This window comes from Methylobacterium sp. 10 (genome assembly GCF_000519085.1).
Classification (GTDB): Bacteria; Pseudomonadota; Alphaproteobacteria; order Rhizobiales; family Beijerinckiaceae; genus Methylobacterium.
In genome coordinates this window covers 1,555,331-1,611,766 of the sequence record NZ_KI912577.1, presented here as the reverse complement: position 1 = coordinate 1,611,766, position 56,436 = coordinate 1,555,331, and the positions used below count along the sequence as shown (strand labels likewise).

Annotated in this window: 50 protein-coding genes, 2 tRNA genes and 1 pseudogene (1 of these 53 running past the window's edge); 23 read left to right on the top strand and 30 right to left on the bottom strand. The window is 66.2% G+C overall.

The genetic code is table 11. The annotated features are described in order from the left end of the window. Window positions 1-350 (top strand): annotated as a pseudogene (locus tag K368_RS24205) (transposase); its annotated part reaches 127 nt to the left of the window's first position; the annotation flags it as partial. A gap of 91 nt (window positions 351-441) precedes the next feature. On the opposite strand, the gene K368_RS24200 reads toward K368_RS24205, so the two are convergent. The 4 genes from K368_RS24200 to htpG form a co-directional block, all read right to left on the bottom strand. Then, the gene (locus K368_RS24200) at window positions 442-1,296 is read right to left on the bottom strand and encodes a site-specific integrase (RefSeq protein ID WP_051439804.1); all 855 of its coding nucleotides are present in this window, start codon (window positions 1,294-1,296) and stop codon (window positions 442-444) included. A 158-nt stretch (window positions 1,297-1,454) separates the two neighbouring features. Beyond that, window positions 1,455-2,054 carry a DUF6538 domain-containing protein gene (locus K368_RS24195; RefSeq protein ID WP_348625545.1) on the bottom strand — a complete coding sequence of 200 codons (600 nt, stop codon included), beginning with the start codon at window positions 2,052-2,054 and terminating at the stop codon, window positions 1,455-1,457. Continuing rightward, a tRNA-Ser gene (locus K368_RS0107360) sits at window positions 2,054-2,143 on the bottom strand. The genes K368_RS24195 and K368_RS0107360 overlap by 1 nt, the downstream gene beginning before the upstream one ends. Before the next feature lie 100 nt (window positions 2,144-2,243). Then, window positions 2,244-4,082 carry a molecular chaperone HtpG gene (htpG, locus tag K368_RS0107355; RefSeq protein WP_027171816.1) on the bottom strand — a complete coding sequence of 613 codons (1,839 nt, stop codon included), beginning with the start codon at window positions 4,080-4,082 and terminating at the stop codon, window positions 2,244-2,246. 179 nt (window positions 4,083-4,261) lie between these two features. On the opposite strand from htpG, the gene K368_RS0107350 reads away from it, so the two are divergent. The 3 genes from K368_RS0107350 to K368_RS0107340 all read left to right on the top strand — a co-directional run bounded on the left by K368_RS0107350 (window position 4,262) and on the right by K368_RS0107340 (window position 7,189). Then, on the top strand, window positions 4,262-4,564 hold the full coding sequence (locus tag K368_RS0107350; RefSeq protein ID WP_027171815.1) for a hypothetical protein: 303 nt from the start codon (window positions 4,262-4,264) through the stop codon (window positions 4,562-4,564). 133 nt (window positions 4,565-4,697) lie between these two features. Then, on the top strand, window positions 4,698-5,849 hold the full coding sequence (locus K368_RS0107345; protein ID WP_027171814.1) for an FIST N-terminal domain-containing protein: 1,152 nt from the start codon (window positions 4,698-4,700) through the stop codon (window positions 5,847-5,849). Further along, window positions 5,846-7,189 carry a hybrid sensor histidine kinase/response regulator gene (locus tag K368_RS0107340; protein ID WP_027171813.1) on the top strand — a complete coding sequence of 448 codons (1,344 nt, stop codon included), beginning with the start codon at window positions 5,846-5,848 and terminating at the stop codon, window positions 7,187-7,189. The genes K368_RS0107345 and K368_RS0107340 overlap by 4 nt, the downstream gene beginning before the upstream one ends. A 26-nt stretch (window positions 7,190-7,215) precedes the next feature. On the opposite strand, the gene K368_RS0107335 is transcribed toward K368_RS0107340, so the two are convergent. The 6 genes from K368_RS0107335 to K368_RS0107310 all read right to left on the bottom strand — a co-directional run bounded on the left by K368_RS0107335 (window position 7,216) and on the right by K368_RS0107310 (window position 12,754). Continuing rightward, window positions 7,216-8,406 carry an L-dopachrome tautomerase-related protein gene (locus K368_RS0107335; RefSeq protein WP_027171812.1) on the bottom strand — a complete coding sequence of 397 codons (1,191 nt, stop codon included), beginning with the start codon at window positions 8,404-8,406 and terminating at the stop codon, window positions 7,216-7,218. A 32-nt stretch (window positions 8,407-8,438) separates the two neighbouring features. Further along, on the bottom strand, window positions 8,439-9,410 hold the full coding sequence (locus K368_RS0107330) for an SMP-30/gluconolactonase/LRE family protein (RefSeq protein ID WP_027171811.1): 972 nt from the start codon (window positions 9,408-9,410) through the stop codon (window positions 8,439-8,441). Window positions 9,411-9,478: 68 nt separating this feature from the next. After that, window positions 9,479-10,684, bottom strand: a complete 1,206-nt coding sequence (locus K368_RS0107325) for an L-dopachrome tautomerase-related protein (protein ID WP_027171810.1) — start codon at window positions 10,682-10,684, stop codon at window positions 9,479-9,481. A 96-nt stretch (window positions 10,685-10,780) separates the two neighbouring features. Further along, on the bottom strand, window positions 10,781-11,146 hold the full coding sequence (locus K368_RS0107320) for a response regulator (RefSeq protein WP_027171809.1): 366 nt from the start codon (window positions 11,144-11,146) through the stop codon (window positions 10,781-10,783). A 187-nt stretch (window positions 11,147-11,333) separates the two neighbouring features. Then, window positions 11,334-11,903, bottom strand: a complete 570-nt coding sequence (gene hpt, locus K368_RS0107315) for a hypoxanthine phosphoribosyltransferase (RefSeq protein ID WP_027171808.1) — start codon at window positions 11,901-11,903, stop codon at window positions 11,334-11,336. Window positions 11,904-11,974: 71 nt separating this feature from the next. Beyond that, the gene (locus K368_RS0107310; RefSeq protein ID WP_027171807.1) at window positions 11,975-12,754 is read right to left on the bottom strand and encodes a zinc-ribbon domain-containing protein; all 780 of its coding nucleotides are present in this window, start codon (window positions 12,752-12,754) and stop codon (window positions 11,975-11,977) included. Window positions 12,755-12,911: 157 nt separating this feature from the next. On the opposite strand from K368_RS0107310, the gene ftsE reads away from it, so the two are divergent. The 3 genes from ftsE to K368_RS0107295 all read left to right on the top strand — a co-directional run bounded on the left by ftsE (window position 12,912) and on the right by K368_RS0107295 (window position 15,532). Continuing rightward, window positions 12,912-13,610 carry a cell division ATP-binding protein FtsE gene (ftsE, locus tag K368_RS0107305; RefSeq protein ID WP_027171806.1) on the top strand — a complete coding sequence of 233 codons (699 nt, stop codon included), beginning with the start codon at window positions 12,912-12,914 and terminating at the stop codon, window positions 13,608-13,610. Between the two features lie 32 nt (window positions 13,611-13,642). Then, entirely contained in the window at window positions 13,643-14,575 is a 933-nt protein-coding gene (locus K368_RS0107300; protein WP_245259529.1) for an ABC transporter permease, read from the top strand. A 270-nt stretch (window positions 14,576-14,845) separates the two neighbouring features. Then, window positions 14,846-15,532 carry a YdcF family protein gene (locus K368_RS0107295; RefSeq protein ID WP_051439802.1) on the top strand — a complete coding sequence of 229 codons (687 nt, stop codon included), beginning with the start codon at window positions 14,846-14,848 and terminating at the stop codon, window positions 15,530-15,532. Window positions 15,533-16,177: 645 nt separating this feature from the next. Here the strand turns inward: K368_RS0107295 and K368_RS0107290 are convergent. The 3 genes from K368_RS0107290 to K368_RS27030 form a co-directional block, all read right to left on the bottom strand. Beyond that, a complete protein-coding gene (locus K368_RS0107290; protein WP_036266056.1) occupies window positions 16,178-16,429 on the bottom strand; it encodes a hypothetical protein in 252 nt (83 codons plus the stop codon). Window positions 16,430-16,979: 550 nt separating this feature from the next. Continuing rightward, window positions 16,980-17,303 carry a hypothetical protein gene (locus K368_RS0107285; RefSeq protein WP_051439801.1) on the bottom strand — a complete coding sequence of 108 codons (324 nt, stop codon included), beginning with the start codon at window positions 17,301-17,303 and terminating at the stop codon, window positions 16,980-16,982. Then, entirely contained in the window at window positions 17,300-17,464 is a 165-nt protein-coding gene (locus K368_RS27030; protein WP_197031091.1) for a hypothetical protein, read from the bottom strand. Before K368_RS27030 ends, K368_RS0107285 begins: the two co-directional genes overlap by 4 nt. A 385-nt stretch (window positions 17,465-17,849) precedes the next feature. On the opposite strand from K368_RS27030, the gene K368_RS24190 reads away from it, so the two are divergent. Both K368_RS24190 and K368_RS0107270 read left to right on the top strand, forming a co-directional pair. Then, the gene (locus K368_RS24190) at window positions 17,850-18,860 is read left to right on the top strand and encodes a polysaccharide pyruvyl transferase family protein (protein WP_036266054.1); all 1,011 of its coding nucleotides are present in this window, start codon (window positions 17,850-17,852) and stop codon (window positions 18,858-18,860) included. Window positions 18,861-19,235: 375 nt separating this feature from the next. Continuing rightward, window positions 19,236-20,141: an MBL fold metallo-hydrolase gene (locus tag K368_RS0107270; protein WP_027171801.1), complete on the top strand. Its 906-nt coding sequence runs from the start codon at window positions 19,236-19,238 to the stop codon at window positions 20,139-20,141. On the opposite strand, the gene K368_RS0107265 is transcribed toward K368_RS0107270, so the two are convergent. Both K368_RS0107265 and K368_RS0107260 read right to left on the bottom strand, forming a co-directional pair. Next, window positions 20,128-21,606 (bottom strand): amino acid permease, encoded by a 1,479-nt coding sequence (locus K368_RS0107265; RefSeq protein ID WP_027171800.1) that lies wholly within the window; start codon window positions 21,604-21,606, stop codon window positions 20,128-20,130. The genes K368_RS0107270 and K368_RS0107265 overlap by 14 nt on opposite strands. A gap of 208 nt (window positions 21,607-21,814) precedes the next feature. Next, complete coding sequence (locus K368_RS0107260) at window positions 21,815-22,477, bottom strand: DJ-1/PfpI family protein (RefSeq protein ID WP_036266822.1); 663 nt, start codon at window positions 22,475-22,477, stop codon at window positions 21,815-21,817. Between the two features lie 400 nt (window positions 22,478-22,877). Between K368_RS0107260 and K368_RS0107255 the strand changes: the two genes are divergently transcribed. The 3 genes from K368_RS0107255 (at window position 22,878) to K368_RS0107245 (ending at window position 24,777) form a co-directional block, all read left to right on the top strand. Beyond that, the gene (locus K368_RS0107255; RefSeq protein ID WP_027171798.1) at window positions 22,878-23,621 is read left to right on the top strand and encodes a sigma-70 family RNA polymerase sigma factor; all 744 of its coding nucleotides are present in this window, start codon (window positions 22,878-22,880) and stop codon (window positions 23,619-23,621) included. Between the two features lie 227 nt (window positions 23,622-23,848). Further along, entirely contained in the window at window positions 23,849-24,259 is a 411-nt protein-coding gene (locus K368_RS0107250; protein WP_027171797.1) for a DUF1236 domain-containing protein, read from the top strand. Between the two features lie 212 nt (window positions 24,260-24,471). Beyond that, a complete protein-coding gene (locus tag K368_RS0107245; protein WP_027171796.1) occupies window positions 24,472-24,777 on the top strand; it encodes a hypothetical protein in 306 nt (101 codons plus the stop codon). A 2-nt stretch (window positions 24,778-24,779) separates the two neighbouring features. Here the strand turns inward: K368_RS0107245 and mscL are convergent, their stop codons facing one another. The 3 genes from mscL to K368_RS0107230 all read right to left on the bottom strand — a co-directional run bounded on the left by mscL (window position 24,780) and on the right by K368_RS0107230 (window position 26,920). Further along, window positions 24,780-25,217 (bottom strand): large conductance mechanosensitive channel protein MscL, encoded by a 438-nt coding sequence (mscL, locus tag K368_RS0107240; protein ID WP_027171795.1) that lies wholly within the window; start codon window positions 25,215-25,217, stop codon window positions 24,780-24,782. Window positions 25,218-25,274: 57 nt separating this feature from the next. Beyond that, the gene (locus K368_RS0107235) at window positions 25,275-26,120 is read right to left on the bottom strand and encodes a phosphatidylcholine/phosphatidylserine synthase (RefSeq protein WP_027171794.1); all 846 of its coding nucleotides are present in this window, start codon (window positions 26,118-26,120) and stop codon (window positions 25,275-25,277) included. Window positions 26,121-26,209: 89 nt separating this feature from the next. Next, complete coding sequence (locus K368_RS0107230) at window positions 26,210-26,920, bottom strand: phosphatidylserine decarboxylase (protein ID WP_018045459.1); 711 nt, start codon at window positions 26,918-26,920, stop codon at window positions 26,210-26,212. Window positions 26,921-27,132: 212 nt separating this feature from the next. On the opposite strand from K368_RS0107230, the gene K368_RS27025 reads away from it, so the two are divergent. Further along, on the top strand, window positions 27,133-27,297 hold the full coding sequence (locus tag K368_RS27025; protein ID WP_197030993.1) for a hypothetical protein: 165 nt from the start codon (window positions 27,133-27,135) through the stop codon (window positions 27,295-27,297). Window positions 27,298-27,329: 32 nt separating this feature from the next. On the opposite strand, the gene K368_RS24185 is transcribed toward K368_RS27025, so the two are convergent. Together K368_RS24185 and K368_RS0107215 are read right to left on the bottom strand one after the other, a co-directional pair. Next, entirely contained in the window at window positions 27,330-28,232 is a 903-nt protein-coding gene (locus tag K368_RS24185) for a pyridoxamine 5'-phosphate oxidase family protein (RefSeq protein WP_036266053.1), read from the bottom strand. Window positions 28,233-28,260: 28 nt separating this feature from the next. Continuing rightward, entirely contained in the window at window positions 28,261-28,875 is a 615-nt protein-coding gene (locus tag K368_RS0107215; protein WP_027171793.1) for a glutathione S-transferase, read from the bottom strand. 139 nt (window positions 28,876-29,014) lie between these two features. Here K368_RS0107215 and K368_RS0107210 point away from each other — a divergent pair, with 139 nt between their 5' ends. After that, a complete protein-coding gene (locus K368_RS0107210; RefSeq protein ID WP_027171792.1) occupies window positions 29,015-29,923 on the top strand; it encodes a LysR family transcriptional regulator in 909 nt (302 codons plus the stop codon). Between the two features lie 263 nt (window positions 29,924-30,186). Here K368_RS0107210 and K368_RS0107205 read toward each other — a convergent pair whose 3' ends face one another. Together K368_RS0107205 and K368_RS0107200 are read right to left on the bottom strand one after the other, a co-directional pair. Continuing rightward, a complete protein-coding gene (locus tag K368_RS0107205; RefSeq protein ID WP_027171791.1) occupies window positions 30,187-31,008 on the bottom strand; it encodes an oxidoreductase in 822 nt (273 codons plus the stop codon). 329 nt (window positions 31,009-31,337) lie between these two features. Next, entirely contained in the window at window positions 31,338-32,318 is a 981-nt protein-coding gene (locus tag K368_RS0107200; protein WP_027171790.1) for a hypothetical protein, read from the bottom strand. 1,209 nt (window positions 32,319-33,527) lie between these two features. On the opposite strand from K368_RS0107200, the gene K368_RS26550 reads away from it, so the two are divergent. Continuing rightward, window positions 33,528-34,574, top strand: a complete 1,047-nt coding sequence (locus K368_RS26550) for a hypothetical protein (protein WP_155935051.1) — start codon at window positions 33,528-33,530, stop codon at window positions 34,572-34,574. A gap of 669 nt (window positions 34,575-35,243) precedes the next feature. On the opposite strand, the gene K368_RS0107190 is transcribed toward K368_RS26550, so the two are convergent. Both K368_RS0107190 and leuC read right to left on the bottom strand, forming a co-directional pair. Further along, window positions 35,244-35,328, bottom strand: a tRNA-Leu gene (locus K368_RS0107190). Window positions 35,329-35,432: 104 nt separating this feature from the next. Further along, window positions 35,433-36,848, bottom strand: coding sequence for a 3-isopropylmalate dehydratase large subunit (leuC, locus tag K368_RS0107185; RefSeq protein WP_027171789.1), 1,416 nt, complete (start codon window positions 36,846-36,848; stop codon window positions 35,433-35,435). Window positions 36,849-37,120: 272 nt separating this feature from the next. Here leuC and K368_RS0107180 point away from each other — a divergent pair, with 272 nt between their 5' ends. The 4 genes from K368_RS0107180 to K368_RS0107165 are packed head-to-tail and all read left to right on the top strand — an operon-like array spanning window position 37,121 to window position 40,100. Next, window positions 37,121-38,101: a 2-hydroxyacid dehydrogenase gene (locus K368_RS0107180; RefSeq protein WP_027171788.1), complete on the top strand. Its 981-nt coding sequence runs from the start codon at window positions 37,121-37,123 to the stop codon at window positions 38,099-38,101. Continuing rightward, the gene (locus K368_RS0107175) at window positions 38,098-39,090 is read left to right on the top strand and encodes an AprI/Inh family metalloprotease inhibitor (RefSeq protein WP_027171787.1); all 993 of its coding nucleotides are present in this window, start codon (window positions 38,098-38,100) and stop codon (window positions 39,088-39,090) included. Before K368_RS0107180 ends, K368_RS0107175 begins: the two co-directional genes overlap by 4 nt. Window positions 39,091-39,118: 28 nt before the next feature. After that, complete coding sequence (locus K368_RS0107170; protein WP_036266051.1) at window positions 39,119-39,868, top strand: hypothetical protein; 750 nt, start codon at window positions 39,119-39,121, stop codon at window positions 39,866-39,868. A 13-nt stretch (window positions 39,869-39,881) separates the two neighbouring features. After that, a complete protein-coding gene (locus K368_RS0107165) occupies window positions 39,882-40,100 on the top strand; it encodes a SlyX family protein (protein WP_027171785.1) in 219 nt (72 codons plus the stop codon). 383 nt (window positions 40,101-40,483) lie between these two features. Here K368_RS0107165 and K368_RS25540 read toward each other — a convergent pair whose 3' ends face one another. Both K368_RS25540 and K368_RS0107155 read right to left on the bottom strand, forming a co-directional pair. Beyond that, on the bottom strand, window positions 40,484-42,730 hold the full coding sequence (locus K368_RS25540; RefSeq protein WP_051439800.1) for a calcium-binding protein: 2,247 nt from the start codon (window positions 42,728-42,730) through the stop codon (window positions 40,484-40,486). A 387-nt stretch (window positions 42,731-43,117) separates the two neighbouring features. Further along, window positions 43,118-44,548, bottom strand: coding sequence for a TAXI family TRAP transporter solute-binding subunit (locus K368_RS0107155; protein ID WP_036266049.1), 1,431 nt, complete (start codon window positions 44,546-44,548; stop codon window positions 43,118-43,120). Between the two features lie 203 nt (window positions 44,549-44,751). On the opposite strand from K368_RS0107155, the gene K368_RS24175 reads away from it, so the two are divergent. The 3 genes from K368_RS24175 to K368_RS0107140 all read left to right on the top strand — a co-directional run bounded on the left by K368_RS24175 (window position 44,752) and on the right by K368_RS0107140 (window position 48,303). Next, window positions 44,752-45,339, top strand: a complete 588-nt coding sequence (locus K368_RS24175) for a RecX family transcriptional regulator (RefSeq protein WP_036266047.1) — start codon at window positions 44,752-44,754, stop codon at window positions 45,337-45,339. 262 nt (window positions 45,340-45,601) lie between these two features. Beyond that, window positions 45,602-46,816, top strand: a complete 1,215-nt coding sequence (locus K368_RS0107145) for a putative DNA modification/repair radical SAM protein (protein ID WP_027171783.1) — start codon at window positions 45,602-45,604, stop codon at window positions 46,814-46,816. 77 nt (window positions 46,817-46,893) lie between these two features. Beyond that, a complete protein-coding gene (locus K368_RS0107140) occupies window positions 46,894-48,303 on the top strand; it encodes a UdgX family uracil-DNA binding protein (protein ID WP_245259528.1) in 1,410 nt (469 codons plus the stop codon). A gap of 121 nt (window positions 48,304-48,424) precedes the next feature. On the opposite strand, the gene K368_RS0107135 is transcribed toward K368_RS0107140, so the two are convergent. The 3 genes from K368_RS0107135 to K368_RS0107125 are packed head-to-tail and all read right to left on the bottom strand — an operon-like array spanning window position 48,425 to window position 51,995. Continuing rightward, window positions 48,425-48,610 carry a hypothetical protein gene (locus K368_RS0107135; RefSeq protein ID WP_027171781.1) on the bottom strand — a complete coding sequence of 62 codons (186 nt, stop codon included), beginning with the start codon at window positions 48,608-48,610 and terminating at the stop codon, window positions 48,425-48,427. Further along, complete coding sequence (locus K368_RS24170; RefSeq protein WP_051439799.1) at window positions 48,607-49,782, bottom strand: PepSY domain-containing protein; 1,176 nt, start codon at window positions 49,780-49,782, stop codon at window positions 48,607-48,609. The genes K368_RS0107135 and K368_RS24170 overlap by 4 nt, the downstream gene beginning before the upstream one ends. Before the next feature lie 2 nt (window positions 49,783-49,784). After that, entirely contained in the window at window positions 49,785-51,995 is a 2,211-nt protein-coding gene (locus K368_RS0107125) for a TonB-dependent siderophore receptor (RefSeq protein ID WP_197030992.1), read from the bottom strand. A gap of 277 nt (window positions 51,996-52,272) precedes the next feature. Here K368_RS0107125 and K368_RS0107120 point away from each other — a divergent pair, with 277 nt between their 5' ends. Next, window positions 52,273-53,130, top strand: coding sequence for an AraC family transcriptional regulator (locus K368_RS0107120; protein ID WP_027171779.1), 858 nt, complete (start codon window positions 52,273-52,275; stop codon window positions 53,128-53,130). Window positions 53,131-53,274: 144 nt separating this feature from the next. Here the strand turns inward: K368_RS0107120 and K368_RS25535 are convergent. Beyond that, window positions 53,275-56,436, bottom strand: a 3,162-nt coding sequence (locus K368_RS25535) for an Ig-like domain-containing protein (protein WP_051439797.1), incomplete at its 5' end; no start/stop codon positions are given.

Sequence of the window (56,436 nt, the reverse complement as noted above, 5' to 3'; positions counted from 1 at the left end):
GCGACGGAGGGGTCTGGGTGATGGCGACCCTGTTCGGGCTCTATCCGTTCCTGCTCAAGCTCTACGCCGACGGCGGCGATCAGGGCCCCCGCTTCCAGGCCGGCCTCCGCCGCGCTTGCCGGCAGGTCGATGTCGAGATCGTCAAGCGATCCGATCAGGCCAGTGCCGTCACGGCGAAGGGCTTCACCGTTCTACCCAAACGCTGGATCGTCGAGCGAACCTTCGCTTGGCTGAACCGCTGCCGCCGCCTCGCCAAAGACTGGGAATGCCACAGCCGAAAGGCCCTGGCCTTCTTCCACTGCGCCTCCGTCCGCCTCAGGATCCGAAAGCTCTGCCAGACCGTAAAATGATCCCGGACAGACTCTCAGAGTTCTGGTAGCGCTTAGTAGCCGGTAAGAGGGACATATATGTATGGGTTAGCTGCAGGCACCGTAGATAGCGCTACGCAGCCAAAGCGTCACTCGCGGCCAAAGGAATGGCATATCGTGGAAACAATTCCATTTCTTGTGCCATCACGTCGACCTTGAAGCCCCCGTACTTTCGGCCTTCGGTCTGCGGCGCGTGTCCCTGGATGGCATCCAGGATCGAATCCCGCATTCCACCTCTTCGACCGCGCGTCTTGAAGCTGTGACGCCAGCCATGGTTGGGGTCGACGCCGAAGTCGACGATCCCGAGCTTCCGGACCCAGGCGGCAAGTCGCTTGCCAACTTTCTTCGATAACGGGTTGGCGGACGAGCCGCCGCGCCCCCGGGTCGGGTCGTAGAACAGGGGCCCCGTCCGCGCGCCGACGTAGTCGAGGAAGCCCATCTCGACGAGATGCGGGTGGATCTGGACGTCCCGGAACCGCTTCGTCTTCACCGTCCCCGCCTCGGGGGTGATGCGGAAGACCGGTATGCCCCCCTCGTGGCGCACGTCCTTGCGGCGCAATTGCGTGTTCTCTCCGACTCGCGCCCCGGAGTAGGCGCACAGCCATGGAACCCATCGCCGGGCCGCTGCATGCTCGGGGCTCAGGCGCCCGCCTTGGGACGCGAGGGCCGCCGCGAGGATGGTCGAGGCCTCCGCCTCGGTGAAGTCGCGGTCGCGCAGCACGACTTCCTCCACGACCTTCACCCTGATGCCCGCACAAGGGTTGGCCGCGACCGGCCGCTTGCCCTGGAGCCACCCGAAGAGTGCCTTCGCCGAGGCGAGGTAGACGTCGCGGATGGTTTTGTCGGCTCGCTTGTCCGCGGCGAGCCCGTCGACCCAGTCGGCGACATGATCCGGCGTGATGCGAGCGAGGTCGTCATGCCCCCACAAAGGCGGTCAGCGTTGCCAAAGCAGGCCCCCAACGCTTGCGGGTGGACGCCGCGAGCTTCGAGGCTTCGGCGTACTTCCCAAACCATTCCTCCAGCGGCAGGACGGCCGCAGGAGCTACCTCCGGGTTCTTCGGGAACCGCCCGGCCAACGGGTCGGGCCTAAAATCCCCGTTGAGGTACTTCATGCTCTGGTCGACGGCCCGAGATCGCCTTTGCTATCGCGAGGTCCAGCGCGCCCCGCGTGTCTGGGTGGATGACCAGCCCCTTGCCCACGAGATAGGCGTCGATGTCCTTGCCATGGAAGCGCAGGAACTGCGTACGATGCGCCGGACTGGGATCGTCGACGTACCGGTAGATCATTGCGGACGACATCAGATTGAAGGATGGCGAGAACTTACCGGCTTGGAACCGCGGGATGAGGTCTTCGTAGAACTCGCCCGCGATGCCGTTGACCTCAAGAAGGCTCAGCTGCCGCACGCCAACCCGTAGGTTCGCCCAGCGAGCCTCGACGAGGGCCGCATAGGCAGCATGGCGGCGCTTGGCCTCGCCGACGTCCTTCGTCCCGAGGCTCGCCTTCTCCTCGCGCTTGCCCACAAGCGCCATGAGGTCCTTCGGGATCCGCTTGCGGAACCAGAAAACACCGGTCTTCGGATGGGGCCAGGACGCGACATTGCCAGAACCACGTGTGTACCACCGGACGGCAACGAAGTCGCTGTTTCCCTTGGGAACGTCTGAAAATAAAGGCTTTTCAGGCTTAATGGCGGAGAGGGGGGGATTCGAACCCCCGATGGGCTTGCACCCATGCCGCATTTCGAGTGCGGTACAATCAACCGCTCTGCCACCTCTCCGCGGGGCGCCTCGATGAGACGGAGGCTCGTTAACACGAGTTCGGTCGAAATCACAAGTCGGGAGCGCACAAAGAATGCGCTCCCGTGGAACGTCGCGGGTTCAGGCGCCGGAGGCGAGGGCCGCGGCGACCTTGCGGGCGAAGGCGACCGGATCGCGTGGGGTGTCGCCGTCCTGGATACGGGCGAGGTCGACGAGGGTGCCGGCAGCCTCCGTCACGTCTTCCCCGGCCTCGGCCTTCGCCCCGAGGGAGGCGATCAGCGGATGGCGCGGATTGATCTCGAGGATCGGCAATCCGCCGGCTCCGCGTCCGGCCCGGCGCAGGAGGCGCTGCATCTGCAGGTCGGGTCCGGTCCCTGAGGCCGAGAGCACCACGGCACTCTCCACCAGCCGGTCGGTGGCGCGGACATCGGCCACGTCCTTGGCCAGTGCCGTCTTGAGGGCGACGACGAGGGCATCGACCGGGGCCGGCGCTTCACCGGCCTCTTCCGCGGCGGCGATCTTCGAGAGATCGAGGCCGCCCTGTGTCACCGAGCGCAGCGGCTTCTCCTCGAAGCGGCCGAGCTGCTCCGGCCAGAACGCGTCCACATGGTCGGAGAGCAGAAGCACCTCGACACCGCGGGCGCGAAAGCCCTCGAGCTGAGGCGAGGAAGCCAGGGCGTCGGCATCGTCGGCCACGAGGTAATAGATCGCCTCCTGGCCGTCCTTCATGCGCGAGACGTAATCGGGCAGCGAGGTCCAGCCTTGCACCGCCGAAGAACGGAAGCGCAGCAGCGGGGCAATCTCGCCGCGGCGCTCGTAATCCTCGTAGATGCCCTCCTTGAGGACGGGGCCGAAATTCTCCCAGAAGGGCTGATAGCCCTCCGCATCCTTGGCGCGGTTGCCGAGTTCGGAGAGGACGCGGCCGGTGACCGCGCGGCGGATCTTGGTGAGGACGGGTGTCGCCTGCAACATCTCGCGGGAGACGTTGAGGGGCAGGTCCTCCGTGTCGACGACGCCTTGGACGAAGCGCAGCCAGGTCGGCAGCAACTCGGCCTCATCGGTGATGAACATGCGCCGGACGTGGAGCCGGACCTTGCTCGCGCGTTCGCCCTCCACCGCCTGGAACGGCTTCATGCCGGGAATGAACAGCAGGGCCGAGAATTCAAGCGCCCCCTCCGCCCGCCAATGCAGGGTCGCCCAGGGCTCGTCGAAGTTCATGCCGACATGGCGGTAGAACTCGGTGTACTGCTCCGGGGTGACCTCGGATTTCGACTTGCGCCACAGGGCGGTGCCCTGGTTCGCGGTCTCTGTCTTGCCCTCAGCGACGATGGCGACCGGCACGGTGATGTGGTCGGCCCATTTGCGCACGACGTGGTCGAGGCGGTAGCTCTCCAGATACTCGTCGGCATCCTCCTTGAGATGGAGGACGATGTCGGTGCCGGGCTCGTCGCGTGTCGCCTGTTCCAGGGTATAGCTGCCCTGGCCGTCCGAGGCCCAGGTCCAGGCTTCGTCGGCGCCGACGCCGGCGCGGCGCGAGGTGACGGTGACGCGGTCCGCCACCATGAAGGCGGAGTAGAAACCGACGCCGAACTGGCCGATCAGGCTGGGTTTGTCCTCAGCCTTCGTATCTCCGAGCGACTGGCTGAAGGCGCGGGTGCCGGAGCGGGCGATAGTGCCGAGATTCTGCGCCAGTTCGGCCTTGGTCATGCCGATGCCGGGATCGGACACCGTTAGCGTGCGCGCGTTTTTCTCAGGCGTGATCGTAACCTTCGCGTCGGCCGGCGGGGCAGAGACCGATTGCGTCAGCGCCTCGAAGCGGCGCCGGTCCATGGCATCGGCGGCGTTGGCCACCAATTCGCGGAGGAAGATTTCGCGGTCGGAATAGAGGGCGTGGACCACTAGGTCCAATAGCCTGCCGACCTCGGCACCGAATTCGTGCCGTTCCAGGGTATCGCTCAAGGTTTTGCCTCCGGGGATCGAACGGTGCGCGATATGACCCCTGCGGGGCGGAAATTCAATATCGGCAAGTAGAAGTCGGATCCGGCATGCAGCCGCCGGGGGCAGGCGCCCGGTCCATGCAACCTTGTCCGCTCTCGGGCGTAGGCGTGTCTGACTCACCACGTTCGAGGACTACGACGATGGAACCGATGAAGCCCATGGAACCCATGAAGCCCATGGAACCGATGAAGCCCATGTCCGGCGGCGAGGCTTGGTGGCCGCAGGAGCTGGGCCAGCCCTCCACCAGCGGTGGCCAGAACGGGATGCGCTACGCCTTCTTCCCCGATGCACGCCGGCTCGTCATCGACACCGACGGCAAGCGCACGACCTACGATACCGGCGATCACCAGATCAGCGGCGTTTCCCAAAGCAACGGCTCCGCGCCGACCTTCTCGTCCCGCCAGGGCGACGTTTCGGTGAAGGATCTGAAGACGGTCGACTGAGCGCCAGAGGCGGCGCCAGGCGCATCGCCGTTGCGCGCCGCCGACCGCATCGACATACTCCCCGGACGTGATGTCGAGGCGCAAAGCCGACGCATGATGCCGAGGGAGTGGGGCGGTGGAGGAGGACACGCGGATGCGTGGCCATCTGTGCGGGATCAGGACCGCCTGGACGGTCGCCGCGACGGCGGCAGAGGCGGTGGCGGATGTCGCCGCCGGCATCGGTCCAGCCCGCCTCTCGCATCTGCTCGCCTTCTTCTCTCCCGATTACACCGTCGATGACCTGAACACCGCCCTCGCAGGCGCCTTTCCTGGTACGCCCATCACCGGATGCACCATGTCGGGCGGCATCTGCCCGGCGGGAGGATTGGAGCGCGGCCTCGTGGTGGTGGCGTTCCCCAAAACGGGTTTTCGTGTCGTTTCCGCGATCCTTGATGCCATCGACCATCTCGACGTGGCGCGCACGGCCTCGTCCGTCCGTGCCCTGCGGCGGATCCTGGAGACGGAATCCCCCGATGCCGCACCGAACCGGCGCTTCGCCCTGTCCTTCATCGATGGCCTCGCCAATGCGGAGGAGACGGTGGTCTCGGCCATCGCCTGGGCGCTGGACGGCATCCCCCTGGTGGGCGGATCGGCCGGCGACGACATGAGTTTTTGCGAGACGGTGCTGCTCCACGAAGGCGCGATCCATCGCCGGGCGGCGGTGGTGGTGCTGGTGGAGACGGATTATCCGTTCCAGATCTTCAAGAGCGATCATTTCGAGCCGACGACCACGAAGTTCGTGGTCACGGCCTCCGACGACGAGCAGCGCATCGTCCACGAGTTGAACGCCGAGCCCGCCGCCCGCGAATACGCCATGGCCGTGGGACTCGACCCGGAAGCGCTGACGCCGATGAGCTTTGCCGCCTATCCCCTAGCGGTGAAGGTCGGGGGCGAGTATTTCTGCCGCTCGATCCGGCGTATGAACGCCGATGGCTCACTGAGCTTCTTCTGCGCCATCGACGAGGGCGTCGTGCTCACGCTGGCCCAGCCGCGCGATATCGTGGAGACCACCCGCAGCGAACTCACCCGCCTCGAAGCGGCGCTCGGGGGGATCGACCTCATCATCGGCTTCGACTGCATCCTGCGGCGCCTCGATGCGGAGAGCCGGCAGGTCCGCCAGGGCATCTGCGACCTCTATCGCCGCTATGACGTGGTCGGGTTCGAAACCTATGGCGAGCAGTACCGGGCGATGCACCTCAACCAGACCTTCACAGGTATCGCAATCGGCCGGCCGCCAGCCTCATGATGCCCGGCACTCGAAGCGTCGCCGACGACGAGACCAGCCGCCGCATCGCCAAGCTGGAGCGGATCAACGCGGCACTCATGGCGCATGTTGAGCGTACCATGGACCAGCAAGGAGGCGCCTATTCGCTGTTTCAGACCGCGATCATGCTCGAAGGCCGGGTCCGCTCCCGCACTGAAGAACTCACCGGCCTGATGCACAGCCTGGAGCGCTCCAATGCCGCCTTGGTCGCGGCCAAGGAAGAGGCCGAGACCGCCAACCGCTCGAAGACCCGCTTTCTGGCCGCCGCTGGGCACGACCTGCTTCAGCCGCTGAATGCCGCGCGCCTCTCCGCCTCTGCACTGTCGGATATGCCACTCGGCCCGGAAGCCCTAGCGATGTCGGGGCAGGTCGAACGGGGCCTGCAGACCATCGAGGATCTGATCAAGACCCTGCTCGACATCTCCAAGCTCGATGCCGGCATTGTCCGCCCAGTCATCCGCCCAGTGGCTCTCGGCGATCTGCTCGACGGCATCGCGGCGAGCTTCTTGCCGATGGCCGAGCGCAAAGGCCTGCGCCTCGCTGTCCGCTGCCCGGACATCCGGGTGGACAGCGACCTGGTCCTGCTGCGGCGCATCCTGCAGAACCTCGTCTCCAACGCGATCCGCTATACCGGCCGGGGCGGCGTGCTGATCGCCGCGCGCCGGCGCGGCCGGCTGTGCCGCATCGAGGTGATCGATACCGGCTGCGGCATCGCGGAGAGCGAGCGCCATCTCGTCTTCGAGGAATTCTACCGGGGCGGCGCGGGGGGGGACGAGGGCGAGCCGGGACTCGGCCTCGGCCTCTCCATCGTTCAGCGCATGGCCATGGCCCTCGACCATGCCCTCGTCCTCGATTCGCGGCTCCGCCACGGCACGCGGGTCAGCCTGTCCGTGCCCATCGGCGCCTCCCCGACCGACACCATGTCTGGTCCAGAGCCCATCGCGACGCGGTTGACCGGGGCGCGCGTCCTCATCGTCGAGAACGATCCGGCCACCGCCGATGCGCTGAAGCGTCTGTTGCAGAATTGGGATGCGGAGGTCAGCGCCCATCGCGACCTTGCGGGCGTGGCGGAGCACGTTGCCGCCGGGCAGCCCCCGCCGGACGTACTGATCCTGGATTATCACCTCGATCACGGCGCTTGCGGCCTCGACGTCGCGACCTACTTGCGCGGCGTGACCCGTTCGGCCCTGCCGGTGATCGTGACCACCGCCGACCATTCACCCGAGATCGAGGCCGAAGTGGCGATGATCGGCGCCGAATTGATGCACAAACCGATCAAGCCGGCACAGTTGCGTGCCCTCCTCACTCACATGCTCACCTGATCATACGAGCGGATGGGCGAGCGGCATCAGGCTGGGTCGGCGTCGATGCGCATCCGGAGGATCGCGTAGGGCGGCTGTCTCAGATCGCGACCGTTGTTGTAGTCCGGGCTCCGATTGACCTGCGCGGCGGTGATATAGAGCCAGCGGTCGGGGGTGATCCAGAACGTGTCGGCCCAGATCAGCCGGGGATCGGTGGCGAGGATGGTGACGGTGCCGTCCGTTTCGCGCCGGCCGACCGCATTGTGCTCCTGCAGGGCGAGATACACGCGGTCCTCCGAATCCGCGATGAGGCCGCCGGTCATGCCCTTCTCTCCGAGATCCTCCACGGCGGCGGCGACCTCGGCATCGGACACCGCCGGGTCGAGGAGCAGAGCGGTCTCTACCGCATAGAGGCGCCGCCCCATGAGCGGCGCGTAGTAGAGGCGTCGGCCGTCGGGGCCGAGCGCGATACCGTTGGCGCCACCCTGCACCGGGCGCGGCGGCCCTTCGGCCTTTCGCTGAAGGATCTGGCGGTTCTCGACGATCTTGACGATGCCCTTCTGGGATTCGGTGCTGGCATGCTCGGCTAGGCGCCGGACGACGCGTCCGCTCGCGAGATCCACGGCGAGGATCGCACCATGGCCGTCCTGGCCCTGATCGGTGACGAACGCCACCGCCCGTCCGTCGCGGATATCGACTCGCAGGTCGTTGAGCGAGGAGGTCGCCGTGACCCCAGCCTCCAGCGGGACCACCCGCGCGATCCGGTTGGTGGCCAGATCGAACTGGACGAGCTTGGCCCCTCCCGGCATGGGCGGGCCGGCACCGTCCGGCAGCCCGGCATCGAGAACCCAGAGCTTGTCGTCCCGGTCCATCACCCCATTGGGAACATGCAGCAGACGGGTCTGGGCGTGCTTTGCATCGGGCTGATTGGTGGTCTCGTCGGGATAGGGCGTCACGCTCCCATCCGGCATGACTTCGCCGAGGGTGAAGGGCACCTTCGCGTTGAAGCGCGGCATCATCACGAAGATGCGGCCGCTCCGCGACACGGTGATGCCGGTGGGGTTCGAGGGCGCATCCGCCGCCATGGCGAGTTCAAGTCCCGGCACACCTGGATCGCGGGCGACCGTCTTGCCGGATGCCGTAAGGGGGGAGCCTCCCTCAGCCGCGGAGGCCTGGCTGCTCAGGGAGGCAAATCCGGCAAGGCCGGCCGCCAGCATGTCACGTCGAGCGAGGGTCATGGATGCTGCAATCCTGGAGAAAATGAAATCGGTCAGCCGGCTTTTGCCGCGCCCCGGACCTTGAGATCGATGGCCGCCACCACGGAGCCGGCCGAGATGAAGAGGCGATGCCCGTCCGCCCCACCGAACTCGACGTTGGAGGCCGGCGTCGCGGTAGCGATCCGGCCGAGCAGCGTCCCGTCGGGCAGGTAGATGCGCACGCCGTCGGCACAGGCGGCGTAGATCCGCCCGGCCTCATCAATGGCGAGACCGTCCGGAGCGCCGGCATCGAGCGAGGCGACGACCCGTGGCTCGCCGAGGCGCCGGTCCTTCACCGGGAAAGCGAGGATGGCGCGCGCGCCCTCAGTATTGTCGAGGGCGGCGCTGGTCTCGGTGACGTAGAGCGTTCGGCCGTCCGGCGCGAAGGCGATGCCGTTGGGCTGGCCGACGGCATCGGTCATGCCCTGAACCTCGCCGGCCGGATCGATTCGGTAGACCCGCCTCGCGGATTGGGCCGGCACCGCCTGAATACCTTCGTCCGGAACCGTGATGCCGAAGACGGGATCGGTGAACCAGATCGCTCCGTCCGGTGCGAGCGCCGCGTCGTTTGGTGAGTTCAGGGGCTTGCCGCCGTAGGAACCCGCCAGCACGGTCATCGTCCCATCGGGCTCGCGGCGGACGACGCGACGGGTCCGGTGCTCACAGGTGACGAGACGTCCTTCGGCATCGAGGATGTTGCCGTTGGCATTGTTCGACGGATCGCGAAACGGCTTCACCCCGCCATCCTCGCCGATGACCAGCATGCGGTTCGACCGCACGTCGCTGACGATGAGGCCCCCGAGATGCGGCGCCCAGCACAAACCTTCGCACCACCGACCCTCGTGATAGAGGGTCACCGGCCGGGCGGATGGATTGACCAGTTCGACGAACCGGGGATCGTCCGAGCGAAGGATCGGAGCCGCTGAGGCGTGTCCGCTCCAGAGACCGGATGCGGCAAGGCCGCAGAGGATGTCGCGTCGGCGCATGGAAAAGCTCGTGACGGAGGGTGGCGGCAATGCCCGGCCGGTCTCGCCGACAGGCCGGGCCTTCGGCCTCAGCGGGCTGATGGGCTCGTCGTCGAGCCGGTGGCATCGCTTGCCGCGGGCTTGAAGCTCCACAGGTCGGTGGGCAGGGCCGCCGGTGCGTCTGGCTTGTAGAAGGCTGAATCCTGGATACGTGAAGTCGTCACGTAGAGGGTACCGTCCGGTCCTTCGGCGAAGGTGTCGGGCCAGCGCAGGCGCTTGTCCTGGATCAAGGTCGTGAGGGCCGAGCCCTTGATGGACAGGTCGCGGACCTTGATCGAGTCGTCCTGGGGCGAAGTAACGTACATCCGCCCATCCTTGCGCGAGATGATAAGGCCATCGGCCGGGCCGTTATCGCCCACCGTCTCCACCTTGCCCGACAGACTTCTGTCGCTGAGTGCTTCCGGCACGAGTGACGAGGTCAGCCAGCCGGTGAGTGCGGATGTCGGCAGACTATAGAGGGTCCGCCCCTTGATCGCCTGCCAATACAGGGTACCGCCATCGGGCGAGAGGGCTATGCCATCGGCAGCGAATTCCACGCCGCGCCCATCGGGCCGCCGCAGGGGCTTACCCTCGTAGGTGACGGTGACGCTCTTGTCGGGTTGGGTCGTCGCGTCGCCGTCAAGGAGGCGACGGGCTTTGCCACTGGCGAGATCGACCACGACGAGGGCACCGCTCGCGCCCGAATCGGTGATGTAGGCGGTCTTTCCATCCGGCGAGAAGCGAACGTCGTTGAGGTAGGACCCCTGCGGCGCCACGGCCTCGTCGAAGGCGATGGTGCGGGCGGGCCTGTTGGTCTTGAGGTCGATCTCCACGAGCTTCGGCCCATCCTTCACCACCGCCGCCATGGCAGGCGCGGCTGGGTCGAGCACCCAGAGATTGCCGTCCGGGCTCGCCACGACACTTTGGACGCAGATCCAATGGTCACCGGCCGAGACCTCGTCCTTGCGCGCATTGCGCCAGGAATTCCACTCGGCATCGGGGAAGGGTGTAATCCGGCCGTCCTTCACCTCGGCGACCGAGACGGCGCTGTCCTCGGTCCAGCGCGGGAAATTGACGAAGACGCGCCCGTCTCTGGAGACGGTGACGCCGGTCACCTGATGCTCGAAGCTGGCGACTTTGGTGAGAGTGCCGGCGGCGGGACCCGCCTGGGCTTCAGCCCCACTGGCCCCAGTGACGATCGTGCCGGAAAGGAGCACCGCCGCCAGGGCGGCGCGGGTCGTCGTCGATGACATCATGGGGCACTCGTCGCGAGGAAAGGAGGAAACGCTCCCTTCGGCAACGCAAGGACCCGCGGCCAAGCTTCATGGAAATTTTGCGCCCGTGCGGCCGGTTCAAGCGGCGAGCGCGCGCTTCACCGTCGAGCGCAGGTCCGCCAGCGAGAAAGGCTTCGTCAGCACGTCGGTGACGATGGCGTCGAGGCCACGGGCCCGCTCGCGCTGGTCGGCGAACCCCGTCATCAGGAGGATGGTCAGGTCGGGAAAATCGCGCTTGGCTGCGAGAGCGAGAGCGATGCCGTCCATCAGCGGCATGCGGATATCGGTGAGCATCAGATCGAATGCGCCATCCGCCTCCGTCAGTCGATCGAGCCCGTCGCTCCCGTCCGACGCCGTCACGACGGAATGCCCGTCGATTTCCAGGCCCCGCTTCAGGAAGCCGCGCACGGGCTCTTCATCGTCAACGAGGAGGATTCGTGCCATCAACTCTTTATCTCTTCTGGATCGCCCAGACTGCGCTTTGACCTCGCCTCGATGTCAAGCGCTGTTTTGCATCAAATAATACGAAATGTTCCGCGATACCCGGTCGCGCGCGAGTGTCGCCTTGGAGCCACGGATGAACCCGTGCGAATCCGATCGATCGCGAGCCTCGCCTCCCGGAAGAGCCGGATCAGGTGCCGCCGAACAGGTCCGGCTCGCTGCTCACGTGATCGACCAGGCCGACAAAGGGGAGCTGACGATATTCGTGGGCGACATCCATGCCGTAGCCCACCACGAACACGTCAGGGCAGGTGAAGCCGACGAAATCGGCATCGATGGTCACCGCCCGCTTGCCCGGCTTCTCGAGCAGGACGGCGGTCAGGACTCGCTTGGCGCCGCGCGCCATGAGCAGGTCCTTGGCGAAGACGACGGTGCGTCCCGATTCCAGGATGTCGTCCACGAGGAGGACGTCGCGGCCGCGAACCTCGCTCTCCACGTCGCGCAGGATCTCCACCTGCCCCGAGGACACCGTGCCGCTGCGATAGCTCGACAGATGGACGAACTCGACCTGCGGTGACAGGCCGGAGCGGTGCAGCGCTCTCAGCAGATCGGCCGCGAACATGAAGCTTCCCTTGAGAACCGCCACGACGAGGAGGTTCTCGGGCTTGGCCGTGACGATAGCCGCGGCCAGCTCCTCGTTGCGGTTTGCGATGGCGGCTTCGTCGAAGAGGACGCGGACGCGTCGGGTCGGGCTGGTCATACGGTCTCCCTACCACGAGCCGGATCGGCTGGCATCGGATTTCGCTCCTCGGGCTGCTCGATGGCGCACTTTCATCGCCCCGGATCCGCCTCGGGCGTCCCACGCTCCGGCGCGAATCCGACCTTGATCGTACGCCCCTGCGCCGGAGGAGCCGACAAACTCGCGCGAAATCGGGCCGTCTCGCGATCGTCCAGACTGGAACGCGGTGGCGCCACGGTCCAGCGGTAGATGGTCTGCCCCTGCCCATCCCGCACCTCCACCTCGATCGGTGGCACCGGGACGGGGCGGCCCGCCACGCCGACTATGTCGCCCTCGATGACGAGTTGGGAGGCGGAACCCTCGCCCTGGGTCTGGAACGCCGCGAGATCGCGGATCTCGATGCCGCGTAGGTTCACCGGCATGCCGATCCGGGCATAGAGTGCAGCGCTCTGGGGCATGGCTCGCACCACGGTGCTTCGTGCGAGAAGCGCGAGGGGAATGCCTGCAAGCAGCGCGAGCCCAAAGGCGGCGGCCGGCGACGGGGCGCTCCATCGCTTCTTTGGGGGCGTTCGCCCCCGGGCCTTGCGGACCGGCGCGTCCTCCGGCACCGGATCCACGGCTGCGGACTGAGCTTCCTCGGCCAGCGCCGCTTCCCATGCATCGAGATCGGCCTGCGCCTCGCCCCGCCCCTCCACGTAGCCCATTGCCGCTTGAATCTCGGCCATCTCCTCGGCGAGGGCGGCAGCGACCTCGTCGGGTGAGATGAACCAGGTTTCGCGACAGGCAGCGCAGCGCACCGAGCGGCCCTCGACGCCGACCCTGTCGGTCGCGATGTCGTATTCGCTTGCGCAGGACGGGCAGACGATCAGCATGGCGAATCGACGCCTCGAATTCTCGATCGGCAGTTGCCGGCTCGGTGAAAAAGACTCACACGGTCATCGCCGAAAGCGGTTAATCCTCCGTGAAGCGGCAGAATGGGAGCGCACGTTTGTCAGCAGAATCGGGCATCGACGGATCTGGGCAACTCGCGTGACGGGTGACAGCCTCCTGTCGGGTGTCGAGGAGCCCGTGGTCCAGTTCGAGAATGTCGGGATGCGCTACGGCCTCGGGCCGGAGGTACTGAGCGACGTGAGTTTTCAGATCGCCCCGCGCTCCTTCCAGTTTCTCACCGGCCCCTCCGGCGCGGGGAAGACCACCCTGCTGCGCTTGATCCTGCTCTCTGTGCGGCCGACGCGCGGGCTGGTTACGGTGTTCGGAGAGGAAGTCAGCGATATCTCCAACGAGGCACTCACCGGCTTGCGTCGGCGGATGGGTATCGTGTTCCAGGATTTCCGCCTACTCGACCACCTCACCACCTACGAGAACGTCGCCCTGCCGCTGCGCGTCCAGGGCCGGTCGGAGACGAACTACCGCGCCGAGGTGGTGGAACTCCTCCGATGGGTCGGTCTCGGCGAGCGCATGCACGTCCTTCCGCCGCTTCTATCGGGCGGCGAAAAGCAGCGCGCGGCGATCGCCCGCGCGCTCATCGCGCGGCCGGACCTTCTCCTCGCCGACGAACCCACTGGCAACGTCGATCCCGGCCTCGGTCGGCGGCTGCTGCGGCTGTTCATTGAACTCAACCGGCTCGGAACCTCGGTCCTGATCGCCACCCACGATTTCGCCCTGATGGACCTCGTCGACGCCCCTCGGCTCGTCCTGGGTCAGGGCCGGCTGCAGATCGAACGCTGATGGGCCAGGCAAGCCCACCCCCGCATCCCTCTATGCCCGTCGCGCCCGATCAGGAGGCACTTCCAGCGACCCTGCGACGCAATGCTCCCCTCGTCCCCACCGACTCGGCTGCGAGCCGGGCGCTCGCGGCCGTCATCGCGATTCTGACCTTCCTCGCGGCTCTCTGCGCCGGGGCGGCGGAAATCGTCGCCTCCAGCGCCGACCAGTGGCAAGGCAGTGTCGCGCAGGAGGTGACGATCCAGGTGAGGCCGAGCGCAGGTCGTGACATCGATGCCGACGTGGCCAGGGCCGACGCGCTGGCGAAGGCGACGCCCGGAATCGCCACGACGCGGATCTTTTCGAAAGCTGAAGCCGAACGCCTGCTCGAGCCCTGGCTCGGCAGCGGCCTCGATCTCTCCGACCTGCCGGTTCCGCGACTCGTGACCCTGAAACTCGCGGATTCCCCCGCCCCTGACCTGAAGGGGCTCAGAAGTGCGCTCAGCGAGGCGATGCCGGGGGTGGCGAGTCTCGACGACCATGCCCTATGGCTTCAGCGGCTCTCGACCATGGCCAACACCTTCGTTGGCGTCGGCATCGCCATCGTTACCCTTGTGCTGATTGCCACTGGTCTCGCCGTCGTGTTTGCCACGCGCGGCGCCATGGCCGGCAACCGGGAAGTGGTGGAGGTGCTGCACTTCGTCGGCGCGAATGACGATTTCATCGCTCGCGCCTTCCAGCGCCGCTTCTTCCGCCTCGGCCTGCGCGGGGGCGTCATCGGCTCGTGCCTGGCACTGGCGGTCTTCGCGCTAGCGGGACTGCTCGCCCGGCTCTGGCGGTCGGGGCCGGCCGGAGACGAGATCGAGGCCCTGTTCGGCGCCTTCCATATCGGCTGGCGCGGCTACGCCGCGGTCCTGCTCATTGGTGTGATCGCCTCCGTCGTGACCGGCATCGTGTCTCGGCTGACGGTCAGACGGTTCCTGCGCTGACGCCAACTTTCGACCGCGGGACACGTCGCTTCGCGACCGTCCGCATGACATCACACAAGTTCCGAACACCGCCTCCGATCTGCGTTAACCATTCGTAAACCCTTGGAGGCGGAAGTATCGCCTCGCGGATGCCGCATTCGGCACTACCTTCGGAGAATGGCCACGCGGATGTCAGGACTCGGCACCACTCGCCCACTAGAGGCGTTCGGTTGGGTCTGGCCACGGGGTCGGGTGGAATCGTCGGTGCCCCCCGCACGGATCGCAACGGTGATGTCTCCAAGACTGCAGCGCCTCGGCTATGTCGCCCTCGGCCTCGGTACGGTCGCTACCTTGGCGCTGGTGGCCGGGTTCCTGATCTTCGCTGATTCCATCGCCCGCGACGAGCGCACGCTCGACGGCCGGGCAGACGGAATCGTCGTCCTTACTGGCGGTGCACAGCGTATCGGCGACGCCATCGACCTTCTTGCCGGCGGTTATGGCCGGCGCCTGCTGATCACCGGCGTCAACGAGCGGACGAGCCGCGACGAGATCGCCCGGCTCAACCCGAGCCAGCGCCATTGGATCGAGTGCTGCGTCGATCTCGATTACCGGGCCCGCAATACGATCGGCAACGCCATTGAGACCCGTCGATGGATGCGCCAGCATCGATTCAACACCGTCGCGGTGGTAACCTCGAACTACCACATGCCCCGGACTTTGGTGGAGCTCGACCACGCCCTGATGGGCAAGGACCGCGTCCTGCCCCATCCTGTGATCGCGGAAGGCTTCGACGCCGATCGCTGGTGGCGTCACCCCGGAACGGCGAGGCTCATCGGCTCGGAATACCTGAAGTTCCTCGTCTCATGGTTGCGGACTCGGTTCGAGTCCGACCCGGAGCAGTCCCGCGCGGCGATCATGATGGGACGCGGAAAGCCCATCAAGCTCGTGTCCGAGACGGTCCTGCGGGCGCAGTACTGACACCACCCCTTAGCGCGAAGCGTGTCGCCCTGGACGCAACGTAACGATCTTCGCTCCGGTCTGCATCTGCGAAGCGAGGGATGTCGAAGCCGGGGTTCGTCCGCCCCGCAACAATACCCTCGGGCCGGGGTTGCGAGCCGGATGCCTCGCGCCGGGCGATTTATCGATCACGTACAGGGAGGGCGTTCCTACGGGCGCCGGACGGATGCCGGTAGCGGTGGGGATCCCATATGCTCCATAGCCCCAAGCGCTCGGGATCAGTTCAGTAGGTCGTGGCACGGGGGCCGACGATGCAGCAAGAGAGGCTGCAAAGACATAGGGGCCGGCATAGCTCTCATCGAACCGCGGGCGATCCATATCAGGATGGCCGTAGCCCGAGGCTACGACATCCTGCGCGTAGGCAATTGGCGCAACCAGGAGGGCAAGCGCCAGATTGTATCCCAGTGTCGATCGTCTCAGCGTCGGCGACATGCCAGCCTCGTTGCGTGGATCCGGCCCAAGATTGGACAGCACGCAAAGCATGATCGTGCCGACGACCAGTGGTAGAACAGGGAGGAGGAGTACGGAGTGACGATGTCGCGCACGACATTCGGGCCACTGACCTCGACGCCCACACGGCGTCATCGAAAAATGGAGGCAATCGTTCTAGCGGCAGGTGGTGACACGGCGGACGATCCAGCCCTCGCCATCGACGAACAAGCGCTTGCGCGATTTGGTGCAGGCGAGAGCATCGTCCTCAGCCTCGACCGTCAGAGCAACTTTGCCAACTTCCGCGTCCCGATGAGGAGTGGTTGTCGAGGATCCCTCGGTTCCCGGCATCGCTTCAGCGGAAAAGGAGGACGCACCGATGAGGAGCGCAACGCCCATCACATTGAAAAGCCCGAATCGTTTCGTCATCGCAACCCTGCCCGCGCTCCGTTTTTCGAAGCGCCATCCAGACCCAAGCATTCCGCTGACCGCAGCGCTTGGTCTGTAAAGTCGCGTGGGGGCGAAACAGTTGCAGCGCGATGACGCGCCGCACCTAGATATTTAGGATGCGTCTCTACTTGTGTGACACCGCACCGTCACGATCGCGATTGCTCGTCGAAATCCGTCTCCGACGCCCACGATAGCGCTGCGGGGACCTCGTGGTGAGTTTCAATGTCCAGCAGTGACACTGAGCAGCGGCAGGGTCACGGCGAGTTCCGGGGCACTGAGTATGCGGGGTGCTAAAGAGGGAAGAGCTAAGGCTGCGATACCTAGGACGAGGGTCAACCCAAGGAGCGACGTTTCGAGACCGCGGTAGATCACGTCCATTCCCACCTCCACCCTGCAAAGTCGGGCAGATCATGGGCGGGAGCGGGTTAACCAATCCCTCACGCGGTGTATTGAGGGAAGGAGCGGGACGAGGAGACCGAGGCAACGGATAATCGACAACCACGGTTCAACCAGGCCGGCACGGCCTCAGTCACGCTCTTCCAAGCATTGTCATGTGAGCAAGGTCCGATTCCGGCGGCTTGAGCAGGGCCGCCGCCAGATTGGCCTCGAGCGCGATGAGATCGCTATCGGGATCGGGCTCCCACCCGCAATTGCAGCCGCCTGGGCCTTCATGGGCCTCGGCGATCTGTCGATACAGCGTCCCAATGGCGCGCGCCGCCACCGCCAGCGCCTGAAGCGCCGGAAGAGGTTGTCGGTGCAGGCTGGTCCAGAAGGCGCGGCGCAGCGCTTCGTCCAGCTCGCTGCCTTCCTTCGGCGGCTCGATACAGGGCCGAGACGAACGGGCAGTGCTCACGCGATCTCTCCTTGTGTGACCGGAATTGGTTTGGGCATCAACCGCGGCTCCTGCGCGGCGGCGAGGAAATCCACGAAGTCGGCGATGCGGTGCAGACGCATGTCGACCGCGCAACCGTCCCACCATGCCAGCCGTGCATATCCACGGATCAGTTCCAGCATCCGCTCCATCTTGGCCGACCTCCACATCCTGCAATGCCCCGATAGCGGGCATAAAGAAGCAAGCCAAGCGATCAATCAAGCGTATTGGCGAATATTGGAAAGAGTATAAATCTCACATAAATCGTCAGACTATCAGATTTGATTTATACCTATTCTAGCCTATAAGTCCGCGGCTCCTGCTTCCTTGATGAGCCGGGGCAGTCGAAGACATCGCGGACCAACGTTTGAGCGACGCCGCCCCCACGCCCGTCCGTGACAGGAATCGGCGGTTTCGGCAGGCCGGTCCTTCCCTTATGCCGTTCTCCGGTAACGGCCTCGACTCTGACGGTCTCCGAGACGATAAGCTCTGTCGCATTGCGCTGACGATTAAGGTTGGAGAGATCGAGTGTCGGATCAGGAAGAGCTCGAAGAACAGGGGAACCAGGCCGAAAAGGCGGCGGCGAAGGCGTTCCACGCCCATCTTCGTAAAGGCAACTTGGACGCGTTCATCAAATTGGAAAACGAGCTTCTCGCCGAGTCGGAGCAAAAATGGGGCGCCTTCGTCACGGCATTCCGTACCCTTCGCACCTTCGACGAGCTGGCAGCCGAAGCCGGCCTCGACGAGAAGTTCCGCCCCAAAGTGTGGTGGATGCGTAGTCCCTATCCCGGCAATTTCGGCGACATCCTCACCCCGTACATCCTCTGGCACGCCTTCGGAGTGATGCCGCGCTGGGTGGCCTCAAGCAAGGCGGAAGGCCTTTGCATCGGCAGCATCGCCAAATTCGCCCGCCCCGGCACCCGCGTGTGGGGAACCGGCATGCCACGCGGGAGTGACCCGCTCTGCCCGACCGCGGTCTACAGTGCCGTGCGCGGTCCGCTCTCGCGTTCGGCGGTCATTGCCAGTGGCGGAGAATGCCCCGAGATCTATGGCGATGCCGCCGTCCTGCTTCCGGAAGTGTATGCGCCGAATGTCCCAAAGACCCACAAGATCGGCATCATTCCACATGTGCTGCAGGAAGGGATGTTCCGGGCCGCCATCGAGAAGCTCGGTGCGGATCATATCAAGATCATCTCGCTGCGATCGGTGACGTTCGGCGAAATCGAAGGTGTAATCAGAGATATCATGAGCTGCGAGGAGATCGTCTCCACCTCACTCCACGGCCTCATCGTTTCTCATGCCTATGGCATTCCCTGTCAGTCGCTCCGCGTGACGAGCGACCTGGAAAACGCAGGGGATTCGTTCAAAATGCGGGATTACAAGCTTTCGGTCGGTCTTGATGACCCAGCCCTCGGCGTCCCGCCGCGCTTCAACGACCTAACGTGGCTCGAGACGCGCAAATGCGTCCTGCCGCCGTCGCCGATCGATACGAAAGCCCTTCGGGCGGCGTTCCCCTTCCCCGTCCGGTTGAACACCTGAACGGCAGGACCGGGTTTCCGGTCGTTAGGATCGCCCGTCTCAATGCCGCGGAAGCCGCTCTCATTACGCCCTCTCAGGAGCGTTGCGATGCTCAATCCGAGGCGGGGCCTCCCCCATCTATCGCTCGTTGACGCGAGCCCAGACAGCTTTCGCCCAACTCGAAAGCAGTCAGGCGAGAGCGGGCTTTGCCCAGAATCCAGTCTTCCAAGCTGTGTGCGTGGCCGCACATCGATGTCGAAACGGGCTGACTACCTGATGGTCAACCCCACTTCGATCCTGGCAACCTGCTTGTGACCGTTCTTGCGAGGAACGGGCCGCGTCGGTGCGCCGAAAGGCACCGGATCTCAAGCAGATCGGGCAATCGGTAGTCGAACGATGACCATGACGCACACTTTGGCTGAGGACGGCCTATCCCTACGCTTCTGGGGCGTCCGAGGGTCCACGCCCGTCAGCGGGCCGGATTATGCCGAGTTCGGAGGCAATACTCCTTGCATGGAGATTCGCTGCGGTACGCGCTTGTTTATGGTCGATGCCGGCTCCGGCCTGAACGCCTGCGGGCTGCATCATCGTGAGGCGCTGCCCAAGGAGATCGATCTCCTGTTCAGCCATCTCCACCTCGACCACACCGCCGGCCTGCCGTTTTTCAAACCGGTGATCTTCGACGCGGAACGGACGATCAACACCTATTGCGGCAACCTCGATGGACACAGTGCCAAGGCGACTCTGGATCGACTGTTCTCGCCGCCCCTGTTTCCGGTGACGCTCGACGTCATCCCGTGCACCTTTGCCCATCACGGCTTCAAGGCGGGCGAATCGCTGAGTTTCGCTGACGGCGCGCGGGTCGACACTATCCTGCTCAATCATCCGCAAGGGTCGGTGGGCTACCGTTTCGACCACGCGGGCAAGCGCCTCTGCATCATCAGCGACATCGAGCATTCCGATCCCTGGCCCGACGAGACCCTTCGTCGCTTCGTGGAGGGCGCCGACCTCCTCGTCTACGACGGTATGTTCACGGAGACCGAGTATCCCCGCTGCTGCGGTTGGGGACACTCCACCTGGGAAAAGGGCGTCGAGCTGGCGCAGGCGGCAGGCGTGAAGGCTTTGGCTATCATTCATCTCCACCCGTCGCATGGCGATGCGCAGTTGCGCGGCGTGGAGGCCGAGATGCAGGCCGTCATGCCGACCGCCTTCATCGCGCGCGAACGTCAGATGGTCGCCGTGGGCGAGGTGACGGAGCCGGCCCGCGACGGCCGGCACCTGTCCCTGATCAAGACGGCCTGACGGCCTGGTCACGGCCGAGGCGGCTGTTGCGCCGGCTCCAGGCGAAGTAGATGACAAGTCCTACCGCGAGCCAGGCAAGCAGTCGCAGCCAGGTCTGTCCGTCGAGGGACACCATCATGGCGAGGCAGCTGACGATGCCGAGGATCGGCACCAGCGGCACCAGCGGCGTCCGGTAGTCCCGTCGCGCGTCGGGCTGGGTCCGGCGCAGGATGATGACCCCCGCACAGACCAGGATGAAGGCGAGCAGGGTGCCGATGCTGGTCATGTGGCCGAGCTGGCTGATCGGCAGGAAGCCGCCGAGCGCGCTGGTGAACACCATGAAGAACAGGTTCGAGCGGTAGGGGGTCTTCCAGGTCGGGTGGATCTTCGAGAAGAAGCCCGGCAGCAGCCGGTCCTGGCTCATGGAATAGAACACCCGGCTCTGGCCGAGGAGCAGGACCAGGATCACGGTGGAGAAGCCAGCGATGACGCCGAGGGTCACGAGGCTCTTCAGCCAGGGGAACGGTGTCTGGGCGATGGCCGTGTTCACCGGCGCGGCATCGCCCTTCATGGCGTCGTAATGGACGAGGCCGGTGAGCACGCCGGCGAAGGCAATGTAGATCACCGTGCAGATGGCCAGCGATCCGAGGATGCCGATCATCATGTTGCGCTGGGGGTTCTTGGCCTCCTGCGCCGCCGTCGAGACCGCGTCGAACCCTATATAGGCGAAGAACACGACGCCGGCGCCGCGCATGATCCCGCTCCAGCCGTACTCGCCGAATGTGCCGGTATTCTCGGGGATGAACGGCACGTAGTTCTGCGCCTTGATGTAGAACAGGCCGACACCCACCACGACCGCCACCACCGCGAGCTTGATCGCCACGACGACGGCGTTGACGCGGGCGGATTCGCGGATGCCGATCATCAACAGGGCCGAGACGGCGACGATGATGAGGATGGCCGGCAGGTTGACGATGCCATGCGCCGTCACCCCGTCGACCGTGTAGGTCTCGAAGGGGGAATTGACGAGGCTGGGCGGCAGGTTGATGCCGAGGGTGTCCCGGAGGAACCGGGTCACGTAGCTCGACCAGCTCACCGAAACGGTGGCCGCGCCGACAGCGTATTCGAGCACGAGATCCCAGCCGATGATCCACGCCACGAACTCGCCCATGGTGGCATAGGCGTAGGTATAAGCCGAACCCGCCACGGGGATCATGCCCGCGAGCTCGCTGTAGCACATGCCGGCGAAGGCGCAGGCGATCGATGCGATGGCGAAGGAGATCACCACGGCGGGGCCGGCATGCTCGGCCGCCGCGATGCCGGTGAGGGAGAACAGACCGGCGCCGATTACCGCGCCGATGCCGAGGGCGACGAGGCTCCAGGGGCCGAGGGTGCGCTCGAGCTTGTTCTCCCCCCCTTCGGCATCGGCATTCAGTCGCTCGAGAGATTTCGTCCGGGTGAGATCGCCTGCGAGGCCTGATGCCATGGATCGATGCCCTTCATGGTCGGAGCGCGGAGGTCCGGCGTCCTGCGCATGGCGACCATGCAGCTTTCCCGCCACGGCCTAAACCTTGGCCGTTCAACGAGGTTCCGGCACAATGACGCGCCGTTGCGTGAGAAGTCGTCGCGCGAAGGAGCCGTCGCGCGGAGAGGTGGAGACTACCCATTGCGGCAGGCCCCGAGTACCCCGGCCCTCACCGAGGCGTGTGCCTCTTCGCGGCCGCGAGAGAGCCGTCAGCCAGGTCCTTGAGGATCGCTGCGGCTTGGGCGGCGACGTCCGGCCCGGCCGTCTCGGGGGTGCCGGCGGAGAAGGGCGGTTCCGGCGCATATTCGGCCACGAGCTGGCTCGTCCTGGCATACTCGTCGCCACGCAGGCGGGCCGCCAGGACAAGGGCGAAGTCGAGGCCGGCGGAGATGCCCGCCGCCGTGATCCGGTTGCGGTCCACCACCACGCGCCGGTTCACCGGGATGGCGCCGAGGCGGGGCAGGACGGTCTCGCGCACGCACCAATGCGAGGTGGCGCGATAGCCATCGAGCAACCCCGCCGCACCGAGGATGAGCGAGCCGGTGCAGACGCTGGTGATCCAGGACGCCCTGGCCGCCCGGTCGCGCAGGAAGGCCAGGGTCGCTTCGTCACGCATCTGCCCGGGGGTCGCATCGCCGCCCGGCACGAAGAGCACGTCGACATCGCGAGGGCAGGTCTCGAAGGAGGTGTCCGCCAAGAGAGTCAGACCCGTATCGCTTGGAACCGCTCCGGCCTCGCGGGCGACGAGATGGAGCCGATCGCCCGCCAACCCGGCCAGGATCGCCTGCGGGCCTACGAGGTCGAGCGCCGTCATGCCGGGGAACATCAGCATGGCGATCCGCACGGGCGGCCGGTCCGGCACCGCCGCGCGCGCGGCCTCGCCCGGACCGGACAGGAAAGCGGCCGTCAGGCCCGCGGTGAAAGCGCGACGATCCATGGACGATCCCTCCCGATGGCCATGGCCGGATCATATAGGCCACCGAAGACGGCAGTAGAGGCCGCAGGCCTCGAGGACGTGACCACGATGTCGACGTCTCCGACGCCATCTGCCGCATGTGGACGCGAACGGCGTGCTTCACCATATGCGCAGCTTGGCGGGATGCGTGACCGGGTGGGATGCGCTACAACCCCGTGACATGCTACGGCCTCGCCATCGACGTCAGGCGGACCGATCCGATACGACCGGCCCGAACCGGACGATTTCCTGCCAAACGATCAGAATACGACGAGCCATGACACGCGACGTCCTTGACACCAGCCCCGACCGCTTGAGCGACACGAACGGCGACGGGCGGCCGAGCCTGACAGCGACCATTCGCTCCCATCTCGGAGATCAGCTCCGCACGGTCTACGATCGCCTCGGCACGGACGAGCCGGCCACGCGGTTCGCCGAGCTCATCGAGAAGCTGGAAGCCGCCTTGAAGGCTCGCGGCGAGCAGGTGGAGCCCGAGTTCCGCAACGGTCTGCTCGCGGCGGTGCCGTCGCTGCGGGCCTTCGCGCTCTCGCTCACCAGCAATCCGGCCCGCTCGGACGATCTGGTACAGGACACCCTCCTCAAGGGCTGGCAGCATCGCGCACGGTTCCAGCCGGGCACGAACCTGAACGCCTGGCTCTTCACCATCCTGCGCAACATCTTCTACTCGGACCACCGCAAGCGCGTGCGCGAAGTGGAGGATCAGGACGGCTCCTACGCGGCGCGCCTCGCGACGGCGCCGCACCAGGGCGACCGCCTCGACGTGGAGGATCTGCAGACGGCTCTCGCCAAACTGCCGCCCGACCAGCGCGAGGCCCTCGTCCTCGTGGGCGCCGAGGGCGTGTCCTACGAGGAGGCGGCCACGATCATGGGCTGCAAGGTCGGCACGGTGAAGAGCCGCGTCAGCCGCGCCCGCGGGCGCCTCGCCGAACTGCTCGGCTACGACGAGGAAGACCTCAGTTCGGACCGGCTGATCCAATCGGCCATGCCGAAGGACGCCTGACGTCGCTGACCGAGCAATCGGGATCGGCGCCCCCTCCGGCTCCCGCCGAGCGACGTCGTTTCGCGACGCGGGGCGCATGTGGAACGTCGTCCCCCGATCGGGGACATGACTGGGACAATCCGGCAAAATCGATTTTCGAGGCATCCCTTTTCGGAGATCGGGCGTTACTGCCCCGAACCCCGCTGAGCGTCACCGTTCGCGGGTCATCGGATACGGAGATCTCGATCATGAACATCAAGACCCTTCTCGCCGCTTCGGCGATCGCCCTGTCCCTCCCCCTCGCCGCCCAGGCCCAGGGCCTCGTGCGCGGTGCCGAGCGTGGCGCACAGGACGGTGCTGACGCGGCCGGCCCGCTGGGCGCCATTGTCGGCGGCGCCGTCGGTGCTGCGACCGGAACCGTCGGTGGCATCCTGGGTGTCGACGACCGTCCCCGCTTCCGCCAGTACGTCACCCGCGAGCGTCACAGCTCCTATGCCTATGACGGCGATGTCCGCGTCGGCGCGACCCTGCCCGGCAGTGGCGTGACCTATTACGACGTGCCCTCCGAGTACAATGCTCGCGGCGCGCGCTACACCATCGTCAACGACCGCCCGGTGCTGGTGGACCGCAGCCGCCGCATCGTCGAGGTCATCGACTGATCGTCGACATCCACCGACGCTGACCATTCGGCAAGAGCCCCCGGTGCCACGGCACCGGGGGCTTTTTCGTGAGTTGGAGAATCGTCAGGACTTGCAGGAGAAACACCGGAAATACCGGCGTGGGATCGGCGACCCTCAACATTTGTGAGTCGGTACGCGCAACGCTCTCCGCCCCGGCCGGTTATTGCTCTTGACTGAGGGAGACACCCGATATGGCAAACGATCCGATTCTCGGCATTGATAAATCGGCGTCCGGACAGGCCGGCGGCGCGGATGCCGATCCGGCTCTGCCCGAGCCGGTGCGGGATCATCTCGGCCAACAGCTGCGCTCCGTCTTCACCACGCAGGACGATGCGCCGAAATTCCTCGGCGAACCTGCCGTGCCGGAGGAATTCGCGCCGCAATTGCGTCGCCTCGAGACTCGGCTGAAGACCCATGAGGAAGGCACCGGCGCTGTCGAGCAGGCTCTGGATGGCCTCCTCGACGACCTGAAGGCACCACCGGCGACGACGATCTGAACTCAGACCTCGGGACCCGGGACCTTGGGTTTGGCCGCGAGGATATCGCGGATCTCGCCCAGCAGCTTCACGTCCGCCGGGGTTTCGGGAAGGGGCTTCGCCTCCTCCTGGGTCTGAAGCTTGTTCATGGCCCGGATGACGAGGAACAGCACGAACGCGACGATCATGAAGTTGAGCGCCACGGTGATGAACTGGCCGTAGCCGATCACCGCGCCCTGCTTCTTGGCATCGGCATAGGCCGCGCCCTTCTGGACGCTCGACGAGAGCGCGATGTAATAGTTCGAGAAATCGAGGCCGCCCGTGATCGCCCCGATGATCGGCATGAACACGTCCTGGACGGCCGACGTGACGATGGAGCCGAAGGCGGCACCGATGATCACGCCCACCGCCAGATCGACGACGTTGCCGCGCAGCGCGAATTTCTTGAATTCTTCCAGCACCGTCGCCTCCCAAGCATGAGCCCAACGGGCTTCCCGCGGAGACGTTAGGCGAGCCGATCAGCTTTCGACAGGCGCGGGTTCGATCTGTCCACGGCCGGCTGCGTCGAGACGCTCCTCGATCTTCGCCCGGCGCCGATACTGCGCGGCTCCGATCGGCAGGGTGACGAGGTAGCCGCCCGCCATCACCACCATGGCCTCGAACGGATAGCTGATGAACAGGCCGAAGGCCGCGACCACCACGAGGAAGATCGGCAGCACCCATTCGCGCGGCACACGCTTGCCCATGGTCTTGCCGGAAAAAGTCGGCACGGTGGAGACCACGAGGAGGGCGATGCAGAGCGTATAGCCGAGCACCACCGGCGCGGCCCAGCGCTCGAACGGCAGGCCGAGGAAGTGGAGATAGAGCGGCAGCATCGCGGTCAGCGCTCCAGCCGGCGCCGGCATGCCGACGAAGAAGTCCTTCTTCCAGGCGGGCCGGTTGGGATCGTCGAGCATCGCGTTGAAGCGGGCGAGACGCAGGGCCATGGCGATGGCGAAGATCAGGGCGACGATCCAGCCGAGCGAGCGCAGCTCCTTCAGGGCGAAGCCGTAGAGGATGAGCGCCGGGGCGCAGCCGAAATTGACGAAATCGGCGAGGGAATCGAGCTCGGCCCCGAAACGCGACGTCCCCTTGAGCATCCGGGCGACGCGCCCGTCGATCCCATCGAGGAAGGCGGCCGCGACGATGGCGATGACGGCGGGCTCGAACTTGCCCTCGAACGCGAGACGGATCGCGGTCAGCCCGAGGCAGACCGCCATCAGGGTGATCATGTTGGGCGCGATCATCCGGAACGGCACCGCCTTGAAACGGCGCGGCTTCGGCTCGTTGGCATCCGGCTCGAAGGGCGGAAAGAGATCGTCCATGACGCGCCTTTTCAGAAAGACGGGCGGACGGGCCTGGGAGGCACCGTCCGGGAAGGATCGCGACCCCGCCCGGGCGGGGCCGGGCGAGGTCAGATGCGGCGGAAGCTGCGCTCGGGGCCGCCGCCGAGATCGGCGAGCACGGTCTCGCCCGCCACTGCCTTCTGGCCGAGGCCGACCAGCACGCGCGTGCCCACCGGCAGGTAGACGTCGACGCGCGAGCCGAAGCGGATCAGGCCGAAGCGCTCGCCCACGTTGAGGGTATCGTTCGCCTGCACCCAGCCGACGATGCGGCGGGCCACCAATCCGGCGATCTGCACGACGCCGACGCGCAGGGGGCTCCCACGATGGGTGGTCTCGATGACGAGGCCGTTGCGCTCGTTGTCGTCGCTGGCCTTGTCGAGTTCCGCATTGAGGAACAGGCCGGGCGTGTAGACGATCTGGCCGATCTTGCCGGTGACGGGGACGCGGTTCACGTGGCAATCGAACACGTTCATGAAGACCGAGATCCGGGTCATCGGCTCCTGCGGCAGATCGAGTTCGGGCGGCGGCAGCACGGTGGAGATCAGGTTCACCCGGCCGTCGGCCGGCGAGACCACGAGACCGTCCGCCACCGGGGTGACCCGCTCGGGATCGCGGAAGAAGTAGCAGACCCACAGGGTGAGGATCAGGAAGATCCAGCCGGCGAACTGCGCGAAATAGCCGAACAGCACGGTCAGCACGATGCCGATCAGGATGAAGGGGTAGCCCTCCTTGTGGATCGGCACGAGGGTTCTGCGGATCGTCTCAAGCAGATCGGACATGAAGATTCGGTACTCCTGCGGACCGAGGGATCGGCCGCGCCCGCAATGCGGCCGGGTTGGCAGTCCCGACGGCCGGCGTCAACTCTCGCAGCGGATCGGCGGTCCCCGCACGGCCTCCCCGGCGCCGGAGCGGCCTTTACGCATCCGGCTTGATGATGCCTTAAGCACCGCGCCGCTAGACCGGAAGAGGATAGAGCGGAGAGCGGGATCGGATGCTGGGTCGGGCGTTGATGCATGTGCGCGCGGCGATCGCCCTGCGGGACTGTGCCGCGAGCGCGCCTTCGGATGTCGTCCGCCACCTCCTGATGAAGGTCGCCGCGATCCACGAGGCCCGGGCCCGCAAGGTGCTCCGCGCGAGCCAGGCCCGCCGCCGCTGAAGGGAGCCCCGCGCGGGCGCCGGGACTCCTCGTCACCGGGGCGGCACGGTGCCTGCGTGCCGGACGAAGGTCCGGGGTGCGAAGCGCCAGAGCCGCTCGGCGCCCGGGAAGTGCGCGATCTCGGGGGAATCGAGGAGCAGTTCCGCCCGACCGGTCATCTGCAGCAGGTCGCCGGTGGTGAAATCGATGACGAGGAGCCCGGCGCGGGGATTGGCGCGGATGTTTCCCAGCGTGTTGAAGAACCGGTTGCCGGAATAATCCGGGACGGTGAGCACGTCGTCCTCGCCGATCCGCACGAAGCCTTGCGCGCCGCCGCGATGCGAGACGTCGACCTGCCGGTCCCCCGCCTCCCCGTCCGCATAGGTGGCGACGAAGACCGTATCGGCCCCGACGATCAGCGCGCGGGCTCGCTCGTCGAGGCCCTGGCCGGTCTCCGGGGCCGCCGCGCCGGGATTCAGCCACCGCTCCGCGCCCTGCCGGACGCGGATGTATTGCGGGCAATTGCCGAAGCTCTGCTGCACCCGGATCTCGAAACCGTCGCTTCCCTCACGCCGGATGATCCCGTTCAGGCGGTTCCGCCGCCGCGTGGCCAGATCGATCCCGAGCAGGCCCACCGCCGCTCCCTCCGTGAGGCCCGCCTCGGCGGGATCGCCGGGGTCGGCGGCTGCCCGGACCCGGAGACGGAAGGGATCCGGCGCATGGAGGAACCCCGGTTCGCCCGCCCGGAGCGTCGCCCAGACATCGCCCTCCGGGTCGACCACCCCGAGCACCACGAAGGGCAGGTGGCTGAAGAACTCGCGATGCTGTTCGATCATCCGGTCGCGGATGACGCGGGGACCGATCTCGGCCATGCGCGCGGCGACGCCGGCATGGTCCTGGATCGCGATCTCGCCCCGGTGCCAGGGCGAGGCGGGGTGCTGGTCGGATGACGACATGGGGGTTCTCCCGTGGCAGGGTTTCGTCTCAGGCCGCGCGCAGGCCGGCCGCCGTGGTCGGAAAGGCCACGAAGCCGGGCAGCGCCTCGATGCGGCCGAGCCAGGCCCGGATCTCGGCATAGGGCACGAGGTCGACATTCCCCTCGGGTGCTGCCGAGACGTAGCTGTAGAGGGCCACGTCCGCGATGGTCGGGTGGTCGGCGGCGATCCAGGCGCGACCGCCGAGTTCCGCATCGATGCGGCCGAGGATCTGATGGGCGCGGGCGATCACCTCGCCGGCGTCGAAGGAAGCGCCGAACACGGTGATCAGGCGGGCGGCGGCGGGTCCGAAGGCGATGGGTCCGGCCGCCACCGAGAGCCAGCGCTGCACCCGCGCCGCGCCGGAAGCGTCCTCCGGCAGCCAATCCGTGCGCCCGAGCGTCTTGGCCACGTAGACCAGGATGGCGTTCGAATCCGGAACCACCACGTCGCCGTCCACCAGCACCGGCACCTGGCCGAAGGGGTTCAGGGCGAGGAACTCCGGCGTCCTGTGCGCGCCGGCGGCGAGATCGACCTCGACGATCTCGCAATCCGCGCCCACCAGCGACAGGAACAGACGCGCCCGGTGCGCATGCCCGGACAGGGCCATGTGAAACAGCTTCATGACGGATCTCCGCGACGGCCGGGCGAGAGCGCCGGCCACGGGCACATGAGAGACCCTTGCCTGGAACGCGTGAACCGGCATTCTCCGCAATCGACTATTCCGCTGGATGGAACAATCCGCGGGTACGGAGGAGGCCGGCATGGATCGGTGGCAGGCGATGCGGGTCTTCGTCCGGGTGGCGGAGAGCGGGGGGTTCGCCGCTGCGGCGCGACAGTTGAACATGAGCCCGCCCGCCGTGACCCGTGCGGTGGCCGCCCTGGAGAACCGGATCGGAGCCCGTCTGCTGACCCGGACCACGCGCTCGCTGATGCTCACCGAGGCGGGCGGACGCTATCTGGAGGATTGCCGCCGCATCCTCGCGGACATGGAAGAGGCGGAAGCACTCGCGGCCGGCGCGTATGCGACACCTTCCGGAACCTTGACGATTACCGCTCCGGTGCAGTTCGGTCGGCTTTATGTATTGCCTGCCGTCACGGATTTTCTTGCGCTCTACCCGGCCGTGAGCGTGCGCGCGCTGTTCCTCGACCGGGTGGTCAACCTGATCGAGGAGGGCGCCGATGTGGGAATCCGTATCGGCCATCTCGCCGATTCCGGGCTCGTCGCGGTCCGGGTCGGCACGGTCCGCAGGGTTCTCTGCGCCGCGCCGGACTATCTCGACCGGTACGGGACACCGCAATCGATGGGGGATTTGCACCGCCACGCGACCATCGGTTTGATGGGAACGCGACTGCCCTTCGAGCGCCATTCCCCGGCCGATGGGCCGACGCGTGGCGCCACGCAATCACGGTTGATCTGCAACACCATCGATGCCGTCCTGGCGGCCGCCCTCGCGGGCCAGGGGATCGCACCTCTGCTGTCCTATCAGGTGGCGCCCTCGGTGGCCGAGGGCCGGCTCAGGCTGGTCCTCGACGATCCGGACGCGGTGCCGGTCCCGGTCCATATCGTGAGCCTGGAGGGCCGGCGCGCGCCGGCGAAGGTGCGCGCCTTCATCGATCTGGCCGCGGCACGGCTTCAGGCCGACCCGATGGTCAATCCCGGTCGGCCCTGAGATCTTGTTTAAGTTGCTTTTCCAAGGACTTGCCTCACCCTGAGGTACCGCTCAGCGGCCTCGAAGGAGGGCTCCGGATATCGCAGCGGGCTCTGAAAACCTCCTTCGAGCCCCTTCGCCGCGGCGAAGGGCACCTCAGGATGAGGTGGTCTACTGGGAGGAGCGGCTTTGGCATGGGCATCCGCTGAGACATCCGATCAGACGCTCGTAGAGCCGGGTGGAGCGCGCCCTTATCCACGCCTGAGGGTCCGGAGCACGGAGGTTCAGGAGACCGGGGGAAGGCGCATCTGCTTGCGGTAGCTCTTGTCGAACTGCTTGGCCGGCACGAAGCGGCGCAGGAGGCTGGCCTGCCGCGCCATCGATCCGGCGGTGTAGCGCAGATGGGGGGCCGCCGCGGTGGCGGCTTTCACCACGACCTTGGCGACGATCTCGGGCGCGTCGGCCGTAGCCAGGACGTCACGCGTGAAACGCTCCCTGTCCGCGCGATCGGAATCGTAGAGGCTCAATGGCGCATCGGGGGAGACCAGGTTCGCGTCGAAGGCCGTGCGCGTATAGGCGGGCTCGACGAGGACGACCCGGATCCCCTGGCCGCGGACCTCGTGATCCAGGGATTCCGAATAGCCTTCCACCGCGTGCTTGCTGGCCGAATAGACCGCCATGTAGGGCGCCGGGATGAGCCCCAGGATGGAACTGATGTTGACGATGCGGCCGCCCGCCTGCGCCCGCATCAGCGGGAGGACCGCCCGGGTCGTGCGGATGAGTCCGAACAGGTTGACGTCGAAGAGGGCCTGCGCCTGGTCCGCGGTGGATTCCTCCGCCGCGCCGCTGATGCCGAAACCGGCATTGTTGACGAGCAGATCGATCCGTCCGGTCTCGCCGTGGACCGTCGTCACCAGGGCGTCGACGGAGGCGTCGTCGGTCACGTCGCAGGCCAGCATCGTGACGGCCCCGTCCCGCCCCTGAGCCGGTCTGCGGCTCGTGCCGTAGACCCGGTAGCCCGCCGCTTTCAGGGCCTTGGCCGTCGCCAGCCCGATGCCGGACGCCGCTCCGGTGACGATGGCCGTCTTGATGTCAGTCGTGCCCATGACGCTCTCCCACGATGCCCCCTCGGGGGACCGCTTCGGCCAATAAATTACAGTTATCATTTATAATTGCAAGACGTGTCGGTAAGCCGCCTTGTCTGCAGTGGCGATGCCTCATCGTCCCAGGTCCGCCGCCCCTGCGCCCCGGCGTGCCGTCCGGCCTATGCTGACGTCACGCCACCAGCTGCGGCATGCGTCCCGTGAGCGCCCATCGGACGGAGCCGTCGGCCGAACCGGTCGGCGAGCATCCTTGCCTGCGCGACGAGGGAAGCACCGGCCTCGGGCGGGACGATCCGGGCGAAGCGGGCAGAGGCCGACGCCGTCCCGCCTGCTCAGCGCGGAACCACCGAGGCGGCGACGCGCTCGGCCCGTGCGAGGGCGTCCGGCTGGTCCGCGCCGGCGAGACCGATGACCCGCAGGTAGCTCTTGCCCTCGAAGCGGATCGTCTGGCTCACGCCGACCTTTCGGCCGGTCCGCACGTCCTTGCCGGTGGCGCGCAGGCGGATGAGGACTGCGCCGCCCTCGGTGGTGCGGCTCTCGTCGGTGACCGCGATGTTCTGAACTTCACGGATGGTGCCCAGCGCCTTGCGGGCGAAAGCGCTCTGCTGGCCGGTCGCGACCGGCGCCTTCCCCAGGGAGGGCGCCACGATGACGAGGGTCTGGGTACCTTCGGGATCGACGTCCTTGGGGCCATCGGTGAGCAGGAGGGTATTTCCCATTAGCGTGCGGACCGGACGGAACCCCGCCAGATCCCCCACCGCGTAAGGCAAGGCCGCGATCTGGTCGGCGACATTGCCGGGGGAGCGGAACGCGATGGTGCCGAGGGCAGCCTCCACCGCCTTGTCCGGCACCTGTCCACGGGCCGCTTCCGGAACCTGCACGGTGACGAGGCCGGTGCCGTCCCCGCCGCGCACCACCGCGACCCACTTGGTATAGGCGATCCCCCTGGCCGACTGGCTGCCACGCAGGACACGGCCCTCGCCGCCGGCGACCGACAGTGGCTCGGCCGCTCCCACGGCGGCAAAGCCCGTCGCGCGCAGGGAATCGGGGGTGAATTTTTCGGCGAGCTGCCCATACGCCTCGGCCGGCATTGCGACGATGACGATCGACGCGCCGGAGGGATGCTCGAAACCGGCGAAGCTCTTGGCGGGCGTCATCCCGGCGGGCGGCACCAGACCGATCCCGCCGGCAGGCGGAAAGACCGCCTCGGCGGCACGGGCCGGCAGGAGCGGGGCCGAGACGAGCAAGGAGACGGCAAGGCCGAGGAGGGCGAGCAGCCGGCCGGTGGCGCGGCGGAAACGGGGAAGACGCATTCTGGAAGGGTCTCTCGAGAGTGGGACATCGGCGTCGGCGGGGCTTGCCCCGACGCCTGCTCGCAATTCCCGAGAGCTTGGCCGGCGGAGGTTCGGAGCGTCAAGCCACCGGGATCCGTGCGTGAGCCGTCCGCATCGGCCCGCCGCGCGAGGGCCTGTGTCCCGGCGAAGGGGCGGGAAAGCTGCCCTGCGACTTGTGTGCCGAGGGCACCGGATCGCGGGTGATGCCCGATGAGCCCGCTAGCTCGGTTTATCTCGCACCAAGACGAAGTGCAGAAAGCGGGGCCAAAAACTAAGTCAACATCAGCCAATTAGTTTTTGCTTGGTGCCCAAGAAAGGACTGTGGCCATGGCGCAAAAGACCATTGATTTTGTTGAGGTTTTCCCTCGCACGCCGACCGAGTGTTGAACACCGCCATTGAGCAACGAGGCCGTCACGGTGTCAAGCCGCAGCAATGGGGGAAGCTGTGTTCGCAACCTGTAGCAGGCGACTCAACCTTAGCCGAGATATCTGGTAGCTTGGCCGACTTGGCATTTTGCCGCCACCAAACTCGATAAGAAGCCTCAGTGATCCCGCACCACTCCAAACCAAATCAGAGTGGGCGATGAAGACCATCCAGCATGCGCAGGAAAGTCTCTCAGTAGCATATGTCCATGCTCTCGCCGGCATGGCAGGAGTGAACCTTGTAGACTCACGGGCGCATGACTACGGCGTGGACGGTACGTTCCGCCCCGTAGTTATTCGTCAGGATGGACGCCGCGTTGAGTCGGGCGAGGCTTTAGACTTCCAACTAAAATCTAGCACCCGGTGGCGTGGGAGCGAAACACACGTAACGTACGACTTGGAAGCCGCGACCTTCAACGATTTTGTCACACGGTCTCCTGCTGCCGTTCCTTTCGTTCTCCTGCTTCTCTGTCTGCCGAAGAGTGAGATGTACTGGTTTCATACGACAGAAAGAGAGACTCTGTTACGACACGGCTGCTATTGGTTTAAGCCGACCGGCGCACCGACTCTGAACACGAGAACGGTCACAATACACATTCCTCGCTCGAACATACTATCTGTCGGAAGCCTGTTGACCCTTCTCTCCGAAAGAAGAGTGGAGGCTGTGCGATGACTAGTTTCGTGCCGAGCCCAGCCATACTCCCTTATCTTCGCCGCTACCTTCGTTCGCGTGGGTGGCGGCAGAGAGCGACTGAGCATGAGGGATTGATAATCTTTGTCTATGCAGAGAATGGCTTCCCGGAGGTTTCCATTGTTCTGCCGGATGCTTCAACCAGAGAGGACACGGCCAAGCGCATCCTTTTTGCCCTACGCACCATCTCCGATCTTGACGGGATTTCTGTTGAAGATGTGTTTGCCGCTGTACGCAGGATCGGCTCAGACGTTATTCGCACTCGCTTACCCGACTCGTCCGTCTGGCGTGGTGAGAGCATCAATCTCAGAGCCGCAGAAGCATTCATACGGAGGATGCGTCGCCTGCTTCTCACGGCTGCAGCTACCGAGGTCAGGCCGCATAGGATAGTCCAAAGCATCACCTCAGAGTGCGAAGACTTCGTAGATCGGTGCCGGTTCGCCCACACTTTTGAGGGCAGCTTCGGGTTCGTCGTAGAGGCACCTGTTGGACCTCCACCTGACGGTCAGCTTCTATCAGAGGAGCAACACCCGGCACCGTTTGAAAGGGCAGTCGTCCGAAGGATCGCGACGGGTTTTCGCTCGGTGCGTCAGGCTGAAGCCGCCGAAAGTACCCGCTCGCTGCAGGCATCCTTTCAAGGCGGGTGGAGCGCCGACATGTGCGATCAAGTCGTGGGAATGTACGAAGAGATCGACGCAGAGAGCCTTAGCTTTGGCTTCGAGCTTTCATCGGAATGGACACTGCCTGAAGATGGCCTAGACCTCTGGAACTTCACGCTCAGACCAAACAACATACGGATGATAAAAGAGGCTTCGGCAATATTGAGGGAACGTCAGGAAGAAACCGAGACGCCAGTTGTCGTTTCTGGTCTCATCGTCAGGCTCGCGTCTAGAGAAAATCCAGCCGATCTTCTACACAACGTGAGCCCACGCGAAGTGGTAATCAGGTGGGAGTCGCCAGATAGGGGCGACATTTCTGTCTCTACCCGTGTGGCTCCAGAGGATTATCTTGCCGCGCTTGAAGCACATAGTGCTGGAAGGAGCGTCCGTGTGGAAGGGAACTTGGCCCGAGTTGGTCGAAGGTGGGTGCTGCATCCATTGTCCCCTCTGACCGTAGAGTAGTTGCCAGAACTTCGATTAGGTCATGCGCTTGCGCTTCAGGCGAACTCTTCGGAGGATGCTTTCCGCCACCGCAGGCACCCTCACGATGTCCAGCTTGGAGATCGCAGAGCGCATGACGTGACCCCAGTCTTTCATCCAGCGGCAACCAGAGGCCGACAGGATCATGAGGGCGGCACGACCGAACAGCCCAGCCTCTGCCTTAAGGTTTTCTGCCTCAAGCAGAAGCCATTGCTCCGCTGTACCGGGATCATCATCAAGGGTGTCAGCGAGCGCGCGGTAGACTTCGCCAGCGAGCGCCAGAGCTCCTTGTGGGTGAGCCTCTTGGGGCCTTCACGCACAGATCTCCAGACCGCATCAAGGTAGGCGACCGCTATCCCCTGCCGAACCTCGGCTTCCTGCGGTTGGCGAGTGCGCAGCGTGACGCGAACGTCAACATCCTTCGCTGAGATCACCTTTGTGATGAACGCGTACCGATGGGGATAGGCAACTTCAGGCTACGCACTCTGTCGAGCACGTCAGTCGGGATACGTTGGTGGGTCGTGATGCCTTGGCGCCTCATCGGGCGCGGCATCCGAAGGAGAATGTTGAACGCATCTGTTGAACAATCAGATGCAGAGTAAACCCTTCAAGATCAAATACTTTTTGCGGATCAGCGGCTTAGCCAACTGATGGTGCCCAGGAAAGGACTCGAACCTTCACCTCTTGCAAGACTGGTACCTGAAACCAGCGCGTCTACCAATTCCGCCACCTGGGCCGGTCGGCAGATGTTTGCCGACGCGGAGGTTCGTTTAGGCGGACGGGCCGGCCGCGTCAATCGCGATTCCGGCCCGTTTTGCGGAATCCGCCCGAGCTCGGCGCTCAGGCCTCGCCGCGCCACTCGCGGATGTCGACGAAACGGCCGGCCACGGCGGCGGCGGCGGCCATGGCCGGGGAGACGAGGTGCGTGCGCCCGCGATGGCCCTGGCGACCCTCGAAGTTGCGGTTGGAAGTCGAGGCACAGCGCTCGTTGGGGCTCAGGCGGTCGGCATTCATGCCGAGGCACATGGAGCAGCCCGGCTCGCGCCAATCGAACCCGGCCTCCTTGAGGATACGGTCGATTCCTTCCGCTTCCGCCTGCGCCTTCACCACGCCGGAGCCCGGCACCACCATGGCCGAGACCGAAGGGTGGACCTTGCGGCCCTCCACCATCTTGGCCACCGCGCGCAGATCCTCGATGCGCCCGTTGGTGCAGGAGCCGATGAAGACCCGGTCGAGGGTGATGTCGGTGATCTTCGTGCCCGGCGTGAGGCCCATATAGTCGAGGGCTTTCGCCTTGGACTGGCGCTTGTTCTCGTCGGCGATGGCGGCCGGGTCGGGCACGAGGCCGGAGATCGAGACCACGTCCTCGGGGCTGGTGCCCCAGCTCACCAGGGGCGGCAGGCTCGCGGCGTCGAGGCGGACCTCGCGGTCGAAGAAGGCGCCCTCGTCGGTGGCGAGGCTGTCCCAGTAGGCGCGGGCCCGCTCGAACGTCTCGCCCTTGGGGGATTTGGGACGATCCTTGACGTAGGCGTAGGTGATGGCGTCGGGCGCGACCATGCCGGCGCGGGCGCCGCCCTCGATCGACATGTTGCAGATCGTCATGCGCCCCTCCATCGAGAGGGCGCGGATCGCCTCGCCGGCATATTCGATGACGTAGCCGGTGCCGCCGGCGGTGCCGATCTCGCCGATGATGGCGAGGATGATGTCCTTGGCGGTGACGCCGGGCGGCAGGATGCCGTCCACGGTGACGCGCATGTTCTTGGCCTTGCGCTGCAGCAGCGTCTGGGTGGCGAGCACGTGCTCGACCTCAGAGGTGCCGATGCCATGGGCCAGTGCCCCGAAGGCGCCATGGGTCGAGGTGTGGCTGTCGCCGCAGACGATGGTCTGGCCCGGCAGGGTGAAGCCCTGCTCCGGGCCGATCACGTGGACGATGCCCTGGCGGCGGTCGAGGGCGTCGTAGAACTCGATGCCGAAGTCGCGCACGTTCTCGGCCAGCGTCTCCAGCTGGAGGCGGCTCTCCGGATCCTCGATGCCGAAGCGGCGGTCCGAGGTCTGGACGTTGTGGTCCACCACGGCCAGGGTCTTCTCCGGGTGGCGGACGCGCCGTCCGGCCACGCGCAGCCCCTCGAAGGCCTGTGGGCTCGTCACCTCGTGGACGAGGTGACGGTCGATGTAGAGGAGGCTGGTGCCGTCCGGCTCGACATCGACCACGTGGTCGTCCCAGATCTTGTCGTAGAGGGTGCGCGGGGCAGTCATGGCGTGGCTGTTTCGGTTTTCGTCGTTGATGGGATCACGGGCAGGCCTGTGACTCTCGCCCTCTTTAGTAGTGTTCGAAAGGCCCGCATGGAAGTAGGCCGGCGCACACGGTGCATCCGAGGCATGAGGGCCACTCGCGCGCCGCATGGCGAGCTTGGCCGGCCCAGGGCCATTCGCGAGGCTGGACCCTGCCCGGACGGGGGATTACAGCCGTATGCCCTCATGGCCATTCCTCTTCATGGCCGGTTCCGGGGACGGATGACGAGCGCGACATGCAGCCTGCCGACCTGTTGCTCCTGAAGCCGATGCAGCCGAGCGTCATGGACGCGCTGGCCGCCGCCTTCACCCTCCACCGCGCCGATACCGCCCCGGACCTCGACGCGTTCTATCGCGAGATCGGACCGCGCATCCGCGCCATGGCCACCGGGGCGCAGGCCCCCGTCGACCGCACCCTCATCGAGACATTGCCCCGGCTCGAGATCGTGGCGAGTTTCGGCGTCGGCTACGACACGATCGACGTCGCGGCCGCGGCGGAGCGGGGCATCGTCGTGACCAACACGCCCGACGTGCTCTCCGACGAGGTGGCCGACCTCGCCCTCGGCCTGCTGCTCGCGACGATCCGCGAGATCCCGCAGGCGGACCGCTACCTGCGCGCCGGACACTGGCCGACGCGGACCTACCCGCTCACCGCCACCCTGCGCGGCCGGCATGTGGGCATCCTCGGCCTCGGCCGGATCGGGCGGGCCATCGCGCACCGCCTCGAAGGTTTCGGCGTGACCCTCTCCTATCACGGCCGCCGCCGGAAGGACGACGTGGCCTACACCTTCCACCCGACCCTGCTGGAGATGGCGCGGGCGGTGGACGTCCTCATGATCGTGGCGCCCGGCGGCCCGGAGACGAACGGGATCGTGAATGCCGAGATCCTCGACGCCCTCGGTCCCGACGGGATCGTCGTCAACGTCGCCCGTGGCAGCCTCATCGACGAGCCGGCGCTGATCGAGGCCCTGCGATCGGGCACGATCCACGGGGCGGGGCTCGATGTGTTCGCCGCCGAGCCCCATGTGCCGGAGGCCTTCCTCGGCCTGGAACGGGTCGTCCTGCTGCCGCATGTGGGCTCCGGCTCCGTCCACACCCGCGAGGTCATGGGCCGGCTCGTGGTCGACAACCTGCTCTCCTGGTTCTCCGGCAAGGGGCCCCTGACGCCGGTGCCGGAAACGCCGGCGAACGGGCGCGCCACCGGAGCGGCCCGATGATCCGCCCCGCGCTCTGCCGCGCCGGCCTTCTCGCCGGCCTGTTCACGGCGGCGGCCATGGCCTTTCCGGCGAAGGCCCAAGGGGTGCCCCAAGAGGGTTCTCAAGGGATGGCGCAGGGCGCCCCCCAGGCGCCTCCGGCCGCGATACCTTCGGAGCCCCCCGCCCCAGGCCTCTCCGAAACGCCCGCCGCGGCGAGCCCTCCCCCCGGCTTCGTGGAGACCCTGCCGCCGACCATCGAGGGGGTTCCCGGCACCTGGGACCTGTCGCGGGACGGCAGTACGCGGCGCTGCGTCATGACCCTCGCGTCGCAGAGTTTCGAGAGCGGGCGGCGCCTGTCGTTTCCCGCCGGGTGCCGCCGTGCCCTGCCGATCCTGAACGAGGTCGCCGCCTGGCTGTTCGTGGACGGCGTCGTCCGCCTCGTGGACAAGAACGTCCGGCCGGTCCTGATCTTCAAGGCCCGGGACGACCGGCGCAGCCTGATGGCCCGGACCGAGGGGGGCGAGGTCTACAGCCTCGTCCCGCTCCAGATCGTGGCGATGGCGCCGCCTCCCGCGCCGGCACCGGATGGCGGCGCCGGGTTCAAGCTCGAGCGGGACGATCCGACTGGCGCGGGTGGACAGAATACCGGGGCGCAGAACGGCGGGGCGACGGGGACCGGCACGGCGGGTGCCGGCGAGCGGCCGACCGTCGGCATCTACGCCCTCGACCGCTACCGAGAGCAGGACGTTTGCCGCCTCGAACTGAAACCGGCGGAGGGCGGTGGGACCGCCCCGGTCCGCGTCCTCGACGGCTGCCGCGACAGCGGGCTGACGACCTTCGATCCGGCCGCGTGGCTGGCGGCTCCCGGCCGGCTCACCCTGGTGGCAAGGCGCGGCCATGTGGTGGGGCTGGTGCCGGCGGGGGAGAACCACTGGCGGCGCGAGCCGGAGGTCGGCACCACCTTCATCCTGCGCCGGATCGAGGGTGCTGCGCCCAGCGGTTCCCCCTGACGGCCACGCCTGATAGACCCTGCCGCCGATGCCCTACACCGTTGCCGCCCTCTACCGCTTCGTCTCCCTGCCCGACGCCGCCGACCTGCGCGACGCGTTGGAGCAGCGCTGCACCGCGCTCGGCATCCTCGGCACGCTCCTGCTCGCGCGGGAGGGAATCAACGGCACCATCGCGGGCAGCGAGGCCGGCATGGCCACGCTCCTGGCGGAGATGCGGGACGGCCCGCTCTTCGGCGGGCGCTTGGACAATCTCGACGTGAAGCTCTCGAGCGCGGACGCAGCGCCGTTCGGCCACCTCAAGGTGCGGGTGAAGCGGGAGATCGTGACCTTCGACGACGGCGCCACCGATGCGGGCGAGGCGGGGATTCCCGTGCCGCCCAAAGCGTGGAACGCGCTCCTCGATACGCCGGGCCTGCTCCTCCTCGACACCCGCAACGCCTTCGAGGTCAATCTCGGCACGTTCGAGGGCGCTACCGACCCGCTCTTGTCCCGGTTCTCGGATTTCCGGGCCTATGTCGACGCCCTCGACCCCGCCGAACATCCGGCGGTGGCGATGTTCTGCACCGGCGGCATCCGCTGCGAGAAGGCCGGGGCCTACATGCGCACCAAGGGGTTCGCCGCGGTCCACCATCTCGAGGGCGGCATCCTGCGCTATCTCGAGACGATCCCCGAGGCGGAGAGCCGCTGGCGCGGCGACTGCTTCGTCTTCGACCACCGCATCGCCCTGGGGCCCGGCCTGGTCGAGCGGCCGGACCATGCCCCCGAAACGCTGCGATGAGGCGGGACCAGCCATGACCGATCACGACACGCTGTCCGCCCGCATCGATGCCCTGGAGATGCGGCTGACCGAGCAGGACGTGGTCCTCGACGACCTCAACACGACGATCACCGCGCAATGGCGCCAGATCGATGCCCTGACGCGCCACCTCACCAAGCTGGTGGAGCAGGTCGAGGAAGCCGGCGCCCGCACCGGAACCGGCGCCCCGGAGCCACCCCCGCCGCATTATTGAGGACCGACCGAGCCATTCAGGCTGACCGGCACCGATATTCCCACAACTCGCCGTCGTAAATCTCGCGGGATGCGCCGCCCTGCCCTCCAAACCGGAAACACCGACAACGCATAGGGCGCAACGAGAAGACCAAAGCCTGTGTAGCCCATAGTCCTCGTAGGGAGAGGGACGCGGTCTGCCTGAAGCAGCAGAGGGGTAAATCTAAGAGGGCTGACGAGGGGGAGGTCCGCGTTGCGGTCCTCGTGGCGGGGCTCCGTCGCCGGCGACCCGCCACGAGTGCCGTGGTCGGGTGGCAGGCCGCCGCCACCAGCGCGGAGGAGGCGGCCCTTCCGACATGAGAAGGGGCTGCCTGGACGGCAACCCCACCTTGGATTGCGAGCGGATCAGACCACGAACGATCCGTTGTCCAAGGTCTGATGGCCCTGGAGGAGAACGGCGAAGTCCGCCGCTCCATCTCCATCGGTGTCACCCTGTACGAGGGTGTTGCCGCCACCGAACTTCGTGCGCAGCTCGCCGGCCTGACCCGAGAACGCGTCCGTCCCGACGAACTGGAAACCCTGGTCTCCGGCCTGTCCGAGATTCGCATCGATCCCGCTGAGGTCGATGCGATCGCCCTCGGCGAAGTCGAAGTCCTTGATGATGTCGCGTCCGGACACCGCGACGTCACTGTCGGTGATCGCCTTGAACACGAACGTGTCGGCCCCGTCGCGGCCGAAGAGGAGATCACGGCCGTCATCGCCATAGATCGCGTTGTCGCCGGCATTGCCGTAGATCTGATTGCGACCGGCATTTCCGTTGGCGGTCAAATCATCGGTACCGTAGAGCACCAGTTTTTCGATGTTGGTTTCCATCGTGTAGCTGACGCTGGACCGAACGGTGTCGAAGCCTTGGCCAGGTTGTTCGATGGCATGATCACCCGCATCGTCGATGGCGTAGGTATCGTCGCCGGACCCACCGCGCATGACGTCCGCGCCGGTGCCACCGACCAGAGTGTCATCGCCGTCGCGTCCAGCCAGGCGGTCATCCCCGGCCCCGCCATCCAGGCGGTTATCGCTGCCGTTGCCAATGAGGCTGTTGTCGCCGTCGTTGCCGGTGGCATCGATGGCATCGGCCCCACTGAGAATGACGCTCTCCAGGTTGGCGCCTAGGCTGTAATCGACCACTGAACGAACAGTATCGTTGCCTTCACCGACGCCTTCGGTGACTTGGTCACCTGCGGAACCTACGATGTACATGTCATCGCCGGCACCGCCAATCATGACGTCGTCGCCGATGCCGCCGACGAGGACATCGTTTCCGCCTCCGCCGGTGAGGAGATCGTTCCCAGCTCCACCCGCGAGGCGGTTGTCACTGACATTACCGGTGATGCTGTTGTCGAGGGCGTTGCCGGTTCCGTCGATGGTGCCGGTGCCGGTGAGAACGAGGTTTTCGATGGTGTCGGGCAGGGTGTAGGTGATGGACGACAGAACGGTGTCGGTGCCTTCGTCGACGCCTTCGACGACCGTGTCGCCGAGGGAATCGACGATGTAGCTGTCGTTGCCGAGGCCGCCGACCATGGTGTCGTTACCGGCACCGCCGACGAGGAAATCGTTGCCGGTTCCGGCGGTGATCGTGTCGTTGCCCTGGCCTGCGTTGTAGTAGAAATCCTGCCCGGCGCGGAAAGGCGGGAAGAACGTCAGCGCGTCGTCACCGCTGGTCCCGAGCACGACGCCCTCGAACGTATTGCCGCGCTGTGTGCCGGAGACGAGGTCGCGGACGTCGAAGGTGATTCCCTGCGTACCGGCAACGAAGGTGATGCCCTCATCGTCGTAGCGGGAGATGGGACCGGTCAGGTTTCCGTCGGCATCCTCTGCCTGTACGCGGACTGCGAGCCCGCCATCCTGATTGGTCAGGCTGCCGGCATCGTTGGTGTTGCCATTGCCCACTTCGGCCGATGTGAAGGTCAGGCGAACGTTGCCGGCACCGCCGTCGACGCGATCGAACCGGACGGTGTCGTTGCCGTCGCCGAGATTCACCTGGTCGCTGCCGTCGGTGGCGACGTTGACGCCGAAGGTGTCGTCGCCGGCGCCACCGAAGACGGTGTCGATCCCGGAGCCGCCGCCGATCGTGTCGTCGCCGGCGCCCGTCGATATGACGTTGTCGCCGCCGCCGCCATAGACGACATCGTCGGCCGACCCGGTTGTGAGCGTGTCGTTTCCGTTTCCACCCGTCAGCTGCGCCCGGACATTGCCGGTATCGACGACATTGTCGCCGGTGTCGGACAGGTTGAAGTTCACCGCCTCAAAGCTTTTGATGACGGTCCCATCGGACGCCCTGCCGGTGCCGTTCTCGTTCAGCGTCAAGGTAATGGGTGTCCCTGAACCGACGACCGGGCCGTTGAAATTGAAATTCACCGACAGAAAATCGTTGCCCTCACCGCCGACCAGACGATCGAGCTTTCCGCCCGTGACGTTGTCGTCTCCGGATCCGGCGTTGACGACATCACGCCTGGGATCGATGGAGCCTGCGAATATGTTTGCGGGGCGATCGACCGAGTCGATCGTATCGTTGCCTCCGCGGCCATTGATGATGTCTTCGTCCTCGGTGCCGTTCAGAATATTGTCGCCGTTATCGCCATTGATCGTAGCCATTGCGTCGTCTCCCTTGCTCGCTGCCTGAGATGCACGTTCGGCTCTCAGGCTTGCGGTCGGGCTGTTACGGATGGTTAACTACGATGGTTTCAGAACCTAGGAATAATATTCATTGATCGTTGATATTATCTCTTGTTAAGCGTGGCAGTTCATTTCGGCAGTAGCTCGAAATTATTTCTTAGATTTTCATGGATTAAAACGAGGATTGCTCACGAATTCCAGCCGAGAGGCTCGTTTTCATATTCCGTCTCCATCGAATACGCACCGCCCCATGCGCTCGACGCGCATGCCTTCAACGGGGCGTCGAAAATCGGCTCCCTTGCGGCCGGGATCGCACCTGGAACAGTGCCACACCTCGACGAGATGAAGCGACAGGGGAAGCCGCGCCTATTCCGCCGCCGGCCGATCCAGCCTGAGGAGGCGCGCGGACCGTGTCCGCAGGGGACGGCGCTCGGGCTCGGCGCCGGTGACGAGGGAGCGGCGGGCGTCCGCGATGGCGCCGTGCACGGCGTCGATGGCCAGGATCAGGGCGTTCATCGCGCGGGTGTCGACGTTGCGCTCGCGGGCGTGCTGGACGACGTCGGTGACGAGGTCGTCGGTCTCGCGAACGAGACCGTCGAGCTGCTCCCTCGTGGTGGCCGAGCGGATGTCCCTGAGGATGTCGAGCAGCCGGTCGAGGACCACGTCCACGCGCTCGCGGCGCTGGCGGGCGAGGCGCTGGCCGAGCCAGGCGATGCCGGAGCCGATCGTGCCGCCGAAGAAGGCGAGCAGGTAGACGTAATCCTCATAGCGCTCGAACAGGGTCTGTTGCTCGCGCTCGAAATAATCCACCGCGCCCGGATGGTTGGGCAGGCGGGCGCTGGTGGCGGCCACCGACGTCTCGAAATCCGGGGCCTTCATCAGGTTGGCGATGGGCGCGCCGGGCGCCAGCTTCGAGCGCCATTCGAACAGGTGCTGGGTGACGGAGGCCACCGAGTAGCGGCTCACCCCGCCCCGCGCCATCAGCCGGTAGGAGGCGCCCACCGTCTTCACGTCCTCGTCGGGGCGCTTGGGCCGGCCGCCGAACGTGCCGGCGGGAATCGTCGCCGATTGCAGTTCCGGCATCCGCTGCACGATGGCGTCGCCATCGGGGACGGAGACGATGGTGATCTTCTTCTCGTGGGAGGCCATCTCCACCGCCCGGACCGTGGAGATCGCGGCCTTCGAGGTCGGCGCCGCGATGACGGCGACGGCGTCCACGGTGCCGGCCTGCAGCGCGGCGGTCACCTCGCCGGGCTTGAGCGGCACCAGGGCGATGTGGCCGGCGGCGAGGGCCTGGCCGGGCTCGGGCGCCGGCACGGCGGTGAAATCGTAGAAGCTGAGAAGGTTGGTGACGAAGGGCCGGTCGGCCGCGTGCCGTTCGACGATGCCGAGGCGCTTGGTCGCGAGGTCGGGGAAGCTTTCGATCGCGCTGGCCTCGGGGGTGGCGATGAGGAGCGTCTCCTCGTGAAGGAGCGCAAGCGTCAGGCCGTTATCGGGCAGGAACACGTCGGGCCGGACCACGGCGAGATCGGCATTCCCGGCCTGGAGCGCCGCGGCGCTGTCGCGCACGTCGTCATAGGTCCGCACGTTGAGGCGCACGTCCTCCCGCGCCCGCTTGAGGGCCTGGGCATAGGTTTCGAGCAGTTGCGCCTCGGCCCCGTCGCGCGGACCGACCGCCACGGTGAGCACCGTCGGGCGCGACAGGTAGACCACGGCGGCCGCGAGGACGGCGAAGCCGAGTCCGAGGGCGACGAGGAGCCACTCGCGCTTCAGGAGGAATGCCGGCATGACATGCATGCGTCCTCTCGGGGTAAGACAGGCAACCGGTTCACGGTCGAGACGATGCGCCTCATGATCCTGAAACCTGTCCGAAGCGTGATGAACCGATGAGCGCTCGAAACGTTGCGGCGGGACCGCGTGCATCTTCGCCCGAAGCCGATTCTCGTAAAGCAAAAGCCGCGCCCCGCGAGGCAAAGCCCGCGCCCCGCGAGGCAAAGCCCATGCCCCGCGAGGCGAAACCCACGCTCCGCGAGACGAAACCCACGCCGCCGGTCACGGCCGCGTATCTGGAGCGCGTCGCCCTGCAGTATCTGGAGCGCTACAGCGCCTCCGTGGCGATGCTGCGCCAGACCATGGAGCGCCGGGTCGCCAAGCGGTGCCGGCTCCGGGGCGAAGACCCCGCAGCCTTCGCCGAGACCATCGCCGCCATCGTGGAACGCGCCCGTTCCTCCGGCCTCGTGGACGATGCCCGGTTCACCGCCGCGCGGGCGGCGACCCTGCGACGGCGCGGCGCCTCCGCCCGCGGCCTCTCGGCCAAGCTCGCCGCCAAGGGCGTCGACCGGACGCTGATCGCCGAAACCCTGGAGACCGAGCGCGACCGGGGCGAGGAACAAGGCACGAATGCCGAGGAGGACGCGGCCCGTGCCTATGCCAAGCGCCGCCGCCTCGGCCCGTTCCGGCGCCCCGACCTCCGCGCCGCCCATCGCGACAAGGATCTCGCCTCCCTGGCGCGGGCCGGGTTCTCGTACGGACTGGCGAAGACGATTGTCGATGAGGAGGTGACCGCGGAGGAGGGCTTCCACCGGTGATGGAGGTGAACAGCGTTTCCGCCTCTCCTCATACGTCTACGGCATTCACACCTTTCGCGGGTTGTGCGGCCCTCCTCCCCCTTGTGGGGAGGAGATGGAGGTGGGGGTGGTTGGTCGACCCTCAGCCGGCGGAGGCCAGCGGCGCCACCCCCACTCTAATCTCTCCCCACAAGGGGGAGAGGGGGCCTGCGCACGCTGCGACATTTCCGACCCGCCCCGACAAAAACTTGAACGAAACACGAACGACGCGCATGTCCCTGTCATGGACGAGACCCTCGCCAAGAAGCTGCGCATCCTGGCCGATGCCGCGAAATACGACGCGTCCTGCTCCTCGTCGGGCGCACCCAAACGCGTGGCCGGCAAAGGCGAACTCGGCTCGACCACCGGCGCCGGCATCTGCCACGCCTACACGCCGGACGGGCGCTGCATCTCGCTCCTGAAGATCCTGCTGACCAATTACTGCCTGTTCGACTGCGCCTATTGCGTGAACCGGCGCTCCTCCAACGTCGCCCGCGCCAAGTTCACCGTCGAGGAGGTCGTGACCCTCACGGTGGAGTTCTACAAGCGCAACTACATCGAGGGCCTGTTCCTCTCGTCGGGGATCATCAAGTCGCCCGACCACACGATGGAACTGCTGACGCGGGTGGCGAAGTCCCTGCGGCGCGACCACGGCTTTCGCGGCTACATCCACCTCAAGTCGATCCCCGAGGCGAGCCCGTGGCTCGTGGAGGAGGCCGGCCTCTACGCCGACCGGCTTTCGATCAACCTCGAACTCCCCACCGATGCCAGCCTGCACCGGCTGGCACCGGAGAAGAACGGCCCGGTCATCCAGAACGCGATGAAGCAGATCGGCGCGCGGATCACAGAAGCCAAGGCGGAGAAGCGCCGCTTCTCGCCCGCCGGCCAGTCGACGCAGGTCATCGTCGGCGCGGACACCACCACCGACGAGGCGCTGATCCGCAAGAGCGCCCTTCTCTACGGCTCGTTCAACCTCAAGCGGGTCTATTACTCGGCCTTCAGCCCGATCCCCGACGGCTCCGCCATCCTGCCGCTGAAATCCCCGCCGCTCCAGCGCGAGCACCGGCTCTACCAGGCCGATTGGCTGATCCGATACTACGACTTCTCCGCCGACGACGTGGCGGACGCTGCCGAGGACGGCATGTTCTCCCTCGACATCGACCCGAAACTGGCCTGGGCCCTGAAGCACAGGGGCCGCTTCCCCGTGGATGTGAACGTCGCCGACCGGGAGATGCTGCTGCGGGTGCCGGGCCTCGGTGCCCGTGCCGTCGACAAGATCGTGAAGGCGCGCCGCCACACGCGGCTGCGTCTCGACGACGTCGCCCGGCTCACCTCCGGCCTCAAGCGCGCCCGACCCTTTCTGATCGCCGCCGATTATCACCCAGGCCCCGGCGGCACCGACAGGCTGGACCTGCGCGCCAAGCTCGTCGAGCCGGCGCGGCAGCTGAGCCTGTTCTGACGGTGCCGGATGACACGCCGCTCTTCCCTGCCCCCTCTGCGGGGGAGGAGGGAGGGTCGGGAGGATCCCTCCAGACGATGGCCCTTCGCGACGGCGCCGACCTCGACGGCTTTCGCGCTGCGGCCCGGCGCCTCGCCGCCGCATCGGTTCCGCCCGACGCGGTGGTCTGGTCGATCGGCGAGGCGCCCGGCCTGTTCGCCCTGGACACCGGCGGCGACGCCGGCACCGAGGTTCCGCTGAGCCTGCCCCGCGCGGTGGCCGACCTGATCCGCATGGTCGTCCCGCACCGCGACCCCGAGCGCTACGCCCTGCTCTATGCCCTGATCTGGCGCGTCACCCACGGCGAGCGCGGGTTGATGGAGGTGGGAAGCGACCCGCTGGTCCATCGTCTCGACCGGATGCGCAAGGCCATCGCCCGCGACCTGCACAAGATGCACGCCTTCCTGCGCTTCCGACGGACGGAGGCCGACGGGGTCGAGCGCTTCGTCGCCTGGTTCGAGCCGGACCACCACATCCTGGAGGCGGCGAGCACGTTCTTCGTCGCGCGGTTCCGCTCCCTGCATTGGTCGATCCTGACGCCGGACGGCTCGGCGCATTGGGACGGCGACGCTCTGACCTTCGGCCCGCCGGGACGTCGCGAGGATGCGCCCGAAGCAGATGGGTTCGAGGCCGGCTGGCGCGATTACTACGAGAGTACGTTCAACCCCGCCCGCACCAACCTCGCCGCCATGCGGGCGGAGATGCCGAAGAAATACTGGCGCAACATGCCCGAGACCGCGGCGATCCCCGGCCTCGTCCGCGCCGCGACGGCCCGCACGGAGGCGATGATCGAGAGGGAACCGCAGATGCCGACAAAGCGAAACCCCGCCAAGGCCGTCGCCGCGATGTCCGACCAGGACCCAGCCTCCCTGGAGGAACTCAACGCCATCATCCGGCGCTCGGAGCCCCTGGTGCCGGGTGCGACCCAGGCGGTCCTCGGCGAAGGGCCCGCCCACGCCGCCATCGCCTTCGTCGGCGAACAGCCGGGCGACCAGGAGGACCGGCAGGGCCGGCCCTTCGTGGGGCCCGCCGGACAGCTCCTGTCCCGCGCCATGGCGGATGCGGGCATCCAGCGGAACGCGGCCTACCTCACCAATGCGGTCAAGCATTTCAAGTTCGAGGAGCGCGGCAAGCGTCGCATCCACCAGAAACCCACCGCCGGGGAGGTGAGCCATTACCGCTGGTGGCTCGATCGGGAGCTGGATTTCGTCGCGCCCAAACTCGTCGTGGCCCTGGGTGCCACCGCCGTCCTGGCCTTGACGGGCAAGGCGATCCCCATCACCCGCGCGCGCGGACCCGCCTCCTTCGGCAAGGCCTATGAGGGGTTCATCACCGTGCACCCCTCCTATCTCCTGCGCCTGCCCGACGAGGCGAAAGACGACGCCTACGCGGCCTTCGTCGCCGATCTGAAACGGGTCGGAGATTTAGCACGCGAGTTGGCGGGCTAGCCAAGTGCTGGCGGCGACGCCGGGTGGTCGGAGGCAGGAGTTTGCAGGATGACCGTGATCGAGGGGGCGGTGAAGGCCACTCCCGCGACGCTGCGCGGATCTGGCGACACCTGCCTTGATGCTACGTCCTTCGCGAACGAAAGCCTTCGTAGGTCATATAGATCAAGATTCCGGCCAATACGGCGCTGGCCAGGCTGTCCCAGACTCCATCGACGACCAGCGCGATCAGCAGGCTGAGCAGGGTCAAAGCCGCAAGGATCGATGGAATGGCCCAGACCCGGGATCGGATGAGCGGCCGCGTCTTCATTCCGCGGCTCCTGCACGAGACAATCCGGCGCCGGTCCGCGCCCGGTCGCCGGCCGTCCTCGATCGCCTGCGGGCGATCCAGAGATACAGCCCGCTGCAGAGCACGACGATGGTCGCGAGATCGAGAAGCGCCCAGACGATTTTCAGGGGAAGGCCTCCGTAATCGCCGAAATGCAGGGGTTGCGAGACCAGCAGGGCCTGGATGTACCAGGGCATCGCGCGCATGTCGGTGAGCTCGCCGGTCTCGGCGTCGATCAGGGCGGGCTTGAGCAGCCGCGAGGTCAACGGTGTGTCGCCGGCCATGAACACGGCGTAGTGATTGTTGCTGCTCACGACGGTGCCGGGATAGGCGACGAAGCGAGGGCTCATGTTCGGTGCCGCGGCCTTGGCCGTCGCCACCGCCTCGGCGATGGAGGCGAGGCGGACGGGGCGCGGAGCGTCGCGATAGGGGGCCGTCATCTCGGCGAGCTGGCCGAATTGCCAGACCTTCAGCATGAGGTCGGCCCAGGTGTTCACCACCCCCGTGCCCCCGACGATCAGCGCCCAGCACAAGGTCGCGACGCCGACGAGGTTGTGCCAGTCGAGCCACTTGATCCGCCGCGTCCGGGCGCGGCGGACGGTCCCGAAGTCGAGCTTTCGCATGAACGGCCCGTAGAGGACGATGCCGGAGACGATCGCCATCACGAAGAGGAAGCCCATCGCGCCGAGGAAGAGCTTGCCGCCGAGGCCGAGGAACATGTCGACATGCAGCTGCAGCAGGAAGCCGACGGGGCCTTCGTTCGGCTTGGGCTCCCGCAGAAGGGCGGCGTTGCGCCGGTCGAGGGACAGGATCGTCATGTCCGACGGAGGTGAACGGACGTCCCGCGCGAGATTGACGAAGGCGACATCCGGCTCGTCGTGATCGAAGACGAGGTACTGGACCACGAGCCCGGGCTTCGAGGCCATGGCGGTGGCGACGACCGTGTCCAACGACACGTGCGTCGTCCCCGCCGGCATCGCCGGCACCTCGGGCTCGTAGCCGAGGAAGCCGTTGAGCTCGTGATGGAAGATCAGCGGCAGGCCCGTCAGGCACAGCATCAGCATGAAGACCATGCTGATGAGGCTCGTCCAGCTATGGACGAACGACCAGAGCCGGAAGGCTCGCAGGCGCGGCGCGTCGGGGCCCGTCGCCATCGTCAGAAGTCCAGCTGGGCCGAGACGAGGTAGGTCCGGGGCGCTCCCAGCGTGAGGAACCCGTTTCCGGTGGACGCCCAGTAATTCTCGCCCGACACGTTCTCCACCGTGGCCCGCACCGTCACGGGTTTGCCCCACGTGCCGAGGAACGTGTAGCGGAGGCCGGCATCAAACCGCGTCCAATCCGGGATGCGCTGCAGATTGGTCTGATCGTAGTATTGGGACGCGGTGTGGATGACCCGGCCGGTCAGGGTCAGGCCGCGCGGCAACCAGGGCGGCAGGTCGTATTCGCCGTAGAGGCTGATCGTGGTGCCGGGGACACCGGGCGCGACGTTGCCGTCGAAGGCTCCGCCCTCGGTCCGCACCAGGCGACCGTCGGTGAAGGCGATGCCCCCGATGAGGCGCGCGCCCGGCGCGATCTCGCCGAACAGACTGAACTCGATCCCCCGGTTCCGCTGCAGGCCGTTGAGCGCATAGTTCCGCGTCGCCGGGTCCTGGAAGGCGTTCGGCTGGTTGATCTCGAACAGGGCGGCGCTGACACCGACGACGCCGAAATCGTACTTCACGCCGATCTCCTTCTGGTCGGCGATGGTCGGCGGGAGCGCCTGGTTCGGGTTGCTCGCCGTGACCGGCGAGGCGCCGCTCGAGAGCAGGCCTTCGATGTAGTTGCCGTAGAGGGAGAGGTGCTCCAGCGGCTTGACGACGAGGCCGACCGCCGGCGTCCAGGCGACCTTGTCGTAGCTCGACGTGGCGTCACCGAAGCTGGGGCTGCCGGGCGAGAAGTCGTAGCCCTTGACCCCGATCTGCTGGAAGCGGCCACCCACGGTGAGGAGTACCCGCTCGTCGAGGGACGACAGGGTGTCGGCGAAGGCGACGCTGCGGTTGATCTGCATGGAGCCACGGGCATTCCCGATATCGATGTCGGTATAGGCCGGGGCCGCGATGGAGAGCGGGCTGTAGATGTTCGAGACGCCGCCGGGCAGGAATTGCACGGCTTTCGGATAGTTCGTCGTGCTCCAGAAACCGACGGCGGAAACGCTGGCCCGGTGCGCGATGGGTCCCGTCTGGAACCGGGTCCGCAGGCCGGCCTCGGCCGAGTAGGATTCGGTGACGTATTGCTGCCGGGCGAACGGGCCGGCGACACCCCCCATCGACGTCACCAGGGTCTGGAAGCTGGCGAGCGCGCTTTCCTGGGTCGAGTGTCCGCCGAAACCGGCATAGAGCGTGGTATCGGGGGTGAGGTCGTATTCGGCACGGAAGGTACCGAACTTGGTCTCGGTCCGCTGGAATTCGTAGGGCTGGTTCTGGTTGAGGGTGAGATTGGGCGCCCTCGGGATCTGGATGCCGGGCGCCACCGTGAGGAACGACCGGTTCCGGCGGTAATCGTCGACCTGATAGCCGAAATCGGCGGAGAGGCGGACGCGGTCACCGCGATAATCGAGGCCGATCGAACCGAATCCCACTTCGAGCCGCTCGCGGTCGATGGCGGATTCGCCGTTGCGATAGACGCCGTTGACTCGCACGCCCCATTCCTTCGCATCGCCGAAGCGCCGGCCGATATCCACCGCCGTGCCGAATTGGCCCTGGGAGATGAAGAACGGCGTGATCCGGGTCAGCGGCTCGTCATAGGCGCGCTTGGGGATGAGGTTGATGCTGCCGCCGATGCCACCGATGGGGGCGATGCCGTTGACGAGGGCGCTCGGCCCCTTGAGGATCTCCACGCGCTCCACGTTGTAGATCGTCGGCCGGCGGCTATCGACCACGCCGTAGAGCCCGTCGAACGCGATATCGCTGGCATAGACCGGGAAACCGCGGATGTAGAACTGGTTGCCGGCGGCGCTCGTGCTGGACGTGACGGCGCGGACGGACGGATCGTTCGTGGCGACATCGATCAGGCTCTGGGCCTGCTGGTCCCGGACGAGGGTGTCGGTATAGCCGGTGATGTTGAAGGGCGTATCGAAGACGCTGCTGGTGCCGAGCACTCCGACCCGCGTACCGCTGGCGACCTGACCGCCGGCATACGGCGGCGGCGACGCGCCGATGATCCCGTTGGGGCTGCGGGAAGAGACGGCATCGACGCTCAACTGGTCGAGGGTCACGCTCCGCAGGGCGTCCTCGGCGGCGGCCGGACGCCCGATGCCGACCGTGATGAGTGTCCCGAGCGCGGCCCCCCTCAAGACCGAACAGAAGAGTGTTTCGAAATCGTCCCGCATCGTCGCCTCTCGCACCATCGCCGGCAATCGTGCTCTGCCGGCGCAGCGCCCTGATTACTCACCCAGGGCCGGGACGCGGTATTGAATTCCTGCGAAAAATACGCCTAGTCTGCCATTCAAGATGAGAAAGCGAAGATGCGCCGCCTCTGTTGCGGGATTACACAGTATAATTTGAATAATTACAAACTCTGTCGTTGAATAGCGATTGTCCATCGCGGCTCAACGATCCACTTCCGGTTGTGTTTTGACAAGGCAATCGTCCAACCGCAGCGAATGCATGACCACAGACCCTCCTCCACGGATCGTAGAAGCCACCCACGAGATCGTCCGCGCCGATCTCAGCCTCGATACGATCATGACCCGGTCGGATTACGAGGATTACGAGGGCGCCTACGAGAATACGGACACCCTCTGGATCCACCTCTGCACGAGCGGCGGCGGTCGCCTGCTTCGGAACAGCCGGACCCAGAAACTCGACGGCCTGTTCGTGCCGGGACGCGTGGGCCTGGGGGCACCCTATGACGGCGGCGAAGGGTTCGGGCCGCGCATGAGCCTGCTTGCCCTCGGGATCTCCGAGCGACGCCTGAAGCGGCTGGCCGCCGAGCTTCCGGGGGGCCGACTGGAGATCGAGGCGCTGGCGTCGACCTACCACGACGACCCCCTGCTGACGGCCACGTTGACCGCCATGTGGGAGGAAGCCGGGCTTCACGGTTTTGCCACGGCGTTCTTCGATCATGCCCTGGCCATCGTGGTGCACAGGCTGGCCCATGCCGCGTCCCGGCCCGAACCTGTCTCCGCACATGGGCTCACGGCGCGGCAGATGTCCGATGTCGTGGCGTTCATCGACGCCAGTCTCGGTGACGACCTGCGCGTGGCCGATCTCGCCCGCATCGCTGGGTTGAGCGAGCATTATTTCAGCCGTTGCTTCCAGGCCTCGGTGGGCGTGCCGCCCTACGCCTTCATCACTCGCCGTCGCCTCGATCGGGCGGCCGAGCTCCTCACGCGCTCCCCCCTCCCCGTCGCCTCGATCGCGGCTCTCGTCGGCTACGACGATCCGAGCCAGTTCTCGGCCGCCTTCAAGCGCTACAAGGCGATGGCGCCCCTCGCATGGAAGAGGCAGCAAGCGAACGGATAGGCCGGCACGGCGAGATCGTTCGAACCTGAAGCGATACGAAAGCTCCGCCGCCTTCCGGCAGCACGGTCCCCAAGACGAGGAAGCCCCGCGTGCCGGATCAGTGGCACACGGGGCTCGCTATAGCCTCACATGAGGCGGCCGATACTACAGCACGAAGTCGTTCGCATGCAGCGCGTCGATCGTGCCTCGCAGGACGATCTGGAAGTCCGCCTTGCCGTTTCCATCGACGTCACCCTCGATGATCGTCGAGCTTCCAGAGGCGACGGCGTGGAGTTCTCCCTTATGCTTGGTGAACGCCCCCTCGATGAAGGAGAAGGACTGGTCTGTCGCGGCTCCGCTCACGGCTTGAATGCCCGACAGGTCGATGTGATCGAGATCCACCTTGAAGTCCAGGATCGCATCGCGGTTCGCGGCGCCGCTGCCGCTATCGCTTAACGTCTTGAAGACGAAGGTATCGTTTCCTGCTCCACCCACCAGGGTGTCCTGACCCAGTCCACCGACGATCACGTCCTTGGCCGCTCCACCCACGATCGTATTGGCAAACTCGTTGCCCGTGAGCGTCAGACCCTTGGAACCGAAGGCTCGGAGAGCCTCGATCTCCACACCCGTCTCCAGCGCGTAGCTGACGCTGGCGTAGACCGTGTCGGTACCGGTCGTCTCGATCAGATGATCGTTCGCGTTGTCGACGTAGTAGCTATCGTTGCCTATGCCACCGGACAGCGTGTCCGCCCCTGTCTTGCCGTCGAGGATGTCGTTGCCCTCGGTTCCGACGATCCTGTTGGCGAAGTTGTTGCCGGTCAGCGTCAGCCCCGTCGAACCCGAGCCTTCGAGAGTCTCGATTTCCTGGCCCGCCTTCAGCGTGTAGCTGACGGACGCATGGACCGTGTCGTTACCGGCTTGAGCCGCCTCGGTCACCTGATCGGAGACATTGTCGACATAGTAGGTGTCGTCGCCCAAGTTGCCGAACAGCGCATCGATGCCGGCCTTGCCATCGATGATGTCGTTACCGGACGTTCCGACGATCCTGTTGTCGAACTCGTTGCCGGTCAGTGCGAGACCGACGATTCCGGAACCGCGGAGCACTTCGATTCCCTGGCCAGCCCCGAGGGTAAAGTTCACGCTGGTCCGCACGGTATCGGTGTCACCGCCCGGTGCCTCGATGACCTGGTCACCGATATTGTCGACGATGTAGGTGTCGGCACCGCCCAACCCGGTGAAGGTTTCGGCTCCGGTGGTGCCGCGGAACGTGTCACTGCCACTCGTGCCAGTGTAACCATCGATCGTCAGGGTACCGGCAGGATTGACCGCCGTCCCGCTGATGTCGAAGGGATTCCCGCTCACATCGGCGATCGAGGCTCCATTCAAGGAGACACCGGTGATCGCAAGGTCGCTGGAAATCTGGTCGACGAGCACCGTGTAGTCGAACACGAGGCTCGTCCCCGTCGATTTCTCCTGGCTGTAGAGTGCGGTCGTTCCATTGCTCAGGGTGAGCACCAGCGCGCCACCGTTCGAGACGATCACGGCTTCGGACATGGCCAAGGTGAAGGAGACGGTCTGACCCGTGACCAGCGTTCCCGAACCATCCGTGATGCCAGCACCGGAGACCGCCACGGTGAGTACCGTCGGTGCCAGGGTGTCGACGGTGAAGTTCCCCGTGCTGGCCGTGGTTCCGGTATTGCCGGCCACGTCCGTGTACTGGGTGGAGAGGGTGACGACGTTGGTGCCGTCCTCGGAATTGGCGGTCGGGGTCAGCGTCGCGGTATAGACGACCGACCCGTTCGGGCCGGCGGTGGGGCCGCTCAGCTCGCGCAGCTCGCCATTGCCGCTGACCAGGTCTCCGAGAGCGAAGCCCGCGACAGCCTCCGAGAAGGTAATCGTCACGGTCGCGGTCTCGCCGGCCACCAGTGAGGTATCGCTCAGCGTGATCGTGGCGGTCGGAGCCGTCCGATCGATGGTGAAGGTTGTACCGACCGTGTCCTGCTTGGTGTTTCCTGCGACGTCGGTGCTGCTGGTGGTCAGCGTGTAGGTGCCGTTGCTGAGTGGATCGAGACCCGATTCGGCGAAGGACACGATGAACAAGCCGTTCTCATTCGCCACCGCCGTACCGAGGAGTTCGCCATCCAGGAACACGTCGACCGTCGCACCGGCTTCAGCGGTTCCGAAGAAGTCCGGCGTCGCGTTGCTGGTGATCCCGTCGCCGGGCACGCCCTGATCGGAGCCCGACGCCAGTCCGATGGTGGCCACCGTCGTCGCACGATCGACCGTGGCGTTGAAGCTCTCGGTGGTGATGTTGCCGCTCGCATCCGTCACCGAAGCCGAGAACGTATAGTCCCGACCCTCAGCACCAGCCGAAGCAAGGATGGCGCTGACGTTCGTGGTGAAGGCGCCGTTCAGGACCGTGCCGGTCAGGGTGGTGACGAGTTCGTCACCATCAATCACGGCGACATGCACTTCCGTGCCGTTGGCGACACCACTGACGGATCCGCTGACCGAGAGGGTGTTGTCGCGCGTGATCTTGTCGGTGCCGCTTTGCCCATTGTCCGTCGAGATCGTGAACCCGCCAAGGGTCGCTGGTGCCGTATCGATGGCCAGGATCAGCGATCCGCCTTGCACCCCTGTATTGCCGACCAGATCGGTATAGTCGGCCCCGTTTCCACCGATCGACAGCGTCGCCGTGCCGGTGATGCCCGGTTTCGCCGTGAACTCTCCCGTCCAGGTGATACCGTCGTCGCTCGTCAGGGCTCCCAGCGTTCCAGTGGACGTGTCGTAGGCGACATCGCTGGCCTCGAAGCCTAGGACGGCCTCCGAGAAGGTGAAGGTCACCAGCGTAGTATTTCCGGCGACGTTGAGGCTTTCGTCAGCCGCGGTGATCGAGATCGCCGACGGGTTGACGGTATCGACCGGGACCGGATCGGACGCGGCGGAGGTCCCGGCATTGCCGGCGAGGTCCGCGAACGCCGTGAGGGTGACCTTGGCGTCGGTCGTGCTGTTGTTGGTGGCAGTGAAGGTGGCCGTGGCGGTGCGCCCGCCATCGGCAACGACGATCGAGTTCGGATCGATGCTGCCGCCGGTGACATCGAGGTCGAGAGAAGTCGGATCGACCGCTTCCGTGAAGGTGAAGGTCACCGTCGAGGTCAGGTTGCCGTCGCTGAAGCTGGCATCCCCGATCACGACCGTTGCCGTCGGGTTGACGGTGTCGACCGTGACCGGAGCGGACGCGGTGGAGGTGCCGTCATTGCCGGCGAGGTCCTTGAACTCCGTGAGGGTGACCTTGGCGTCGGTCGTGCTGTCGTCGGTGGCGATGAA

What these genes read in the sequence shown, in the direction of transcription:
- K368_RS0107145 (WP_027171783.1), top strand. Translation starts at nt 45,602, where the DNA reads ATGGACGAGACCCTCGCCAAGAAGCTGCGCATCCTGGCCGATGCCGCG.
- K368_RS0107300 (WP_245259529.1), top strand. Translation starts at nt 13,643, where the DNA reads ATGCCCGTCGCGCCCGATCAGGAGGCACTTCCAGCGACCCTGCGACGC.
- K368_RS0107125 (WP_197030992.1), bottom strand. Translation starts at nt 51,995, where the DNA reads ATGCGGGACGATTTCGAAACACTCTTCTGTTCGGTCTTGAGGGGGGCC.
- K368_RS0107260 (WP_036266822.1), bottom strand. Translation starts at nt 22,477, where the DNA reads ATGCTGATGTTCCCCGGCATGACGGCGCTCGACCTCGTAGGCCCGCAG.
- K368_RS0107205 (WP_027171791.1), bottom strand. Translation starts at nt 31,008, where the DNA reads ATGGGCACGACTGACATCAAGACGGCCATCGTCACCGGAGCGGCGTCC.
- K368_RS0107290 (WP_036266056.1), bottom strand. Translation starts at nt 16,429, where the DNA reads ATGACGAAACGATTCGGGCTTTTCAATGTGATGGGCGTTGCGCTCCTC.
- K368_RS0107345 (WP_027171814.1), top strand. Translation starts at nt 4,698, where the DNA reads ATGCGTGGCCATCTGTGCGGGATCAGGACCGCCTGGACGGTCGCCGCG.
- K368_RS0107135 (WP_027171781.1), bottom strand. Translation starts at nt 48,610, where the DNA reads ATGAAGACGCGGCCGCTCATCCGATCCCGGGTCTGGGCCATTCCATCG.
- K368_RS0107320 (WP_027171809.1), bottom strand. Translation starts at nt 11,146, where the DNA reads ATGGCACGAATCCTCCTCGTTGACGATGAAGAGCCCGTGCGCGGCTTC.
- K368_RS0107325 (WP_027171810.1), bottom strand. Translation starts at nt 10,684, where the DNA reads ATGATGTCATCGACGACGACCCGCGCCGCCCTGGCGGCGGTGCTCCTT.
- K368_RS0107170 (WP_036266051.1), top strand. Translation starts at nt 39,119, where the DNA reads ATGCCCTACACCGTTGCCGCCCTCTACCGCTTCGTCTCCCTGCCCGAC.
- leuC (WP_027171789.1), bottom strand. Translation starts at nt 36,848, where the DNA reads ATGACTGCCCCGCGCACCCTCTACGACAAGATCTGGGACGACCACGTG.
- K368_RS0107175 (WP_027171787.1), top strand. Translation starts at nt 38,098, where the DNA reads ATGATCCGCCCCGCGCTCTGCCGCGCCGGCCTTCTCGCCGGCCTGTTC.
- K368_RS0107180 (WP_027171788.1), top strand. Translation starts at nt 37,121, where the DNA reads ATGCAGCCTGCCGACCTGTTGCTCCTGAAGCCGATGCAGCCGAGCGTC.
- K368_RS0107235 (WP_027171794.1), bottom strand. Translation starts at nt 26,120, where the DNA reads ATGGACGATCTCTTTCCGCCCTTCGAGCCGGATGCCAACGAGCCGAAG.
- K368_RS0107215 (WP_027171793.1), bottom strand. Translation starts at nt 28,875, where the DNA reads ATGAAGCTGTTTCACATGGCCCTGTCCGGGCATGCGCACCGGGCGCGT.
- K368_RS27025 (WP_197030993.1), top strand. Translation starts at nt 27,133, where the DNA reads ATGCTGGGTCGGGCGTTGATGCATGTGCGCGCGGCGATCGCCCTGCGG.
- K368_RS0107265 (WP_027171800.1), bottom strand. Translation starts at nt 21,606, where the DNA reads ATGGCATCAGGCCTCGCAGGCGATCTCACCCGGACGAAATCTCTCGAG.
- K368_RS0107245 (WP_027171796.1), top strand. Translation starts at nt 24,472, where the DNA reads ATGGCAAACGATCCGATTCTCGGCATTGATAAATCGGCGTCCGGACAG.
- K368_RS0107155 (WP_036266049.1), bottom strand. Translation starts at nt 44,548, where the DNA reads ATGCATGTCATGCCGGCATTCCTCCTGAAGCGCGAGTGGCTCCTCGTC.
- K368_RS0107310 (WP_027171807.1), bottom strand. Translation starts at nt 12,754, where the DNA reads ATGCTGATCGTCTGCCCGTCCTGCGCAAGCGAATACGACATCGCGACC.
- K368_RS0107200 (WP_027171790.1), bottom strand. Translation starts at nt 32,318, where the DNA reads ATGCGTCTTCCCCGTTTCCGCCGCGCCACCGGCCGGCTGCTCGCCCTC.
- K368_RS24170 (WP_051439799.1), bottom strand. Translation starts at nt 49,782, where the DNA reads ATGGCGACGGGCCCCGACGCGCCGCGCCTGCGAGCCTTCCGGCTCTGG.
- K368_RS24175 (WP_036266047.1), top strand. Translation starts at nt 44,752, where the DNA reads ATGCCCCGCGAGGCGAAACCCACGCTCCGCGAGACGAAACCCACGCCG.
- K368_RS0107330 (WP_027171811.1), bottom strand. Translation starts at nt 9,410, where the DNA reads ATGCGCCGACGCGACATCCTCTGCGGCCTTGCCGCATCCGGTCTCTGG.
- K368_RS0107250 (WP_027171797.1), top strand. Translation starts at nt 23,849, where the DNA reads ATGAACATCAAGACCCTTCTCGCCGCTTCGGCGATCGCCCTGTCCCTC.
- K368_RS0107270 (WP_027171801.1), top strand. Translation starts at nt 19,236, where the DNA reads ATGACCATGACGCACACTTTGGCTGAGGACGGCCTATCCCTACGCTTC.
- K368_RS0107120 (WP_027171779.1), top strand. Translation starts at nt 52,273, where the DNA reads ATGACCACAGACCCTCCTCCACGGATCGTAGAAGCCACCCACGAGATC.
- K368_RS24185 (WP_036266053.1), bottom strand. Translation starts at nt 28,232, where the DNA reads ATGTCGTCATCCGACCAGCACCCCGCCTCGCCCTGGCACCGGGGCGAG.
- K368_RS0107340 (WP_027171813.1), top strand. Translation starts at nt 5,846, where the DNA reads ATGATGCCCGGCACTCGAAGCGTCGCCGACGACGAGACCAGCCGCCGC.
- K368_RS0107165 (WP_027171785.1), top strand. Translation starts at nt 39,882, where the DNA reads ATGACCGATCACGACACGCTGTCCGCCCGCATCGATGCCCTGGAGATG.
- K368_RS0107230 (WP_018045459.1), bottom strand. Translation starts at nt 26,920, where the DNA reads ATGTCCGATCTGCTTGAGACGATCCGCAGAACCCTCGTGCCGATCCAC.
- K368_RS27030 (WP_197031091.1), bottom strand. Translation starts at nt 17,464, where the DNA reads ATGCTGGAACTGATCCGTGGATATGCACGGCTGGCATGGTGGGACGGT.
- K368_RS0107140 (WP_245259528.1), top strand. Translation starts at nt 46,894, where the DNA reads ATGGCCCTTCGCGACGGCGCCGACCTCGACGGCTTTCGCGCTGCGGCC.
- K368_RS25540 (WP_051439800.1), bottom strand. Translation starts at nt 42,730, where the DNA reads ATGGCTACGATCAATGGCGATAACGGCGACAATATTCTGAACGGCACC.
- K368_RS0107255 (WP_027171798.1), top strand. Translation starts at nt 22,878, where the DNA reads ATGACACGCGACGTCCTTGACACCAGCCCCGACCGCTTGAGCGACACG.
- K368_RS0107210 (WP_027171792.1), top strand. Translation starts at nt 29,015, where the DNA reads ATGGATCGGTGGCAGGCGATGCGGGTCTTCGTCCGGGTGGCGGAGAGC.
- K368_RS0107335 (WP_027171812.1), bottom strand. Translation starts at nt 8,406, where the DNA reads ATGACCCTCGCTCGACGTGACATGCTGGCGGCCGGCCTTGCCGGATTT.
- hpt (WP_027171808.1), bottom strand. Translation starts at nt 11,903, where the DNA reads ATGACCAGCCCGACCCGACGCGTCCGCGTCCTCTTCGACGAAGCCGCC.
- K368_RS0107295 (WP_051439802.1), top strand. Translation starts at nt 14,846, where the DNA reads ATGTCTCCAAGACTGCAGCGCCTCGGCTATGTCGCCCTCGGCCTCGGT.
- K368_RS0107350 (WP_027171815.1), top strand. Translation starts at nt 4,262, where the DNA reads ATGGAACCGATGAAGCCCATGGAACCCATGAAGCCCATGGAACCGATG.